We start from the raw sequence: 55,829 nt of genomic DNA, 5'->3' as shown, positions 1-55,829 counted from the left end.
CGACACGCCGGCAGGTCTCAAGACCCTATGCTAATTAGCCACCTTAAACGTTCGACAGCGTTATTAAATAATCAAATTACTCCTCTGCCAATCGCACCAACTCGGAATATAATTCGCCACTGCTCAGCTATCGTCGAATCCAGAACTCTCAATCGAAACATTCATTTCGACAGGCGACCCCTTATCCTGATAGCTACTGGCAGATTACTCCGGAAACGCTGAATCAACACCATCTTGACTCACACCCTGCCGATTCCTTGCTCGATTAGCATTTTTGCAAACTGCTCACCATCGACAAGCTCAATCGGAACTCCTGTGGCCTCCAAATAAGAGCTAGCAGCTGCTATGGCGCCTTGATGGACTATGCCGGAGGTTATGACCATGCCGAGGTTAGCATTACTCGCCTCGATACCCTCAATTAACTGATCAACCACCTTGCTCGTTACAGGAGCACTTTCATCCCAATGCTTGGCCTGAACGGCAAGTGTATACTGGAACGTATCTGCAATTCGAAAGGTTGCTAGAACGTCTGCTCCCTTGTCCAGGCGCCGCGCAATTACTTGGGCGTCTTTCGCGCCCATCTTAATCAGCAACTCTTTTATCAGCTCCTCGAAACCGAAGCTGTCCATATAGCCAGATCGAAGATGAGCCACTGTTTGGCTGACAAGAGCGCTTTGCAACTCACTTTTAAAGGAAGGCTTTTTCCCGGATGCCGCTCTCGCGAGCGCTTCCTGAATATCGCCTACCAAGTCTATAGCTGAAGCTGAAGTGCCATAGACTTTCATCCTAGAGATAAGCGCAGCTTTAGCATAACCTCTAGGAATCGGCTTCTTGTCGTTGAGCCATATCACAGGACGGCGATAGCTCGTATCCTCACCTGCTTTTTCCGGCAAATAAACGGCTTCTCCTGAAATTTTCGCCACATAGAACTTTGAACCATACGGAACAACTACCAGATCATTATCCTGCATATCGTGCACAAATCGCCACATGTGCCCTGCAGCCGCTCCCGCACGGTGCATAGTCTTTTCTTCCGCATAATGCTCAACGTGTATTCTTTCTCTGAACTTCTTCCACGATAGCGAAGCATCCAGCAGCCCAAGCGTTTTCGACCAACCGATGATGATCTGGTCGCTCGCCAGAGCCTCAGGTACTTTATCAACATTACTAGGGGAAATTCTTAGAATAAAAGCCTGCATAAATACCTTCGCCACCCAAAGAAAATCACGGTACAATTTATTTGAAAAACCTGCATCCCAGCATGAGAATTTTTTCTTCTCGAATACTTGGTAAAGCATAACTGGCTGATGCTGACATAGAAGGCTAAATCCGATTTTCCGGTCAAAGTCTCACCGCGAGCGGCGACGACTAGCCAGAGGCGCTAAATGGCGATCCTTGACAGGTCAGATCAATGCCAAAGCCAGTGCGTCGCCTCCTTCCAGGCGCCTACGGTGACAAGCTCCTCCAAGGTTTCCGGCACGATCTTCTCTCAGCTCACTCAGTGCCAGTTTGCTGCTGTGATGCTCCTTGAGCACCGCCAGGTCTACTGGCCGTTCGAACTCGTGGCCGCCCAATTCGCTGCGGCCGCGGTCCTGCTGGACGACGGCCTAAGCGAGGATCGAATAGCCTGCCTTAGGTGGTCCTACCAGTCCCACAGTGAACCAACCGCTGGGCCAGACCGACTGTTAGGTAGCCTCATTCCTTCGACAACGCCGCGCCCTCCCCTCAGGCCAGCTTGAAGCGTCGCACCAGCGTCTGCAGTTCGCCGGCCAGTTCGGACAGTTGCTCGCTGGCGCCCACGGTTTCGCGATTGCCGTCGCTGGTCTGCACCGAGAGATCGCGAATGCTGATGAGGTTGCGGTCGACCTCGCGGGAGACATGGGCCTGTTCTTCGGAGGCGGTGGCGATCTGCAGGTTGCGTTCGTCGATCAGGCGCACGGCCTGGAGTATGTCGCTCAGCGCCGCGCCGGCTTCCTGAGCCACCGCATAGGTGGCCTGGGCCTGGGTGGTGCTGAGCTGCATGGAATCCACGGCTTCGGCCGAGCCCTTCTGGATCGCCTGGATCATCTGCTCGATCTCACGGGTGGAGGTCTGGGTGCGATGCGCCAGGGCGCGGACCTCGTCGGCGACCACGGCGAAACCGCGACCCTGCTCGCCCGCCCGGGCGGCCTCGATGGCCGCGTTGAGCGCCAGCAGATTGGTCTGCTCGGCGATGGAGCCGATCACGCTGAGCACCTGGCTGATGTCCTGGGCTTGGCCGGCCAGGCCTTCGACCTGCACCGAAGTGGACTGCACCTGCTGGGTGAGGCGCTGCATGGCGTGGAGGGCCTGGCCGACCTTGGCATTGCCGTTTTCCGCCGCCGCACTGGATTCCCGCGCAGCCTGGGAGGTGGAGGACGCATTGCGGGCCACCTCTTCCACCGCGGCGCTCATCTCGGTGACCGCGGTGGCGGCCTGGTCGATCTCGGCGTTCTGGCTCGCCAGGGCCCGACTGGCCTGGTCGGTGACGGCGTGCATGGTGCGGGCGGTGTCGCTCAGGCGGCTGGACGAACCGGAGATGCCATGCAGGGTGTCCTTGAGGTTGTCCTGCATCTGCGCCAGGGCGCGCATCAGGCCGGCGGCTTCGTCCCTGCCGCTGGGATCGATCTTGCCGGTCAGCTCGCCTTGGGCGATGGCGTCGGCCACGGCCAGGGAAGCCCCGATCGGCTGGGCCAGGCTGCGGGTCAGGCGCCAGGCCAGCAGCAGGGTCACCAGCACGGCCAGCAGCATGATGCCGACGACAATGCTGACGCTGCGGTCATAGATGCCGGTGGCTGCTGCACCTGCCTGACGGGCGCCTTCGCCGTTGAACTCGCGCAGCCGGGTCAGTTGCTCCTGATAGCCTTCGGCGCGCTGGCGCTGCTCGCCATTGGCCAGTTTGAGGGCCTCGGCGCGATCGCTGGCGGCCAGGGTCACGACCCGATCCAGTCCGTCCAGATAGCCTTTCATCTGCAGCGCGGCCTGGTCGAAGTTGCTGCGTTCCTCGGCGGTGGAAATCAGGTAGTCACGGTAATAGGCCGTCCGGGCGTTCATCAGATCGCGATTCACCTGGATCTGCCGGGTAGCGAGGGCCATGGCCACACTGTCCTCGCTGGCCAGCAGCCGGATGCTTTCGAGGCGGGTGTGCAGCAGCGCGACCTGGATGTCATCGGTGGTCTGGACGCTCGCCAGCCATTCGGCCTCCATCGCCTGCTCGGTGGCGCGCAGGGCCTTGAGCTGGACCAGGGCGAAGGCGCCGAGCAGCATCACGAACAGGGTGACCGCACCGAAGCAGAGGGTGGCGCGGGGGGCGATGCGTAGCTGACGAAGATTCAAGACGGGCTCCTTGGATCGGCGGAAGGCGATCCTCTAAAGCCCGTATCGACTGACTAATTTCTTTCTTTAGCGCGTCAACGATTGGCGCGACAAGAAAGCTGTGGAGGTTGTCCAGCGGCTGTACGGCGCGTCGTAATGGCCTAGCCGCGTGACGCCCCCAGTCGCTCGACCATCTTGACCAGCTCCGCCAGGGAGCCGGCCTGCAGCTTGCGCATGAGGGCCGCGCGACGCACCTTGACGGTGATCTCGCTGACCCCCAGCTGAGCGGCGATCTGCTTGTTGAGCAGGCCGGTCACCACCCGCGCCAGTACCGCGCGTTCGCCGTCGTTGAGGGTGTCGAGGCGGGCCTGCAGCTCCTGCAAGTGCCGGCGCTGGGCATGGGCGTCCTGTGCCTTGCGTAGCGCCTGGCCGATGGCGTCGAGCAGGTCCTGGTCGCGAAACGGCTTGGTGAGGAATTCCAGGGCGCCCTGCTTCATCGCCCGGACCGACATGGGGATGTCGCCATGGCCGGTGATGAAGATGATCGGCAGCGCGAGTCCCCGGCGCTGCAATTCCTGCTGCAGGTCCAGGCCGTTCATGCCGGGCATGCGCACATCCAGCACCAGGCAGCCCGGCTCCTCCAGTCGGGCACGGTCGAGAAAGTCGGCGGCCGAGACATAGCTGTGGGTGCTGAGCCCCACGGACGCCAGCAGGTCTTCCACGGCGGCGCGCACCGAGGCGTCGTCGTCCACTAGGTGGACCAGGGTGGGCTGGGTTTGGTCGGTCATGCTCGCTGAGGTCATGGTTGCGGATCCTCGGGCAGGCTGCAATAGACCCCGGTGCCGCCTTCCGGCAGCGAGGTGGCCCAGATCCGCCCGCCATGGGCTTCGACGATGGAGCGACTGAGCGCCAGCCCCAGGCCCATGCCCTGCGCCTTGGTGGTGTAGAAGGCCTCGAACATCTGCTCGCGCGCCATGGGCGTCAAGCCGCGACCGCTGTCCTCCACGCCCAGGCGGATGGCGCCAGCGGTGTCCTGCCCCACCTGGATGACCAGCCGGCGCTGCTCGGGAGCGACTCCTTCGAGGGCATCCAGGGCGTTGAGCAGCAGATTGAGGATGACCTGCTGCAACTGGCTTTCATCGGCCAGCAGCGGCGGCAGGCCCTCCTGCAGGCGGACCTCCACAGCGATCTGGCGCTGGCTCAATTCGGCGCGGACGAAATCCAGCACCTGCTCCACGGTATCGGCTACGTTGAGCCAATCCTTGGCCACCTGCGCATGGCGCACCAGGCTGCGTACCCGAGCGATCACCGCGCTGGCGCGGTGGGCGTCGTCGATGACCCGCTGCGCGGCCTGCACGGCGCGGTCCACCTGGGGCGGCTGATTGCTCAACCAGCGCTGGCAGGCATTGCCACTGGCGGCGATGGCGGTGAGCGGCTGATTCACCTCATGGGCGATGGAGGCGGCCAGTTCACCCAGCTGGCTCAGACGTCCGGCCTGCACCAGCCGGGCGCGGGCCGCATCGGCGGCGCGCTTGGCCGCCTCCAGGCGCAGCGACAGGGCCGCGACCGCGACGATGGCCAGGAGGCTGATGATGCAGTTGACCAGCCCGGCCTCGCGGTCGCCGGTACGGGTGGCCAGGTAGCTGCAGAGCACCAGCCCCGCGCAACCCAGCGCCGTGACCGTGACCCCGCGGGTGGACAGGAAACCCGCGGCCAGGAGCACCACGACCACCTGGAAGACACCAATGGCGATCTCCCGATCGGTCAGGGTATCCAGCAAGGCAATGCCCAGCGCCAGGGCGCAGAGGCCCCCGAGCCGCAGCCAGTGGGTGGTGGTGGCGAAGGGTCGTCGATCCATGGCCAGTCTCTCGTTCGAAGGCGTGCCTAGCCCGGATTTTCCAGGCTGAACATATCGGCCGCCTGATCATAGGCGAAGAGCTCACCATAGCGCCCCCACTGGATGACGCTGCCGAGGGTGCGCGCGGCGTCGGCTTCGTCCATGAAGTCCTCCAGCTCGTCACGGAAACGCCGCGCCGGCGCCGTGTGGCCCTGGCGATCGTCCAGCACCCGGCGGATATGGGCCACCAGGGGCACGAAGTTGAGCAACTGGCGGGCGAACAGCTGCTTGCGCACGTCCACCCCCGCTTCGACATAGGCGCGACCGGCTGGCAGCAGGCGCAGATCGCCACCTTCGAGGACCGCCAGGCGCAGCAGCTGCAGCACCTCGGCCAGGGGAAAGAGCTCGTCCAGTGCATAGCCCAGCCCGCCGGCCAGTTCCGGCAGGTCGGCGCGACCGTCGTAGGGCGCGGCCTGGACTGCCTCCAGCAGACCGGCCAGGGCATTGGTGGACACGGTCGGCAGCCGCATCCCCAGGCCGTTGCCGGGAACACCCCCTTCGTGGGGTGTCGGCGTGGTCTCGCCGGTCATGCGCACATAGATTTCCTCCACCAGTTCGCGGAAGGCCGGATCGTGGCGGTTGCGCGGCTGCGGCAGGTCGATGCGGATCTCGCTGGCGACGCGCCCGGGATTGCTGGAGAAGATCAGCACCCGATCACAGAGCAGCACCGCCTCGGCGATGTTGTGGGTGACCATAAGGATCGAGCGGATCGGCATACGGCCTTCGACCCAGAGGTCGAGCAGGTCGGTGCGCAGGGTCTCGGCGGTAAGCACGTCCAGCGCGGAGAAGGGTTCGTCCATCAGCAGCACGTCCGGGTGCACCACCAGGGCTCGGGCCAGGCCGACGCGCTGGCGCATGCCGCCGGAGAGCTCCTTGGGATAGGCGCTCTCGAAGCCGTCCAGGCCAATCAGGTCGATGGCGGCCAGGGCGCGGCGACGGCGCTCGTCCAGCGGCACGTGCAGGGCTTCCAGGCCGATCTCGACGTTCTGCAGCACGGTCAGCCAGGGAAACAGCGCGAAGCTCTGGAACACCATGCTGACCCGGGCGCGCTGGCCGTCGTCCTTGGGCGGGAAAGCGACGGTGCCGCCGCTGGGGGTGAGCAGCCCGGCGATGGATCTGAGCAGGGTCGACTTGCCCGAGCCGGAGCGACCCAGCAGGCCGACGATCTCGTTTTCGTGCAGGGTCAGGGACACTTCGTCCAGCACGACCCGGGCCGGGCCACCGGCGTTGCCGTACAGCTGGCGGACGTTCTGCACGTCGATGAGGGGACGCGGGTTCAAGGTAGGCAGGTTCATGGCAGGTCTCCTCTCAATCGAGCCGCAGGCGCCGTTCGGCGTAGGCATACAGGGGCCGCCAGAGCAGCCGGTTGAAACCGAGGACGAAGATCGACATCACCACGATGCCCAGGGCGACCCGGGGGAAGTCGCCGGCGGTGGTCATCTGCGCGATATAGGCGCCCAGGCCATGGGCCTGCAGGCGTTCATTGCCCCAGCTCACCACCTCGGCGACGATGCTGGCGTTCCAGGAGCCGCCCGCGGCGGTCAGGGCGCCGGTGACGTAGTAGGGAAAGATCGCCGGCAGGGCCAGCTGCCGCCACCACTGCCAGCGCCTGAGGCCGAACAGCCGGGCCGCTTCGCGCAGGTCGTTGGGCAGCACGCTGGCGCCGGCGATGACGTTGAACAGGATGTACCACTGGGTGCCCAGCACCATCAGCGGCGACAGCCAGATGTCCGGATCGAGGTGGAAGCTGACGATGCCCACCACCGCCACCGGGAACAGCACGTTGGCCGGAAAGGCGGCGAGGAACTGGGCCACCGCCTGCAGCCGCTGGGACCAGCCCGGGCGCAGGCCGATCCAGACGCCGATGGGCACCCAGATCAGGCTGGCGACGGCGATCAGCAGCAGCACCCGGGCCATGGTCAGCAGACCCAGGCCGAGCACCGAGACCGCCTCCACCCAGTAGACGTCGGCGGCGATGAAGCGATACAGCGCATAGATGCCATAGGGCAGCACCAGCAGCAGCGCGCCGTACCAGAGCACGTCCAGCCCGCGTTGCAGCCAGGCGCGGCTTTGCTGCGCCAGGAGCCAGTGCGGCCAGGCGCGGCGGATCCGCGGGGTGGCGAGCTGGGTGCAGAAGCTGCCGAAGCCACCCAGCATGCGGCCCAGGCGCGCGCGGCGGACCAGGTCGTAGACCCAGGAGCGCGGTACCTGCTGGCTGGCGGTCTGCTCGACGCGGAAGCGATCGGCCCAGGCCACCACCGGGCGGAAGAACAGCTGGTCGTAGACCAGGATCACCAGTCCCATGGCCAGCACCGCCCAGCCGATGGCGGCGATGTCCTGCCGGGCGATGGCCAGCGCCAGCCAGGAGCCGATGCCCGGCAGGTTGATGGTGTTGTCGCCCACGGTGATGGCTTCCGAGGCCACCACGAAGAACCAGCCGCCGGACATGGACATCATGGTGTTCCATACCAGACCGGGGATGGCGAACGGCAGCTCCAGGCGAAAGAACCGCCGCCAGGGTGACAGCCCGAACTGGCGACTCACCTGCTGCAGGTCCTCGGGCACGGTGCGCAGCGACTGGTAGAAGCCGAACGCCATGTTCCAGGCCTGACTGGTGAAGATGGCGAAGATGGCCGCGCACTCGGCGCCCAGTTGCCGCCCCGGGAACAGGCCCAGGAAGAAGCTGACGGTAAAGGTCAGGAAGCCGAGGATGGGCACCGACTGCAGGATGTCGATGGCCGGCAGGATCAGCAGCTCGGCCTTGCGACTCTTGGCCGCCAGGGTGGCGAAGACGAAGGTGAACAGCAGCGAGGCGCCCAGGGCGATGAACATGCGCAGGGTGGTGCGCAGGGCGTACTCGGGCAGCCGCGCCAGGGCCAGGGTCATGGGATCGGCATCGAGCACGGCCAGGGGCGCGCGCATCTCGGCGACGCCGTGCCAAACCAGCGCCAGGGCGATCAGCCCGAGTGCCAGGCAGAGGGCATCGGCCCACAGGGAGGTGGGACGTTGCCGCAGCGAGCGCGGCGCCACGGCAGGGGTGTAGAGGCCAGGAAGGGTCTTCATGGCGTACCTCTTTGGATAGGGGCCTGGGGAGAGCGGCCGACCCTGCCGCGCAGGGTCCGGACACCGGGCTAATCTAGGCTCGCCACCCCGTCCAAGCCATTGAAACGAAGGACGGCTGGCTATACCAAGGTATATCCCGCCCCGGCCCCGGCCCCGCCCTCGCCTGCTGCCCTGCGCGCCGGAGCCCGTCTCCAGAGCAGAAGCTTCATCGCGCTGTCATCGTCCCGACATCTGCCGCCGGCATTGTCTGCCCCCAATGAGATCGATCTCAAACGAGGCCGGCATGACCGATCTGAAACAGGTAGCGCAACAGGCCGGGGTCTCCCGGGCTACCGCGGCGCGTGCCTTCGCCAACCCCGAGCAGGTGCGCGAGAGCACCCGGCAGCGGGTGCTGGACGCCGCGCGCAGTCTCAATTTCCGTCCCAATCTGCTGGGTCGCCAGCTGCGTCAGCAGAGCACCCGGCTGATCGGCGTGGTGGTGCCCAGCCTGCTCAACCCGGTGTTCGCCGAGCAGTTGCAGGCCATGGAACGCACCGCGCGCAGCCAGGGCTATTCCCTGGTGATTGCTACCACCGACTACCAGCCCGAGCGCGAAGCGGCGGTGGTGGAGGAGCTACTGCGCCAGCGCGTCGCCGGCCTGGTACTGACGGTGGCCGATGCCGACCGTAGCGAGGTGCTGGCCGAGCTGAACCAGGAGCGGACGCCCTTCATCCTGGCCTATCACGAACCCCAGCGCCCCTATGCGGCGGTGGCGGTGGACAACCGCCAGGGCATGGCCATGGCCACCGAGCACCTGCTCGGCCTGGGGCACCGCCGCATCGCCCTGGTCTCGGGACCGGCGCTGCAGTCGGATCGCAGCGAGCGCCGCTTCGCCGGCTATTGCCAGGCGATGGCCGCCGCCGGCCTGCCGACGCTGCCGCGCCTGGAGCTGGCCAGCCACACCGACGCCGACTGGGCGGAGCTGGCGCCGCTGCTGGAGCGTCACGCCCCGACCGCCCTGCTCTGCACCAACGACCTGCTGGCCATCAGCGTCATCGCCGAACTGCAGCGCCACGGGGTGCCCGTGCCTGATCAACTCTCGGTAGTGGGCTTCGATGGCATCGCCATGGGCGCCCGCCTCGAACCCAGCCTGTGCAGCGTCATGCAGCCCTTGCAGAGCCTGGGCGCCGTGCTCGTCACCGAATTGCTGGCGCTGATCGCCGGCAGTGCCACCCACCAACAGTGTCTGCCCTGCCTCGTCCGTCCCGGCACCAGTGCCGGCCCCTTGAAGGAGCCCTACCGATGAAATCACCCTTCCCCTTGCGTCGTCTCCTGGCCGGCGTCGCCCTGGCCTGTGGCCTGGCCAGTGCCCAAGCCGCCGAAACCGCCATCTGCTACAACTGCCCGCTGGAATGGGCCGACTGGGGCGCCCAGCTCAAGGCCATCGCCGCCGACACCGGCATCGAAGTCCCCCAGGACAACAAGAATTCCGGCCAGTCGCTGGCCCAGCTGGTGGCCGAACGCGAAGCCCCGGTGGCCGACGTCGTCTACTACGGGGTGACCTTCGGTATCCAGGCGGAAAAGGCCGGCGTGCTGGCCCCTTACCAACCCAAGCACTGGGATCAGGTACCCGCTGGCCTCAAGGACCCCCAGGGTGAATGGACCGCCATCCATTCCGGCACCCTCGGCTTCATGGTCAATACCCAGGCCCTGGGCGGCAAGCCGGTGCCACAGCGCTGGGCCGACCTGCTCAAGCCCGAGTACCGCGGCCTGGTGGGCTACCTGGATCCCTCCAGCGCCTTCGTCGGCTACGTCACCGCGGTAGCGCTCAACCAGGCCCTTGGCGGCAACCTCGACGACTTCGGTCCGGCCATGGCCTTCTTCAAGAAACTGGCCGCCAACGATCCCATCGTGCCCAAGCAGACCGCCTATGCCCGCCTGCTCTCCGGCGAGATCCCGATTCTGGTGGACTACGACTTCAACGCCTATCGCGCCCGCTACAAGGACCAGGCGCCGGTGGCCTTCGTCATTCCCCAGGAAGGCAGCCTGACGGTGCCCTACACCATGAGCCTGGTGAAGGGCGCGCCGCACCGCGCCAATGGCGAGAAGGTGCTGGACTATGTGCTGTCGGACAAGGGCCAGGCGCTCTGGGCCCAGGCCTATCTGCGCCCGGTGCGGGACGTGCCGCTGCCGGACGAGGTCAAGGCGCGCTTCCTGCCCGCCGCCGACTATGCCCGCGCCGGCACCGTGGACTATGGCCACATGGCAGCGGTCCAGGAAGCCTTCGCCAAGCGTTACCAGGCCGAGGTGCGCTGAGATGCAGGGCCTCGCCGTTTCCTTCGGGCGCCGCCGGGTGCCGCGCCGGCTGCCCTGGCCGGTGCTCGTCGCCCTGGCACCGGCGAGCGCCTTCCTGCTGGCCTTCTGGTTGTTGCCATTGACCCACCTGCTGGTCCTCGGCGCCCGCCCGGACGCCGCCGGCAGCTCCGGCTACTGGCAGGTGCTGACCAGCGCCGGCTATCTGTCCGGATTGGCCCAGACGGTAGCCCTGGCCGCCGTCACCACCCTGGCCACGCTGCTGGTGGCCGGCATCGCCGGCTGCTTCCTGGCGCGCCATGCCTTCCCTGGACGCAGCCTGCTGGTGGCCCTGCTGACCTTTCCGCTGGCCTTTCCCGGCGTGGTGGTGGGCTTCCTGATCATCCTGCTGGGCGGTCGCCAGGGTCTGTTCGCCAGCCTTGGCCGCGGCCTGTTCGGTGAGCCCTGGGTGTTCGCCTATTCACTGTTCGGACTGTTTCTCGGCTATCTCTATTTCTCCATTCCGCGGGTGATCCTCACGGTGATGGCGGCCTGCGAGACCCTCGATACCAGTCTGGAAGAAGCCGCCCGCTCCCTGGGCGCCGGGCTCTTCGCCGTGGTGCGCGATGTACTGATCCCCGGCCTGACCCCGGCGCTGCTGTCCAGCGGCGCGCTGTGCTTCGCCACCGCCATGGGCGCCTTCGGCACCGCCTTCACCCTCGGCACGCGCCTGGCGGTAACGCCCATCGCCATCTACGACACCTTCACCAACTTCGCCAACTTCGGCGTCGCCGCGGCGCTCTCCATGGTGCTCGGCCTCGTCACCTGGCTGGTCCTGCTGCTGGCCCGGCGCCTCGGCGGTGTCCAGGGAGACCTGCGATGAATCGCCCCCTGCGTTTCTGGCTGCAACTGCTGTTCACCCTGCTGGTGGCGGCCTTCCTGCTGGTGCCGGTGCTGCTCTCGGTGCTGGCCGGCCTCACTCGCAACTACTTCCAGGGCCTCGCCAGCGGCCTCACCCTCGACTGGGTGATCCAGGTTTGGCAAGCCTATGCCCCCACCGTCTGGTTGTCGCTGCAACTGGCGCTGGGCACGGCGGCCCTCGCGGTCGTGCTCGGTGTCCCCGCGGCCTATGCCCTGGTACGGCTGGACAACCGCTTCGCCCGCGCCTTCGAGGAATTGCTGGTGTTGCCGGTGGCCATGCCCGGTTTCGCCTCGGCCCTGGCGCTGCTGCTGACCTACGGCCATCTCGGCGGCTTTCGCCGCAGCCCGGCGATCATCCTGGTCGGCCACCTGCTGTTCACCCTGCCCTTCCTGATCCGCCCGGTGATGGCGGTGCTCAGGCGCAGCCACCTGCCGCTGCTGGAAGAAGCCGCGGCCAGCCTCGGCGCCGGTCCCTGGCGGCGCTTCTTCGGCGTGGTGGTGCCCAATGCCCGCGCCGGCATCCTCGCCGGCAGCCTCATGGTGATCACCCTCTCGCTGGGGGAATTCAACCTCACCTGGATGCTGCACACGCCGCTGACCAAGACCCTGCCGGTGGGCCTGGCCGACAGCTACGCCTCGGCGCGGCTGGAGGTGGGCTCCGCCTACACCCTGATCTTCCTCTTGCTGATCGTGCCGCTGCTGGTCGCCCTCCAGGCCCTCAGCACCCGCCTCTCCCGTGGAGCCCTGCGATGACCCAAGGTACCGCCGTCCGCCTGCGCCACTGCGCCAAGACCTTTGCCGGGGGCCGCCAGGTGCTGCAGCCCCTGGACCTCGACATCCACCCGGGCGAGACCCTGGTGTTCCTCGGTCCGTCCGGCTGCGGCAAGACCACCACCCTGCGCCTGATCGCCGGCCTGGAGCAGCCCGATGCCGGCGGCCAGGTGCTGTTCGACGACCGTGACGTCACCGCACTGCCCATCGAGCGGCGCGACGTCGGCATGGTGTTCCAGAACTACGCCCTGTTTCCCAACCTGGACGTGGCCGGCAACATCGCCTACGGCCTGAAGATCCGCGGCCTGCCGCGCGCCGAGCGCGATGCCCGGGTCGCCGAATTGCTGGCCATGATGCAGCTGGAGGCCCTGGCCGACCGGCGCATCCAGCAGCTGTCCGGCGGCCAGCGCCAGCGCGTCGCCCTGGCCCGTGCCCTGGCGCCACGGCCGCGGGTGCTCTTGTTCGACGAACCCCTGGCGGCGCTGGACGCCCAGCTGCGCGAGCAGTTGCGCGCCGACATCGGCGCCCTGTTGCGCGAACTCGGCACCACCGCGGTCTATGTCACCCACGACCAGCAGGAAGCCCTGGCCCTGGGCGATCGCATCGTGGTGATGGGCGAAGGCCGCATCGCCCAGATCGGCACCCCGACGCAGATCTACCAGCGCCCGGCCAGTCGCTTCGTCGCCGGTTTCGTCGGCCAGCTCAATCGCTTCGAGGTGCGCAGCCAGAGCGGCGCCGAGGTGGCAGTCGCCGGCGGTCGCCTGCCCTGGAACGGCCAGGCCAGCACCCTGTTCTGTCGCCCGGAACACCTGGAACCGACCCCGACGCCCGCGCACCTCACCGGCATCCTGGTCGGGCAATTCTTCCAGGGCGCCCATTCACGGCTGCTGGTGGAGGTGGGCACCGGCCAGCCGCTGCTGGTGGACACCGCCCAGCCCCTGCAGGCGCAACCGGGCGACCTGCTGCACCTGAGCGTGCGTCCCGACGCGCTCTTCACCCTGGCTTCCTAGGAGACCCCATGCACGCGCCCTTCCTGCTGGCCCAGCTCAGCGACCTGCACATCAAGGCCGGCGGCCGGCTGTCCTACGGGGTAGTCGATACCCTCGGCGCCCTGCGCCTGGCGGTGGACCGCCTCAACGCCCTGCAACCGCGCCCGGATGCCCTGGTCATCACCGGCGACCTGGTGGACTTCGGCACCCCCGAAGAATACGCCACCCTGCGCGAGGTGCTGGCCGAGCTGACCATGCCCTTCTTCGTCATCCCCGGCAATCACGACGACCGCGCCGCCCTGCGCGCCGCCTTCGCCGATCACCCCTATCTGCCGGCCCAGGGCACCCTGGACTGGCAGCAGGACTGCGGCCCGCTGCGGCTGATCGGCCTGGATACCCATATTCCCGGCGAGCACGGCGGCCGTCTCGATGCCTCCCAGCTGGCCTGGCTCGACAACCAGCTCGGTCAGGCACCCGCGCAGCCGACCCTGGTGCTCCTGCACCACCCGCCCTTCCCGGTCGGCATCGGTCATATGGATCGTATCGGCCTGGACGGCGGCGCCGAGCTGGAAGCCGTGATCCGCCGCCATCCCCAGGTGGAGCGGCTGCTCTGTGGGCATCTGCACCGGCTGATCCAGCGCCGCTTCGGCGGCACCCTGGCCTGCGTCTGTCCCGGCGTGTCGCACCAGGTCGACCTGGACCTGCGCGAGGCGGCGCCGTCGCGCTTCCGCCTGGAGCCGCCGGGCCTGCTGCTGCATCGCTGGGCGGACGAGGCCCTGGTGACCCACCATCTGCCGCTAGGCAACTACCCGGGGCCCTACCCCTTCTTCGCCGCCGATGGCCAGTTGCTGGACTGACGCCAGCGGCCGCCCCGTTTCGGGTCCTCGGGTAGCAAAGGGCCCCAGCGGCGACCCAGAGCGGTGCAAAAGGTAACGGTGGCCACCAGGCGCTCAGGATCACAACCCAGCACTGGCGTGCCTTGCCCTCCCTGGCATGGCCCTTGCTCTAGCAGATTGGATACAAAAATCCAGGAAGCCAGCCATGCCGCTCTCCGCCCTGTCCCGCTCCGCCGCCCTGAGCGCCGAAGAAGAGGCCTATCGCCACCTGCTGCAGGCCATCTGCGCCGGGCGCTATCGCAACGGCGAGCGCCTGATCGCCGAGGACATCGCCACTACCCTGGGCATGAGTCGCATGCCGGTGCGCAGCGCCTTCCAGCGCCTGGCCGCCGAGGGCCTGGTGATCCTCCGGCCACACCGCGGCGCGGTGGTCAGTGGGCTGGACCTGGACGACATGCGCGAGGTGTTCGAGATGCGCAGCGCCCTCGAAGGCCTGGCCATCCGCCTGGCCACGCCCCATGTCGGCCCCCGCGAGATGACGCGCCTGGAGCGGCTGCTGGAAGACCTGGACGACGAGCAGGAGCCAGGCGCCTGGGTCGCCCAGCACCGCGCCTTCCACGAATACCTGTGCAGCCTGGCCGGCCGGCCGCGGCTGCTGCGCCAGATCAACGGCCTCTACGCCCTGATCGAGCCGCACATGCAGCTCTGGCTGCACGTCGATCGCCCCCAGTCGGCCCGCGACGAGCACGCGCCCATCCTCGCCGCCCTGCGCGCCGGCGATGCTGCCGAAGCCGAGCGGGTGTTGCGCGAGCACATCGAGGGCACGGTGCCCGACCTGCTGACCTTCATCGAACGATCGGGCGACCAGACCCGAAGTACGCCCCCGCGCTGAGCCATCCGCCCTGCCCACCCCCGTCCTTCCGGAGAAGACCATGACCCGCCATCGGCTTTCCTGCAGTCTGCTCGCCCTGACCCTCGTCGCCGGCTTCACCCAGGCCGCCCCCCAGATCCCCGAGCGCCTGGCCAAGGCGTCCAAGATCACCTATTGCGGCGCTCTCGATACTCCGCCGATCGGCTTCTTCGACGAAGCCCAGAAGCCCAAGGGCCTCACCGTTGACCTTGGCGCCGAGATCGCCAAGCGCCTCGGCGACAAGAAGGTCGACTGGCGGGTGGTGCCCTTCTCCGGCCTGATCCCGGCATTGCTGGCCGGCCAGTGCGATCTGCTGATCGACCAGCTGTTCGACAAGCCCGAGCGCCGCCAGGTGATCGACATCGTCAACTACATGTACTCCAGCCAGGCGGTGGTGGTGCCGGCGGGCAACAAGGCTGGCATCCACACCCTGGACGACCTCGCCGGCAAGAAGGTGGCGGTGCTCAATGGCTCCACCATCCGCACCCTGCTCGACGCCCACAACGAGGAGCTGAAGAAGGCCGGCAAGGCGCCCATGAAGCTGGTGGCCTACAACAGCGACACCGACGCCTTCCAGGCCCTGCGCCTGGGCCAGACCGATGCCTACGGCACCACCGTGGAAACCGCCGCCTACTACCAGGGCGTGGCGCCCGGCCAGTTCGAGACCGGCGTGCCGGCCTTCGCCCGCATCCTCACCGGGATCGGCGTGCGCAAGGACGACGGCCAGCTCAGCAGCGCACTCACCCAGATCCTCGCCGACATGAAGGCCGATGGCAGCTACGCCATCCTCATGGCCAAGTGGCACCTGGAAGGCGACAAGCTCGATTAAGGGACGGCCACGATGAACTTCAGCTGGGATGTGTTCTGGCAGTACCTGTTGCACCCGAGCGACGTCTACCTCTACGGCCTCGGGCTGACCTGCGTCATCGCCATCGGCGCCATGCTGCTGGGCTGCGCGCTCGGCCTGCTGGCGGCGCTGGCACGGCTGTCGCGCTACCGGGCGCTGCAATACCCGGTGCGCTTCTATGTCTGGCTGATGCGCGGCACGCCACTGCTGGTGCAGATCGTCTTCCTCTACACGGCCCTGGCGGCCGGCGGCATCTTTCGCTTCGAGGACCTGGACCTGGGCTTCCTAGTGATCCCGGGCAACATCCAGGCGGCCATCATCGCACTAGGCCTCAACGAAGGTGCCTACATGGCCGAGATCATCCGCGCCGGCATCGGCGCGGTGGATCGCGGCCAGTACGAGGCGGCGCGCTCCCTGGGCATGACGCCAGCCAAGCTGATGCGCCGCATCGTGCTGCCCCAGGCGCTGCGGGTGATCATTCCGCCGCTCGGCAACGAGTTCAACGTGATGCTCAAGAACACCACCCTGGTCAGCGTCATCGGGGTGCAGGAGCTGCTGCTCAGCACCCAGATGATCACCTCGGCGACCTTCCGCGTCTTCGAGCTGTACCTGGTGGTGGCCATCTACTTCCTGGTCCTGACCACCCTGTGGGGGCTCTTCCAGGCCTGGCTGGAGCGGCGCTTCGGCAAGGCCGACGGTCAACGACCCACCGCCACCGGCCGGCTGTTCAGCCTGCAGGGCTTCAAGCTACGGGGACGCTAGCCATGACGACCACGCAAGACGTTGTGATCCAGGCGCTGGAGGTACACAAGGCCTTCGGCGAGCTGGACATCCTCAAGGGCGTGACCCTGGAGGTGCGCCGAGGCGAGGTGGTGGTGCTGATTGGCGCCTCCGGCTCGGGCAAGACCACCTTCATCCGCTGCCTCAACCTCCTCGAAGACATCCAGGGCGGCACCATCCGCGTCAACGGCGAGCTGATGGGCTTTCGCGAACGTCCCGACGGCCGTCGGGTGCGGGATTCGGAGCGCAACATCGCCCGCCGCCGCCGCGACATCGGCATGGTGTTCCAGAGGTTCAACCTCTTCCCGCACATGACAGTGCTGGAAAACATCATCGAGGCGCCCATCCAGGTGCTGAGCGTGGCGCGGGCTGCCGCCGTGGAGCAGGCGCGCGCCCTGCTCGCCCGGGTGCGCCTGTCCGACAAGGCCGATCACTATCCAACGCAACTCTCCGGCGGCCAGCAGCAGCGCGTGGCCATCGCCCGCGCCCTGGCCATGAAACCCCAGGCCATGCTGTTCGACGAACCCACCAGCGCCCTCGACCCGGAAACCGTGGGCGAGGTGCTGCAGGTGATGAAGGAGCTGGCCGAAGACGGCATGACCATGGTGGTGGTGACCCACGAGATGGGCTTCGCCCGCGAGGTGGCCGACCGCGTGGTGGTGTTGCACCAGGGCGAGCTGATCGAAGAAGGCCCGCCGGCCCAGGTGTTCGGCAATCCCACCCATCCACGTACCCGCGAATTCCTCAGCCGCGTGCTCTAGAGCGGAGACCTTCATGACTGTTCGTCCCCTGCTGGCCGCCCTCGCCCTCTGCCTGACGCCCCTGGCTCAGGCCGCCGAGTCCGAGGTGCGCTTCTACAACTGGTCGGACTATATAGGTCCGGACACCCTCAAGCAGTTCACCGAGGCCAGCGGCGTCCAGGTGCGCTACGACGTCTTCGACACCAACGAGATGCTCGAAGCCAAGCTGCTGTCCGGCCACTCCGGCTATGACCTGGTGGTGCCGTCCAACCAGTTCCTCACCAAGCAGATCAAGGCGGGCGCCTACCAGCCGCTTGATCGCAGCCGGCTGTCCAACTGGCAGCATTTGGATCCACGGCTCATGCAACGCCTGGAAGCGGCCGATCCCGGCAATCACTACGCCGTGCCCTACCTCTGGGGCACCGTGGGCATCGGCTACAACGCCGCCAAGGTCCGCGCCGCCCTGGGCGATGGCGCCCCGGTGGATTCCTGGGACCTGCTGTTCAAGCCGGAAAACCTGGCCAAGCTCAAGGGCTGCGGCGTGGCCCTGCTCGATGCGCCGCAAAAGGTCTTCGCCCAGACCCTGCACTACCTGGGCCTGGACCCCAACAGCCAGAAGCCCGAGGACTACCGCAAGGCCTCCGCGCTGCTGCAGCAGCTCAAGCCGTCGGTGACCTATTTCAGCTCCAGCAAGTACATCACCGACCTGGCCAACGGCGACGTCTGCGTGGCCATGGGCTATTCGGGGGACGTCATGCAGGCCCAGAGCCGCGCCAGGGAAGCCGGCAAGACCAGCGACGTGCGCTACGTAATCCCCAGGGAAGGCGCCAATCTCTGGTTCGACATGCTCGCCATCCCCAAGGACGCCAAGAATCCCCAGGGCGCCCTGGCGCTGATCGACTACCTGCTGCGCCCCGAGGTGATCGCCCCGGTCAGCGACTACGTCGGCTATGCCAATCCCAACCGCGACGCCACCGCCCTACTCGATGCCAAGGTGCGCGACAACCCGGGCATCTACCCGAGCGAGGCCATCGCCGAGCGCCTCTACGTCTCCGCCGATCTGCCGCCGCAGATCCAGCGGCTGATGACCCGCGAGTGGACCCGCATCAAGACCGGACAATGACCCCGAAGAGCCTGCCATGCTGAATTTCTCTGCCCACGACTACCCCTACGCCTCGCAACGCCAGAGCGTCTTCGCGCGCAATGGCATGGTCGCCACCTCCCAGCCGCTGGCCGCCGAAGCCGGCATCACCATGCTCCGCCAGGGTGGCAACGCCATCGACGCGGCCATCGCCACCGCCGCGGCCCTGACCGTGGTGGAGCCTACCGGCAACGCCATCGGCGGCGACGCCTTCGCCCTGGTCTGGGTCAAGGACCAGCTGCACGGCCTGGACGCCAGCGGCCATGCCCCGGCCAGCCTCGACATCGCCACGGTCAAGGCCGCCGGCCACGAGCGCATGCCGGTGCACGGCTGGCTGCCGGTCACGGTACCCGGCTGTCCGGCGGCCTGGGCCGAGTTGTCGCGGCGCTTCGGCAAGCTGCCCTTCGCCACCCTGTTAGAACCCGCCATCGCGCTAGCCCGCGACGGCTTCCCGGTGTCGCCGGTGGTCGCCCACCAGTGGCGCATCGCCCAGGCCGAGTACCAGGCCAGCCGGGACCAATCGCCCGAGCTTGCAGCCTGGTTCGACACCTTCCTCATCGACGGCCAGGCACCGGTCGCCGGCCAGCTGTTTCGCAACCCCGCCCAGGCCCGCACCTTGGAGGAACTGGCACAGACCCGCTGCGAGAGTTTCTACCGGGGCGCCATCGCCAAGCGCCTGGCCGAGCATGCCGCGGCCAGCGGCGGCCAGCTGAGCGCAGCGGACCTGGCCGGCTACCAGCCGCGCTGGGTAGAGCCGATCAAGGTCGACTACCGCGGCTACCAGGTGTGGGAGATTCCGCCGAGTGGCCAGGGCCTGATCGCCCTCATGACCCTGAATATCCTCAAGGGTTACGACTTCGACCAGCGCGACAGCCAGCTCACCTGGCATCGTCAGCTGGAGGCCATGAAAAAGGCCTATGCCGACGGCCTGCACTACATCACCGATCCCGAGCACATGAGGGTCGCCGCCAGCGTCCTGCTGGACGATGCCTACGCCGACCGCCGCCGCGCCGAGATCACCGACCAGGCCCAACCGCCGCTGCATGGCGATCCCCAGGCCAGCGGCACCGTCTACATCGCCACCGCCGATGGCGAGGGCAACATGGTGTCCTTCATCCAGAGCGCCTACCACGGCTTCGGCTCCGGCGTGGTCCTGCCCGACAGCGGCATCGGCCTGCAGAATCGCGGTTCGGAATTCAGCCTGGATGCCGGCCACTCCAACGCCCTGGCGCCGGGCAAGCAGACCTTCCACACCATCATCCCGGGCTTCCTGAGCAAGGATGACGTGCCTATCGGCCCCTTCGGCGTCATGGGTGGCTACATGCAGCCCCAGGGGCATGTGCAGATGGTGATGAACCTGGTGGACTTCGGCCTGAATCCCCAGGCTGCGTTGGACGCGCCGCGCTGGCAATGGCTGGGGGAGATGAAGGTCGGCATCGAACAGGCGGCTTCCCGCGCCCTGGCCAGTGGCCTGGCCCGGCGCGGTCACCAGATCGAGATCGCCCACGACTCCACCGACTTCGGTCGCGGCCAGATCATCGTCCGCGATCCCGAGACCGGCGTGCTCTGCGGCGGCACCGAGCCGCGCGCGGATTCCCATATCGCGGTCTGCTGACCGCCGGAACGGCCCCGCCCGGGTCCGGGCGGGGCGCTCCCTCAGAGCGCGATACCGGCCGCCCTGGCCCGCGCCGCGTGCAGCTTGCGATAGCTGTCGATCAGCCGCAGATGCTTGTCGAGGCCTTCCAGCCTGAGGCTGGTGGGCGTCAGGCCAGGGAAGCGCACCTCGCCCGAGACCGAACCCAGGGCAGCGTCCAGGCGCTCGTTGCCGAACATCCGGCGGAAATTGACTTCGAAGTCGGCCAGTTCCAGTTCGTCGTCCAGCTCGACTTCCAGCACCGCATTGAGCGCCTGGTAGAACAGGCCGCGCTCCAGGGTGTTGTCGTTGAACTGCAGGAAGGTTTCCACCTCCTCCTTGGCCTCTTCGAACTGCTGCAGCGCCAGGTGGATGAGCAGCTTGAGCTCCAGCACGGTCAGTTGGCCCCAGACGGTGTTCTCGTCGAACTCCACGCCGATCAGGGTGGCGATACGGGTGTAGTCGTCCACCTGGGTATCGTCCAGGCGTTCGAGCAGGGATTCCAGGGCCGCATGGTCCAGCTGGTGCAGCGCGAGGATGTCCTCGCGCACCGCCAGCGCCTTGTTGGTGTTGTCCCAGATCAGGTCCTCAACCGGATAGATCTCCGAATAGCCTGGCACGAGGATGCGGCAGGCCGGCGCGCCCAGTTCCTCGTACACCGCCATGTAGGCTTCCAGATCGCGCTCGGCGAGGATGCCGAACAGGGTGGCGGCTTCCTGGGCGGTGGCATCTTCGCCCTGGTGGGAGAAATCCCAGTCGACGAAGTCATGGTCGGCCTTGGCGCTGAAGAAGCGCCAGGAGACGAGGCCGCTGGAGTCGATGAAGTGCTCGACGAAGTTGTTCGGCTCCATCAGCGCCTGGCTCTCGAAGGTCGGCTGTGGCAGGTCGTTGAGACCCTCGAAGCTGCGGCCCTGCAACAGTTCGGTGAGGCTGCGCTCCAGGGCGATCTCCAGGCGTGGATGGGCGCCGAAGGAAGCGAACACCCCACCGGTGCGCGGATTCATCAGGGTCACGCACATCACCGGGAATTCGCCACCCAGGGAGGCATCCTTGACCAGCACTGGAAAGCCCTGGGCCTCCAGGCCACGGATGCCCTCGACGATGGCGGGATAACGCGCCAGCACCGCCTCGGGCACGTCGGGCAACGCCAGTTCGCCTTCGAGGATCTCGCGCTTCACCGCCCGCTCGAAGATTTCCGACAGGCACTGCACCTGGGCTTCGGCCAGGGTGTTGCCGGCGCTCATGCCGTTGCTGAGGTAGAGGTTCTCGATCAGGTTCGAGGGGAAGTACACCACCTCGCCATCGGACTGGCGCACGAAGGGCAGCGCGCAGATGCCGCGTGCCACGTTGCCGGAATTAGTGTCGTGCAGGTGCGAGGCGCGCAGCTCGCCTTCCGGGTCATAGATCTTGCGGCAATGGCGATCGAGGATTTCCCGGGGCAGCGCATCCTTGGGACCCGGCTGGAACCAGCGTTCGGCGGGGTGGTGGACGAAGGCGGCCTGGCCGATGGCCTCGCCCCAGTACTGGTCGTTGTAGAAGAAATTGCAGTTGAGGCGTTCGATGAATTCGCCCAGCGCCGAGGCCAAGGCGGCTTCCTTGGTCGCGCCCTTGCCGTTGGTGAAGCACAGCGCCGACTGCACATCGCGCAGGTGCAGCGACCAGACGTTGGGCACGATGTTGCGCCAGGAGGCGATCTCCACCTTCATGCCCAGGTCAGCGAGGATGCCGGAGAGCTTGGCGATGGTCTCTTCCAGCGGCCGGTCCTTGCCGGGGATGTAGGTCTCGCTGCCGGTCTCGCTGGGCAGCAGCAGGGCCTGGGCATCGGCGTCCAGACTCTCCACCGCCTCGATGATGAAATCGGGGCCGGCCTGCACGGCCTTCTTCACCGTGCAGCGGTCGATGGATCTGAGGATGCCCTGGCGATCCTTGTCGGAGAGATCCGCGGGCAGCTCGACCTGGATCTTGAAGGTCTGCTTGTAGCGGTTCTCCGGGTCGACGATGTTGCTCTGCGCCAGGCGGATGTTGTCGGTGGGAATGTCGCGGGTCTGGCAGTAGAGCTTGACGAAATAGGCCGCGCAGAGCGCCGAGGACGCCAGGAAATAGTCGAAGGGCCCCGGGGCCGAGCCGTCACCCTTGTAGCGGATGGGCTGATCGGCGATCACCGAGAAGTCGTCGAACTTGGCCTCGAGCCTCAGGTTGTCGAGAAAATTGACCTTGATTTCCATGCACAGCATTCCGGTTTGGAGACAGATTGGCCGCCATTATCCGGACAAAGGGCTGCGGGTGATACGCAGGCTGTCGTCTCGTGGCCAGCGGACCCCGGTCTCGTCCCCCGCTAGTCCAGCCGAAAGATGCCGTTCGGACAGCGCGCAGAGGAAATGGACGAAGGCCCTGACCTTGGGGCTCTGCAAGCGCCGCGAGGTGTGCAGCACCCAGAGTTCGGTCTCGCCGGCCAGGGTGCCCCAGCGACTGAGCGCGCCCTCCTCCAGCTGACGTTGCACCAGCGACAGCGGCAGCAGCGCGGTCAACGTGCCGCACTTCGCGGTGAAATTCGGCGCGGAACGCATGCTCGTGGCCATGGGCTTCGGCGCCACCGTCCTGCGGCCCACCTACTTCATCGACAACGAAGCCAGGCTCAAGGACGTCATCCTGTAGCACGGGATCTACCCCATGCCCCTCGGCGGCAAGGGCGTGGCCATGGTCGACACCCGGGACATCGCCGAGGTCGCCGCCCTCGAGCTCATCCACCGCGACCAGGCGCCAGGCAGGCCGCCCCGCGAGACGCTCAACCTGGTCGGCCCGGACACCCTCACCGGCGCAGGCGCCGCGGCGATCTGGAGCGAATTGCTGGGCCGCCCATCCATTATGCCGGCGCCGATCCCCAGGGCTTCGAACGGAGCATGGCGACCGCGATGCCGGCCTGGATGGCCTACGAGATGAGGCTCATGGCCGAGCGCTACGTCAGCGACGGCATGCTGCCGCAATCCGGCGACCGCGAGCGGCTGGTGCAGATGCTGGAGCGCCCACTGCACGGCTATCGCGACTTCGCCCGGGCGCTGATCGGCTGAGCGCCTCCGCTCTGGCCGTCTGGACAACGCCCGGAGCCGGTACTTTGCACGAGCGGTAGTGTCCCATCCTGGAAGCAGCGCGCTCATTGGGCGCGCCTCAACCGCCCGGGCCCGACCGGATACCTCGGCTGCCCGCACGCCTTTCCAGGAGTCCGCCATGTGTGGCCGCTTTGCCCAGTACCGCTATGCCCTCGACTACCTGGACGCCCTGGGCGCCGTGCCGGCAGAGGTCCGCACCGGCCTGGAACCCCGCGCCCTGGGTCGCTACAACGTGGCGCCGGGCACCCGCGTCCAGCTGCTCCACCAGCAGCAGGATGGCTTGCACCTGGACCCGGTGCTCTGGGGCTACCAGCCCGCCTGGGCGCGCCAGGCCAAGCGTCCGCCGGTGATCAACGCGCGCGTCGAAACGGCGGCCACCAGCCGGATGTTTCGCGGTCTCTGGAAGAACGGCCGTGCTCTGGTGGTTGCGGATGGCTGGTACGAGTGGAAAAAGGACCCTACAGATCCCAAGCTCAAGCAGCCCTACTTCATCCGGCTGAAATCCGGCGAGCCGCTGTTCTTCGCCGCCATCGGCCACTTCCGGCCAGCAGGCCAGGCACCCCACGAGGATGATGGCTTCGTCATCGTCACCGCCGCCTCGGACGCCGGCATGGTCGACATCCACGACCGCCGCCCGCTGGTCCTGCCACCCGCCGTAGCGCGCGAATGGCTGGACCCCGAGCTGCCCATGGAACGCGCCGCCGAGATTGGTGAGATCGAAGGAACGCCGGTGAAGGCCTTCGACTGGTATCCAGTGGGCAAGGCCGTAGGCAGCGTGAAGAACGATGGACCTGAACTGCTGGAGCGGATCGCCGAACCGCTGGTGTAGGCGCTGACCCATGTCAGCCTCGTTATCCAGCCGGCGGCGCAGTGGGTCTGGCCCTGCGGCCTCCTGCCCTTGGCGACCCTGACCAGCAAAGCGCCCGGAGCAAGGCCGGCGCAGCCCGCCAATGCTGGAGTGCCCAGCGCACGATACTCTGGGAAGTCGCCGTTATAATCACGGGATAGCCCTTGCCATGACGTAGTTGCAGGAGGCGTTCATTTCCAACCGTTTTTCTTCCGGCAACTACCTAGGTCCCATGAAAATCATACTGATGCGCCACGGCAAGCCGGCGCTGGAGAACTACCGTGCCGTCGCCGCGCGAGACATGGTCGACTGGATCGCGGACTATGATCGGTCCGAGATAGGCATGGATGCCGCCACTCCGGAGGCAATAGCCGCGACCAGGGATATCGGCCTGGCCACCACCAGCTCTGCCCCGCGCGCCCTGACTTCTCTCGCCGCATTGGGCAAGGCGCCAGCCAGCGAGGACACGACCTTTCGCGAGGCGGCATTGCCCGTGGTGCGCGTTCCGCTCCTACGCCTGTCACCCTTCACCTGGGCCTTCGTCTTTCGTCTGCTCTGGCTGTGCGGAGTGACGAAAGACTCCGAGTCCTATGCCCAGGCGAAACAGCGGTCGAGACAGGCAGCAGACAAGCTTGCCGCCTTGGTCAGTGGCCGGGACAGCGTATTGCTGCTGGGCCACGGCTTCATGAATCGACTGATCGCCAGGCAGTTGCTACGTCAAGGCTGGGTAGAAGTCAGCAAGAGCGGCAGTGGCTACTGGGGCTTTGCCGTCTATGAAAAGGCGGAATAACGGGGCGGACTAGGCCAGCACCCGTATCGCGCTTTCCTCCCGTTGCCGCGCCAGGTCGCGATAGCCGGCGGCCGGGTGGTTCTCTGGCAGCCGCGGCCCAGCGCTGCCCAGTTTTTCGCGCAGGGTCCCCTGCTGATACGCACGCTTGTAGACCCCGCGTCGCTGCAGCTCCGGAACCAGCAAGTCCACCACGTCGGCAAAGGTCTCGTGGGTCACGGCGTAGGCCAGGTTGAAACCATCCACATCGGTCTCTTCAACCCAGCTCTGCAACTCGTCCGCCACCGTCGCCGGGCTGCCTACCAGCAGCGGCCCGAAGCCGCCGATGCCGACCCAGTCGGCCAGTTCCTGCACCGTCCATTGCTTGCTGGGATCGGCGGTGGAGAAGGCCTCCACGGCGGACTGGATGGCATTGGTGTGCAGGTGCTTGAGGACTTGGTCCGGGCGGTAGGCGGCGAAGTCGATGCCGGTCCAGCCGGAGATGAGCGTCAGGGCGCCTTCGTAGCTCACGTAGCCCCTGTAGTCCTGCCACTTGGCCCGGGCCTGGGCATCGCTCTCGCCGACGATGACCGTCTGCAGGTTGAAGATCAGCACCTGGCGCGGATCGCGACCGGCCTCGGCGGCGCGGCGGCGGATGTCGGCCACAGTCTGCTTGAGCACCGTCTTCGACGGGGCGGCGACGAAGACGCATTCGGCGTGCTCGGCGGCGAACTGCCGCCCACGGCTGCTTGCGCCGGCCTGATAGAGCACGGGCGTGCGTTGGGGCGAAGGCTCGCAGAGGTGATAGCCGGGCACCTGGAAGTGCCGGCCATGGTGGCCGATGGGATGCACCTTTACCGGATCGGTGAAGCGACCGGACGCGTGGTCGCGCAGCACCGCGCCCTCTTCCCAACTGCCTTCCAGCAGCTTGTAGACCACCTGAAGGTATTCCTCGGCGTAGTCGTAGCGAGCATCGTGGTCGGCCTGGGCGGACTGGCCTAGATTGCGCGCGCCGCTCTCCAGGTAGGAGGTGACGATGTTCCAGCCAATGCGCCCCTTGGTCAGGTGATCCAGAGTGGAGAGCCGACGCGCGAACGGATAGGGATGCTCGAAACTCAGGGAGGCGGTCAGGCCGAAGCCCAGGTGGCGGGTCACCGCCGCCATGGGGGTGATCAGCGCCAGGGGGTCGTTGACCGGCACCTGGGTCGCCTCGCGCAGGGTAGCCTCAGGGCCGCCGCCGTAGACGTCGTAGAGGCCGAGGACGTCTGCGATGAACAGGCCGTCGAACAGCCCGCGTTCGAGCAGTTGCGCCAGCTCCGTCCAGTATTCGAGATCCTTGTACTCCCAGGAGCGGTCGCGCGGATGACGCCAGAGTCCGGGGGATTGATGGGCCACGCAATTCATGTCGAAGGCGTTGAGGCGGATTTCACGGGACATGGGGGCTCCTAATGGGCGGCGTCGTGGCGCCGGGCCAGTTGATTGAGGGTCAGCACCAAGAGGATCAGCAGGCCGGTGGCCACCTGTTGCCAGTAGAAATTCCAGCCCACCAGCAGCAGGCCGTTGGCGGCCACCGCCAGCAGCAGTACGCCCAGCAGGGTGCCGGGCACATTGGGCCGGCCGTGGCGATTGAGGCTGGCGCCGATAAAGACGGCGCCGATGCCATTGATGAGGTAGGCATTGCCCGAGAGCGGCACATAGGCATCGATGCGCAGCGCCAGCAGGATGCCTGCCACGGCTGCGGCCAGGGCGGTGGCCAGGCAGGTCCAGAGCGCCAGGCGCCGCAGCGCCAGCCCCGAATAACACGCCACCAATGGCTGACTGCCCAGCGCCAGCAAGGCACGGCCCAGGCGCCCACGGGCCAGCACCAGACCGTAGAGCACGGCCAGTAGCAACACGGTCCAGACCGCCGCCGGAACCCCGAGCCAGCTGCTCGCGGCGGGCCTGACCTCGGGTCTCAGATACAGCGGCAGGCTGCCTTCGGACAGCAGTTGTTGCAGGCTGGTGCCGATGAACAGCAGCCCCAGGCTGGCGAGGAAAGGCGACAGCCCCACGCCGGCCACCAGCAGGGCATTGGCCAGGCCGACCAGCAGCCCGAGCCCCAGGCCACCGGCGAGTGCCACGGCCAGCGGCCAGCCGGCATTGAGCAAAGCGAGGCAACCGAAGGCCGCCAGGTCCAGGGCGATGCCCACCGAGAGATCGATGCCGCCCGCGGCGATGGCATAGGTCAGCCCCAGCGCCACCAGCGCCGGCACCAGGCCATTGTTCAGCAGCAGGCTGAGTAAATTGCCCTGGCTGAGAAAGCCGGGCGCGGCCAGGGCGAAGATCACCACCAGCGTCAGGAACAGCAACGGCAGCGCAAGGCGCAGGCCCGAGCGGCCGAGAGAAAGGGTCGCGCTCATCGGTTGCCCTCCTGGCGCAGGCTGGCCGCCGCCACCACCAGCAGGATCAAGGTGCCCTGGACGCCATTGACCAGAAAGCTGCTCACCCCGAGCAACTGGAAGCCATTGCCGAGCATGCCCACCAGCAGCGCCGCCAGCAGGGTGCCGCCGACGCTCGGCTGGGAGCGCCAGGAAAACACCGTGCCGAGAAAGGCGATGGCCACCACCGGCAGCAGCAGCTCGCCCGAACCTGAGGTACTGCCGCTGAACCAGGCCACCGACAGCAGCGCGGCTAGTCCTGCGCAGCCGCCGGCCAACAGATAGCTGGAGAACACCAGCGTGCGTACCGGCAGGCCGGCGGCGCGCGCCGCTTCGGGATGATCGCCCACCGCGGCCAACCGCAGGCCATAGCGCGTACGCTGCAGCAGCAGGGCCAGCACCAGGGCGGTCGCCAGCAGTACCCAACCCGCTGCCGGGATGCCCAGCAGGCTGCCCATCCCGAGCAGATCCAGCCAGGGCGCGCTGGCCGGTAGCACAGTGTTTTCGCTCAGGACCAGTTCCAGGCCGGCCACCACATTGAGGCTGGCCAGGGTCGTGAGCAGCGGCGGCAGGCCCAGCAAGGTCACCGCCAGGCCATTGACCGCCCCCACCACCAGGCCGCAGGCCAGGGTCAGGCCGATGGCCAGCGACGCACCATACCCCGCGTTGACCAGGGTCGCCTGGATTGCCGCGCAGAGTCCGAGATTGGCCGCCAGCGACAGATCCAGACCCCCGGCCAGGACGTTGCCACCCCCACCGACGATCACCAGGGTGAGGCCCAGCGCCAGGATGCCCGGGATGGCGGCCTGGGCGAGGATGTTGGCGAGATTGCCGCCGCCCAGGAACCCCGGCGCCCGCCAGGCGAACAGAATGGCGATCAGCGCGAAGGCCAGCAGCGCCCCGTGGCGCCAGAGATCCAGCCACCCGCCCAGGGCGGGCGCCGCAAGAGGTTCAGGAGGCGAGGCCAAGATCCGCCCTCCCCGTCGCGTCCGCAGCCGGTCTCACCGCGCCGGTGGCGGTGGCCAGCAATTCCTCGGCGCTCAGCTCCCTGGCCGGGCGCGCCGGCAGCAGCCGTCCGCGGTGCATCACATGGATGCGGTCACAGAGGTTGAGCAATTCGGGCAAGTCCACCGACAGGATCAACACCCCCGCGCCCTGCTCCACCAACCGAGCGATCTGGCGATAGAGTTCGGCCCGCGCGGCGAGGTCGATGCCCACGCTGGGTTCGTCCAGCAGATAGAGCCGCGCATCGCGGGCCAGCCATTTGCCCAGGGCGACCTTCTGCTGGTTGCCGCCACTGAGATGGCGCACCGGCGTCTCCAGGTCCGGGGTACGGATGTCCAGCGCCTCGCGTAGCCGTAATGCGGCCTGGCGCTCGGCGCCTGGCCAACGGAGACCGAACCAACTGAAACGCTCCAGGGCGGCCAGGGTGAGATTCTCGGTCACGGTGAGATCCAGGGCCACGCCCTGCTGGCGGCGATTCTCCGGCAACAGCGCCAGCCCCGCCCGCACCGCGGCCCGCGGATGGGCGAACTGCTGCGGACGTCCCTCCAGCAGCAACTCGCCCTCGGCCACCGGCAGCAGGCCGAACAGGGTCTTCAGCAACTCCTTGGCGCCCGAGCCCACCAGGCCGGCCACGCCGACCACCTCGCCCCGACGTACCTGCAGGTCGACCTTGGCGAACGCACCCGGCCGGCCGAGACGCCGGGTTTCCAACAGGACGTCGCCAGGCTGTGCCTGCGCCTTGGGATAGGCCTCGCCGAGTTCGCGATTGATCATCAGCCGCGCCATGGCGGCCGCCGGCGTAACGCGGGGTTCGACTTCCGCCACCACCTGGCCGCCCCGCAGCACCGTGGCCCTATCACAGAGGCGTTCGACCTCCTGCAGGTAGTGGGACACATAGAGCAAGGCCAGGCTCTGGTCACGCAACTCGCGCAGCAGCCTGAGCAGGCGCTCCACCTCGCCATGGGCCAGGGCTACGGTGGGTTCGTCGAGCACCAGCACCTTGGGTGTAGCCAGCAGCGCCCGGCTGATTTGCAGCAGTTGCTGTTCAGCGCTGCTCAGGTCCGCCACCCGGGTTCGCGCGCGGCAGTGCAGGCCGAAGCGCTCGGCCAGTAGTCGTTCCGCCGCCCGCTCCTGCCCACGGCGATCCAGCAACAGGCCGCGGCGCCGCTCCTGGCCGAAGAACAGGGCCTCGGCCAGGGTGAAGTTGGGCGGCAACAGCCGCTCCTGGTGGATGATGGACACCCCACGCCGGGCCAACTCACGCGGTCCGGCGCCAGGCAGCGACTGACCATCCAGGCGCAGCTCACCGGCCTCGGGGGTCACCAGGCCACCGAGCACTTTGATCAGGGTGGACTTGCCGGCGCCGTTCTCGCCGACCAGACCATGGATCTCGCCAGCCCTCAGGGTCAGGTCGACACCCGCCAGCGCCTGGGTCGCCCCGTAGCGCTTGGCGATGCCCCGTAGTTCGAGCACCGCCGTGCTCATTGATCACCCCGTAGCGCCGCTACCTGGCCCAGGTTCGCCTTAGTGGTGAGCAGGGTCGATACGTGGGTCTCCTTGGGCAGATCACGGGCGCCGGCGAGGTAGCGGGCGACGTTCTGCACCGCCGTGCGGCCCATCAGCGCCGGTTGCTGGGCGACCACCGCGCCCACCGGGCTGTCGTCACGCTTGAGTAATTCCAGCACCTCGGGCGTGCCGTCGACGCCATAGGTCTTGATCTCGGTACGCCCGGCCTCGATCAGCGCCTGACTGGCGCCAAGCTGGGGAATGTCCCAGGCCGACCAGATGGCGGTGATCTGGCCCTTGGGGTACTTGTTGAGCAACGCGGCGATCTGGCCGCGGGCGTCCTGCACGGTATTGGGGATCACATCGCGCAGCTCGGGCTGGATGATCTTCAGCCCCGGATGGGCGTCGAGCACCTTGCGCAGCTCGGCGTAGCGGATGGCGCACACGGGCACGCCCTGGAAGCCGTTAAAGACCAGGATGTCGCCCTGGCCACCGGTGTCCTTCGCCAGTTGCTCAGCCAGTTCACGCCCGGCCGCGGCGTTGTCGGAGGTGGTGTTGTTGAGGCTGTACCGGGACGGCGCATCGATGGTGAACAGCGGAATGCCGGCCGCCTGGATGCGTTTCAGCCAGGGGTCTATCACGCTCAGGGTACCGAGGGTCTGGATCACCGCATCCGGTTTCTGGGTCACCAGGGTCTGCAGCTGGGTCACCAGGTTCTTGTCGTTACGGCCGGAGTCCAGGGTGATGGGCGTGCCGCCCAGCCGCTTGACCTCTTCCACCTGGGCCTGGAAGGCCTTGAGATCGAAGTAGTGGCTGGTGCCGGTCATGCTGATGGCGATGCGCTTGCCGGCCAGCGAGGGGACCTCATCCGCAAACGCGAGGGCGGTGGTAGCCAGCAGCGGCAACAGCAGGAGGGTACGGAACAGGTTACGAAGGGCCATGGGAATCCTTTCTTTTCAGTCGCTGATGGTCAGGTGGTGCTCACCCAGGAGGCGCTTGAGGTCACGGGAGGCCGGGCCGGCTGAGCGGTGCGCGACGGTTTCTGCCAGCCATTCCCGCTGTAGGTCGGCGGCTAGCTGGCGGGCACTGTCGGCGGCCAGGCGGGCCTGGATCTGCCGTACCGGTCCGTCCTCGGCGGCGCTGGCACGTTGCAAGGCGCGCGCCGCGGCCAGGCGCACCTGAAGATCGCCGACCGCGGCGATCACCAGCGGGTCCTGGGCGCGCGAGTCCTTCGGCAGTTCGTGTCGCAGTTGCTGGAGGAGGTGTTCGGCGAAGTTCAGTTCTTCGTGGGTGACAAGGGCGAGATCGGTCATGGCATCAGTTCCAGGCGTGACGCGGCGGCTCGACGCCGTTGAGCAGGTAGTTGCCGATCAGGTGGTACTTCCAGCGCACCGGATCGTGCAGCGTGTGGGTGCGAGCATTGCGCCAGTGGCGGTCATGGCCGAAACGCGCTGAGACGCTGCGGGTGCCGCCCAGTTCGCAGAGGCGATTGGCGGCGGCCAGGGCGATCTCGGTGGAGGCGACCTTGGCCTGTCCCACCACTACCGAAGCCTCGGCGACGCTGGCCGCGGACGGCTCCGCCAGCGCCCGGTCGACGGCCACGCCGGCGTCTTCCAGCAAGGCCTCGGCGGCGGCCAGCCGCCAGCTCAGGTCACCGATCAGCGCCTGGCTCAGTGGGTCTTGCCAGCCATGCGCGAGCCCACTGTCGGTCCAGGGCCGCGCCAGCCGGGCGGCGGCCAGGGCGGCAGCGAAGGCGCCGCGGGCGATGCCGACGTCCACCGCCGCCTGGATGATCTGGGAGACCGGACCATCCGCCGTCGGCCGCTCGAATGCCTTCCAGGCGGGCAATACCGCGCTGCGCCGGACACTGACGCCCTTGAGCTGCACCCGACCGCTGGCGGTGGTGCGCTGGCCGAAGCCGTCCCAGTCGTCGATCACCGTCAGGCCACCGGCATCGCGCGGCACCAGCGCGAGATGGGCCAGGCCCGCCTCGTCCAGTGCCACCGTGGGAACCACGTGCGCAAAGAGGGCACCGGTGCAATAGGCCTTCTGCCCATCGATCCAGGCGGTATCCCCGGTGAAGCGGATACGCGTCTCGAACTGGGTGACGGTCTTGCTGCGCGCTTCGGAAAAGGCATTGCCGAAGCGATAGCCCTGGAGCACCAGGCCGAGGTAGTGGCGCTGCTGGTCCGGGCTGCCGGTCAGCAGCAGGTTGTTGACCACGCCCAGATGATTCTGCGGTAGCTGGCCCAGGGAGGGATCGGCCGCGGAGATACGGGCGATGACTTCGGCGACGGTGCCGAATCCCACCCCCGCGCCGCCGAACGACCGCGGTACGGTGATGGCCCAGAGACCACTGGCCGAGAAGCGCTCGATCTCGGCCCAGGGCAGGCGTCGCTCCTGGTCACGACTGAGCGCATCGCGAGCGAAATCCTCCGCCAGGGCAGCCGCGGCATCGAGTGCCTCGGCGGCGTCGCGCAAGCGCGTGGCAGGACGTTCGGGGACGGCACGGGGAACGGTATTGTGCGAGGTGGCGACGGCCATGCAGGGACTCCCTTGGAGGTGACCCCCGAGCTGGAGCACAAGCTATGCCATCGGAAAAAAATCAAAAATTATCAGTGACTTATATTGAAACCCGGGCATCTGGAAGTCGCTGACCAGACACCTCGGCAGACAACTGTTGCCCGAGGGACAGCCCGAAGGCGTGGCTGGAACGTCTCTCCTGGATCCAACTGACGAGACCAGACCGCACACCTCTTTTGGCGGCATGACATGCCCAGGCCTCACCGCCCGCCCGCAACACCCCCGAACCGTCGCCGATAATCTCCCGGGCTCAGCCCCACGACGCGGGTGAATACCTTTCTGAAAGCCCCTGGATCGCTGTAGCCCACCTCCCAGGCGACCCGTTCGAGGGGCAGCCGGCTGGTCTGCAGCAATTCCCGGGCGCGCCCGACGCGCACTTGCTGGCCGTAAGCGGTGGTGGTCATGCCGGTGGCCTGGCGAAAGCGGCGCAGCAAGGTGCGCGGTTCGAGTCCGGCGCGCTGGGCCAGGGTGTCCAGGGCGAGGTCCTGGGCGCCGGTTTCCTGCAGCCACTCCTGCACGGCGAGGACGGCGCTGTCGCCATGGCTCAGGCGCGGCGAAAAGGCGCTGTAGTAACGCTGCTGTCGCCCCGGCGGGTCTATGACCAGGATGCGCGCGGTGTCGAGCATGCGCTTGGCGCCCAGGTAGCGATCGACCAGGCGCAGGCCGAGGTCGGTCCAGGCCATGAGACCGCCGGCGGTGACGAGGTCCTCGCCATCGATGAGCAGCTGATCAGCGTCCAGACTCACCCTAGGGAAACGGGCGGCGAAGCGCTCGACATGGAGCCAGTGGGTGGTGGCGGTGCGGCCGTCGAGCAGACCGGTTTCCGCCAGCAGAAAGGCACCGGCGCAGATCGAGGCCAGACGCACGCCCGCGCCATGCTGCTGGCGGAGCCAGTCACGATAGGGCGCGGGCGCGGCCGGTGAGATCGGCTCCGCCAGACTGGGCGGCAGGATCAGCACGTTGGGTGAGCCGCTCGCTACGGGCAAGGAGTCGTAGACCCGCCTGGGCGCCGCGTCGCCCTCCTCAAGCCGCCAGTGGCTGACCCGCAAGCGGGGCCGCTCGGCATCCTCCGCCGTTCCCGTGAAGCGTCCGGCGATCTCGAACAGATCGGTGAGGCCGAGCACCGTCGCCAGTTGCACACCCGGATAGAGCAGCACACCGAGTTCGATCGGCGGTTGATCGTGCATGTGTCGCTGGCACCCCTGAAGTTGTCGGCCGCGCCCCTTCGCCGGCAGGCGGGGCTGGCCAATCATGGCCGGACCTGAAAGCCGAAGCATCTTCCGAGGAGCTGGACATGAGCAAGCACGCTGTCGTCGTCATCGATCTGCAGAACGAATACCTCCCTACCGGCAAACTGCCCCTCAGTGGTATCGAGGCCGCGGTCGCCAACGCCGCGCGGATCATCGCCCACGCCCGTGACCAGGGCGTTCCGGTGATCCATGTGCAGCATCAATCGCTCAGCGCCGAGGCGCCGATCTTCGTGCCCGGCAGCGACGGCATCGAGATCCAGGCCGCCGTCGTGCCCCAGGCCGGCGAGCCGGTGGTGGTGAAGCACTATCCCAACGCCTTTCGCGAAACCAACCTGAAACAACTGCTGGACCAGCGCGGTATCGAGTCGCTGGTGGTGGTGGGTGCCATGAGCCATATGTGTATCGATGCCGGCGTGCGCGCCGCAGCCGACATGGGGTACGCCGTGACCGTGATCCACGACGCCTGCGCCACCCTGGATCTGGAGTTCGGGGGCGTCAGGGTGCCGGCGGCCCAGGTACATGCCGCCCTGATGGCGGCGCTGGCCTTCGCCTATGCGACCCTGGAAGCCACCGACGCCTATCTCGCCGACTGAGAGGGCGCCGCGTCCGCGGCGGCGTCCGGCACCCCTGGTCGATCAGCTCCAGCCGCGCGACCCGGGTGCCTGGCAGCAGCAGGGCACCCGGCGCGATGACCGCATTGGCGCCTAGACGACAACCGTCGCCGATCAGGGCACCGAACTTGACCACCCCGGTGTCGATCACCTGGTCACCGAGGCGGATGAGCGCGCCGTCACTTTCGTTGCGGTAGTTGGCAACGATGGTACCCGCCTCCAGATTCACCCCGCTGCCGATCAGCGAATCCCCGACGAAGTTGAAGTGGGCGAGCTTGCTGTCGTCCAGCAGCAGGCTGCTCTTCAGCTCGCAGGCCGGGCCTACCACGCAGTGGCTGCCGAGGTGGACGCCCCCGCGCAGATAAGCGCCCGTGGCCACCAGGGTGCCGGGACCGACGATGACCGGCCCCTTGAGCACGGCACCGGGCTCCACCACCGCCGTCTCGTGGATGGCGTTGTCGCCCTCGCGGCGATAGCCGGGACCGAGCCGCGCCAGCAGCGCCCGGACGTGGTACTCGCAGGCGCTAGTGATCGTCCAAGGCTGCATGGCCGCCAGGCCCAGAGTGGGCCAGGCGGCGATAAAGCGACTGATATCCAGGTCAGGCATGACGGCCTCGGCAGCGGCGGGAAGCCCTGGATTCTGAAACAGGCCGTAGCCGGATGCCTGCACCGGCCGGCGAAAGATTCAGCCGTCGCGCAGGCGCCCCAGATGACCGCTGAGCATGGCCGCCAGGGTGCGGCAGGCTCTGGTTGCAGGGCACCGCGATCAGACCAGCGCCTTGCTGGCCCTGCTCGAACTCGGTGCGGCTGGCGCTGGCCGCGTCCAGGCCGAATACTGCCGTCGTCTCCGAGTCGCCCCCTCCCTGCCCCCTGCGGGCTGCTCGACCAGGCCCAGGCCGCCGGCGCGCGGTTGATCCACGGCGGCGCGCACGATGCGGCCGGGCGTTACCTGGCACCGACCCTGCTGGACTGCTCGGCCATCGACAGCCCCCTGGACAGCCAGGAACTCTTCGGTCCGCTCTTGCCGGTGATCGCCTATGACAACTTGGAGGAGGTGCTGCAGCGCATCGACGCCGGCCCCAAGCCCCTGGCGCTCTATCTCTGGAGTCGCGATCGCGCGGTGCAGCGGCGGGTCGTCGCGCGCACCAGCTCCGGCAGCGTCGGCCTGAATCTGTGCATGCAGCAGTACACCCAACTGCACCTGCCCTTTGGCGGTGTCAATCACTCCGGCAGCGGCAGCGCCCATGGCCAGGCGGGTTTTCGCACCTTTTCCCACGAGCGCAGCGTGCTCGCCGCCGGTCCGCTGCTGGCCGTTCGTCTGCTGTTGCCGCCCTATTCGCCGTTCAAGCTGCGGCTGGCGCAGTGGGTGTCGCGCCTGACCGGAGGCGGCTAGGTCCAGTACGAGAAGTGCCTGCGCATTGGCGATGCTTCGTTGAAAAACGCTTCGAAATGCTCATTTACCGCACCTAAACTGCGCTTCCTCAGCCTTTTTCGCCTCGCCTCCCCTTCGCTCGGCGACATTCGTACAGGACCCGGAAAACGCCCAGCAGGGCACACCATCCGCCGGGAATGACGCTTCCAAGGATGCACGAGTGGCGAACCACCCCTTAGAATGACGGACCGCCAGCCTTGGCCATGCCAATCTGCAATCGGCGCGGTCCAAGCCCGGCATGGGTTACCCTTGCACGTGAATTCTATTTGGAGCGGTGAGCTGAACGATGGGCTTTGAGCAACTAGCTGAACTACGCGACCGCCTGCGGGCCGAAAAAGCGCAGGTAAAGACCGAGAGCAATGAGCGGCCGGCGCGGAGACCTTCACCGAAAGCCAAGCCCCGCGAGCAGAAGCCACGCGAGCAGGATCCGGTGGTCGAAGGCATCCGCCGGCTGCAAAAGCACTTCCCGCTGGCCTTCCCGGTCAATCCCGCACCCAAGGTGCCGCTCAAGGAAGGCATCCTCAAGGACGCCGAGCAGCACCTGGAGCGCCTGGGCATCACCGGTGACCAGCTCAAGCAGTCGATCGCCACCTGGTGTCGCGGCACCCGCTACTGGGCGGCCATGACCGAAAACGCCCCGCGCCTGGATCTGGATGGCCAGCCGGCCGGCACCGTGACCGCGTCCCAGGCGGTCTATGCCAAGCAGCAGGCACGCCGCCAGCGCACCCAGGCCCGCCGTGAGCAGGCCAAGGCCAAGGCGGAAACCGCCGCGCCCGCCGAGGGTGAAGCGGCCGCAGCCGTCGCCAGTCCCGTGGATGACGCCTCGGCCTGACGGCAGCTCCGCGCCTGACCCGGGACACGGCTCCCAACGGCGCGCGACCTGACAGGCGCCCCGGTCAGCAGGACCGGGGCGGCCGTTGCCGTTCGCTTGATTGACCTGGGCAGCCCCGAGCCGCACCTGGGTCGCGTCGATGAGACCACCGCCCCAACAGACTTCTCTCAGGTCGTGGCACCCAGTTGCCAAGGCACGAACTCGTTCTGCCCATAGCCATGCAACTCGCTGCGGCTGCGCTCGCCCGAGGCCAGAGCGAGCAATCGCTCGAAGATGAAGGCGCCGCGCTCTTCCAGAGTGGTGCTGCCGTCCACCAGTCCGCCGCAGTCCACGTCCATATCGTCGCGCTGACTCTCCCACAGGCGGGTGTTGGTGGCGATCTTGAGCGATGGCGTCGGTGCACAGCCATAGGCGGAACCGCGTCCGGTGGTGAAGGCGATGAGGTTGGCACCGCCCGCCACCTGGCCAGTGGCCGAGACGGGGTCGTAGCCGGGGGTGTCCATGAACACCAGGCCGGGGGTGCGCACCGGTTCGGCGTAGCCATAGACCGCCATGAGATCGGTGGAGCCGGCCTTGATCACGGCGCCAAGGGATTTCTCAAGGATGGTGGTGAGACCACCCGCCTTGTTGCCCGCCGACGGATTGTTGTCCAGGCTGGCACCCGCACGGGCGCAATAGTCCTCCCACCAGCGGATGCGCTCCACCAGTCGCTTGCCTACCGCCGGGCTGGCGGCGCGGCGGGTGAGCAGGTGTTCGGCGCCGTAGATCTCCGGAGTTTCCGAAAGGATCGCGGTGCCGCCGGCGGCCACCAGCAGATCCACCGCGCGGCCCAGCGCCGGATTGGCACTGATGCCTGAATAGCCATCCGATCCGCCGCATTGCAGACCAAGGATCAGATGCCGGGCGCTGACCGGCTCGCGCTCCACCTCGTTGGCCGCAGGCAACAGGGCTTTTACGGCTTCAATGCCGCGAGCAACGGTGGCGGTGGTACCGCCGCTGTCCTGGATGTTGAGGCTGCGCAGCCCCGCATGCTCGGCGAGACCCTGGTCAGCCAGCAGCGTGGGGATCTGGTTGGCCTCGCAGCCCAGGCCGATGAACAGCACGGCGGCGAAATTGGCATGGGCCGCGTAGCCGCCCAGGGTCCGGCGCAGCACCGCCATGCCCTCTCCCTGGGTATCGATGCCGCAACCGACGCCATGGGTCAGGGCTACCACGCCGTCGACATGGGGATAGGGCTGCAGCGCCTCGGGGTGGACGTCGCGCCGAAAGTGGTCGGCCACCGCTCGCGCCACCGTTGCCGAGCAGTTCACCGAGGTGAGGATGCCGATGTAGTTGCGGGTCGCCACCCGCCCGTCCGGCCGGACGATACCCCGGAAGCTGCGCTCGATGGGCACCGGTGCGCCACGGGCCTCGATACCAAAGGCATGCTCCCGGGTGAAGTCGCCCATGGCCAGGTTGTGCACGTGTACGTGGCTGCCGGCGGTGATGGCCTCGCGGGCGAAGCCGATGATCTGACCATAGCGTCGTACCGGCTCGCCCACCGCTATAGGGCGCACGGCGACCTTGTGACCGGCAGGCACAGGTTCGCGAACCTGCACCCCCTCCTCCGGCAGTTCCAGGCCCGGCACCAGTGGCTGGCGGGCGATGAGCACATCATCTCGGGGATGCAGGCGCAGGGTGGCGCGGGTGGCCGCCGCGGCGCCGCTGCGGGTGATCAGTTCCATGTCCGTCTCCGCTTCAGCATTCGATGAGGGCCTTGACCACACCCTCGGCAGGATCGAGCAAGGGTGGGAAAGCCTCGGGCACCTCCTCCAGGCGCAGTCGGTGGGTATTCAATGCCTGGGTGGGTACCAGCCCGCGTCGGAGACAATCGTGCACGTGGCGGAAATCCTCGGCGGTGGCGTTGCGGCTACCGAGCAGGGTCGCCTCGCGCTTGTGAAATTCCGGATCGGCAAAGCTCAGGTTGCCCTGGACGATGGACACCAGCACGTACTTGCCGCCATGGGCAATGAAGGCGAAGCCGCGCTCCATGGCACGGGGGTTACCGGTGGCGTCGAACACCACGTCGAAGAAATCGCCGCCGGTGAGCTCGCGCAGGCGCGCCTCGTCATCCTCGCCAAGCGCGACCGTGGCCTGCACCCCAAGATGCTCGGCGCAGAAGGCCAGGCGATCGGTACGACCGTCCAGCACCGTCACCCGCGCCCCGCGCAGGCGGGCGAACAGTGCCACCGCCATGCCGATGGGACCGGCGCCCACCACCAGCACCTGCTGCTGGGCGGCTACCTCACCGCGCCGCACCGCATGGGCGCCAATGGCGAGAAACTCCACCATGGCAGCCTGGTCGGCATCCAGGCCATCCGCACGGAACAGCGCGCTGTGGGGCAGGCTCAGGTAGCCGGTCATGGCGCCATCGCAATGCACGCCCAGGACCTGGATGCGGGTGCAGCAGTTGGTCTTGCCCTGGCGGCAGGCCACGCAGTCGCCACAGGACAGATAGGGCATCACATAGACCAGGTCGCCCTCGGCGAGGCCCGAGTCGGCTTCGGTCTCGGTCACCGTGGCGGAGATCTCGTGGCCCATGACCCGCGGATAATTCAGGTAGGGCTGATTGCCGGAAAAGATGTGCAGGTCGGTGCCGCACACCCCGACCCGCTCGATGCGCACCAGGGTTTCGCCCGGGCGACGCGGGGGCTTCTCCCGCTGCTCGGCGCGCAGCAGACCGGGCTCCTGACAGACGATGGTCAACATCAGTGTCTCTCCTCTTCCAGACGACGCACAGCCTGTTCCACGCCGCGCAATTCGGCCAGGCCCTTGAGCCGGCCGATCAGCGAGTAACCCGGATTGGTCCGTCGGCCCTGATCATCCAGCAGTTGGTGACCGTGATCCGGTCGCATCGGCAGGCGCGCCCCGCCTTCGCGTTCGCGGCGACGCTCCTCGCGCACCAACTCGCGGATCACCCCGACCATGTCCACGTCGCCGTCCAGATGATGGGCTTCGTGGAAGCTGCGTGGATCCTCCTCACGGCGGGTCGCCCGCAGGTGGACGAAGTGAATGCGCGAGGCGAATTGGCGGGCCATGGCTACCAAGTCGTTGTCGGCGCGCACGCCATAGGAGCCGGTGCAGAAGGTCAGGCCGTTGGCGGGGCTGGGCACAGCCTCCAGCAGCCACTGAGCGTCGGCGGCGGTGGAGACCACGCGGGGCAATCCCAGCAGCGGCCGGGGTGGATCGTCCGGATGCACGCCCAGGCGGATCCCCACCTCCTCCGCCACCGGCACCACGGCCTGCAGGAAGACCGCCAGGTGCTCACGCAGGCGCGTGGCGTCGATCCCGGCATAGGTGGCCAGCAACTGTCGGAGGTCGGCGACCGAATAGCCTTCCTCGGCACCGGGCAGCCCGGCGATCAGGGTGCGTACCAGCTCTTCGCGCCCGGCCGCGTCGAGACCGCCGTGATAGCGGCGCGCGCGTTCGATCTCCGCGGCGGAGTAGTCCGCTTCGGCGCCGTCCCGCTGCAGGATGCAGAGGTCGAAGGCGGCGAAGGCGTCCTGATCGAATCTCAGCGCCCAGCCGCCGTCGGGCAGCCGGTGCGCCAGCTGGGTACGGGTCCAGTCCAGCACCGGCATGAAGTTGTAGCAGACCACGTCGATGCCGCACTGGGCGAGGTTGCGCAGGCTCTGCCGGTAGTTGTCCAGGTAGCGCGTGCGCCCCGGCAGGCCACGCTTGATGTCCTCGTGCACCGGGATGCTTTCCACCACCGACCAGCTCAGACCCGCCGCCTCGATCAGCGCCTTGCGCTCGGCGATGGCCGCTACCGGCCATACCTCGCCATTGGGAATCTCGTGCAGCGCCGTGACGATGCCGGTGGCACCGGTCTGGCGGATATCGGCGAGGGAGATGGGATCGCGCGGGCCGAACCAGCGCCAGGTATGTTCCATGTCAGACTCCTTGATCGGTCAAGTCGGCGATGGCTGCGCCTATGCCTGCCTCGGCGATGCGCCGATGGGCCTGCTGCACCGCTTCGCGGAAGGCGGCCTGCTCGGCCAACGCTGGCGGAAAGACCTCGGCTAGCGCCAGGACGGCATCGACCCGCGCCACGCCCTTAGGCAAGGCGGCCAGGGTTGCGCGCAGGGGATCGTCCAGCGCCTCGCCCTCGGCGTCACCAAAGTGAATCCAGGCCGCCACGCCGAGGGCGGTACAGGAGAAATCACCGCCCTGCTCCAGCAGCCGCTGGGCTCCCAGCAGCCAGCGCTGGGGCAGCTTTTGCGAGCCATCCATGGCGATCTGGCGCAGCCGGTGCTGCAGGGCATCGTTGCGAAAGCGTGCGACCAGGGCTTCGGCATAGGCGTCGAGATCGACACCATCGGGCATGTCCAGGGTCGGCGCCGCCTCGCGACTCATGTAGCGGTGCACCAGAGCGGCCAGCTGACGGTCGGCCATGGCCTCGGCCACGGTGCCGTGGCCGGCCAGGCTGCCCACATAGGCCAGCAGCGAATGGCTGCCATTGAGCAGGCGCAACTTCATGGTCTCGAAGGGGCGGACGTCCGCCACCATCTGCACCCCTTCGTGTTCCCAGTCCGGGCGTCCCTGGGGAAAGCGATCCTCGATCACCCACTGGCTGAAGGCCTCGCCCACCACCGCGGCCGGGTCATCGCAGCCAAGGTCGCGCAGGCGCGCGAAGGCGGCCTCGTCCATGGCCGGCACGATGCGATCCACCATGCTGCAGGGAAAGGCCACCTCGGTGGCGATCCAGGCCGCCAGGCCCGCGTCCTGGGCCTCGGCGAGGGACACCACCGCCTGGCGGGTCCGCTGGCCGTTGTCGGGCATGTTGTCGCAGCAGAGCACGGTGAAGGGTGCGATGCCCGCGGCACGCCGGCGGCGCAGGCCTTCCACCAGCAGCCCCGGTGCAGTACGCGGCGCCCGCGGTTCGGCGAGGTCGTGGACGATGCCGGGATCGTCGCGCCGCAGGGCCCCGCTGGCGGGACTCAGGCAGTAACCCTTTTCCGTCACCGTCAGGGTGACGATGCGCACCCCGGGATCGGCCAGCCGCGCCAGCAGGGCCTCGCGCTCGGCACCGCCGTCACCGGCATAGAGCACCTCGCGCAGGGCGCCGATCTCGCGCAGCACCCCTTCGCGCCGGTTGCGGTACTCGGCCACGTGATAGCGACCCTGCTGAGCGTGCAGGGTCTCCACCAGCGCCCGCCCCGACCTCAGGTTGGCGCTGCTCAGGCCCCAGGCACCACCGCCATGGCGAGCCAGGTTGCGTTCCAGGTAGACCGCCTGGTGAGCACGGTGGAAGGCGCCCAGTCCCAGGTGGACGATACCGATGGCCGGCGCCGGATAGCGCGAGGGGATCCGTTCGAAGTCGCTCATCGGGTGCCTCCCGCGGCCAGCTCGATCGGTGCGCTCGCCGGCCGCTCGGCCAGCGGCTTGACGAAGCGCGCCACGCACAGCGAGCCGATCACGGTCAGGGCGCCGGCCAGCAGGAAGGCGCTGGTGAAGGCCCCGGTGAACTGCACCAGGTAGCCGGTCACCGCCGGGCCGATGATGCCCGAGGTGTTGGCCAGGAAGTGCATGAAGCCGCTCACCCCGCCGACCCGCGCCGCCGGCACCGTGTCCTGGATGATCGCCCAATAGATGGCGCCGGTCAGATAGAGGAAGAACACCGAGAGCGCCACCAGCGCCACGGCCGCATAGAGGGTGCTGACCAGGCCGGCCACGGCGATGCACAGGGCACAGGCCAGCAGACAGGTCACCAGCACCACTTTGCGCGAGAACATCAGCCGACCGGTCTTGCGGAACACCCAGTCGGACAGGTAGCCGCCCACCGCCAGGCCGATGAAGCCCAGCACCCAGGGGATCACCGTGGCGATGCTCATGTCCTTCACGTTGAGGCCGTAGGCCTGGATCAGGTAGCTGGGAAACCAGGTCAGGAAGAAGAACAGGGTGTAGTTGTAGGCAAAGAACGCCAGGGCGGTGAACAGCACCGTGGGCTGGCGCAGATAGTACTTGAGCGGCCGCACCTCGGTATCCACCACGGCCACGGCGCGCTCCTCGGCGGCGATGTCGGCGGCCAGCTGGCCGGTCGGCTTGTCCTTGATCCAGAGGTACCAGACCACGGCCCAGACGAAGCCGATCAGCATGATGACGATAAAGGACACCTTCCAGCCGTAGGCCACGGCGATCACCCCGACGATGGGGCCGGAGATGGCCCCACCCAAAGGGGTGCCCGACATCGACAGGCCCAGGGTGCGGCCCCGGTTATGGGGCGCGTACCAGTTGTTGACCATTTTGCTGGTGGAGACGCTCAAGGGCCCCTCGGCCATGCCGAACAGCACCCGGATCACGATCAGCGCGGCGAAGCCCGAGGCCAGCACCGTCAGGCCACTGAACGCCGACCAGAGCACCATGGCCAGCAGCAGCGTGGTCTTGGCGCCATAGCGATCGGCGGCCCAGCCGCCAATGAAGTTGAACGCCGCATAGCCGACGAAGAAGGCGCTGAACAGCAGCCCCATCTCGCCGGCGCTCAGCGCGAAGTCCTTCTGGATCAATGGCGCCGCCACCGACAGCGCCGAGCGATCCAGATAGTTGACGACTCCCGCCAGGAACAGCATGACGAGTACCAGCCCACGACCTTGTCCAGCCATTTGTTACCTCCCGCTCATTGTCTTTATTCGGTAAGGCATAAGAGAACTCCCCAGGGGGAGTCGGATTTTTCAGACGTTGCCGCCCCACTGCACCAGCACCTTGCGCGTCTGCTCGGGGTGCCTTTCGATCAGCTCGATGGCGCCCGGCATCTCCTGGCTGGCCACCTGATGGCTGATCAGCGCCGCGGCATCCAGCTTGCCCGCCGCCAGCAGCTCGATGACCCGCGGGAAGCGCCCGTTGTTGAGCCGCGAGCCCACCAGGGTCAGTTCCTTCTTGATGATCTCCAGCTGCACCAGCTCGCTGGGCGTGGCGCTGAAGCCCAGCAGGCCGATGCGCCCGGCCGGCGAGGCCAGGCGGACGATCTCCGGAAGCAAGGCCGGATGGCAGGCGGCGTCGACGATCAGGGGCACGCCCTCGCCACCGGTGGCCTCGCGCAGCGCCGCCTCGACATCGGTATCGCGGCCATTAAGAGTGCGGGTCGCGCCCAGGGCACGGGCGGTGGCCAGGCGATCGTCCAGCACATCGGTCACGGTGATGTCGGCGATGCCCAGCGCCCTGGCCATCTGCACCAGGGTCAGGCCGATCACCCCGGCGCCATAGATCAGCAATGAATCGCCGGGAAAGACCTGCATCCGCTCCAGCACATTGAGGGCGATGCTGTAGGGCTCCACCAGCGCGGCCTGCGCCAGCGGCAAACCGGGCGGCAGGCGATGGGCATTGGCCGCGGGTACGCAGACCTCTTCGCTGAAGCCGCCATCGCGATGCACACCCAGCACCTGCAGGCGACTGCAGACATTGGGCCGGCCGATGCGGCAGGGATAGCAGCTGCCGCAGGCGATCACCGGATCGACGCAGACCGGATCGCCCACCGCCAGGCCGCTCACGCCCTCGCCTACCTCGCGCACCACCCCGGCGAATTCATGGCCGGTGACGCGGGGAAAGCGCACGAAGGCGTTCTGCCCATGGATGATGTGCATGTCCGAGCCGCAGATGCCGGCATAGGCCACTCCGACGCGGACCTCGCCGGGTGCCAACGCGGGCACCGCGACCTCTTCGATGCTGAATTCGTGGGGTGCTCTGACCTGAAAGGCTTTCATCCTGGATTCCTCGCTCACCAATGCCACAGGGTGCCGTCCACCAGCCGATTCACCGGCAGGCTGGCGCGTTTGTACGGATAACGGGCGGCGAGGTCTTCATCGATGTCCACGCCATGGCCGGGTACCTCGCCCGGGGTGAAATGGCCGTCCTCGAAACGATAGGCATGGGGGAAAACCTCCTCGATGCGCGCCTCGTGGGGCATGTGCTCCTGGATGCCGAAGTTGGGTACCCAGGTGTCGAAGTGCAGCGCCGCGCCCATGCACACCGGTGACAGGTCGGTGGCGCCGTGGAAGCCGGTGCGCACCTGGTAGAGCGCCGCCAGATCGGCGATGCGCCTCATGTGGGTGATGCCGCCGGCATGCACCAGGGTGGCGCGGATGTAGTCGATCAGCTGCTCCTGGATCAGCTCACGGCAGTCGTGGATGGAGTTGAACACCTCGCCCACCGCCAGCGGCGTGGTGGTGTGCTGGCGGATCAGCCGGAAGGCTTCCTGGTTTTCCGCCGGGGTACAGTCCTCCAGCCAGAACAGGTTGTATTCCTCGACCCTCTTGCCCAGCCGCCCCGCTTCGATGGGCGTCAGCCGGTGGTGCACGTCGTGCAGCAGGTGCAGGTCGTCGCCGAAGCGCTCGCGCACCGCGGCGAACAGCTTGGGCACGTGATTGAGGTACTTGGCGGTGTCCCAGACGTGCTCCGCTGGCAGGTCGCTGTCGGCCGGTTCGTAGCGCTCGCCTTCGCGCTTGGCTACGCCATAGGTGGTGGGGATGCCCGGCACCCCGCACTGCACCCGCACCGCGCGATAGCCCTGCTCGACATGGCGGGCCACTTCGTCCAGGCAGCTCTCGATGTCCTTGCCGGTGGCATGGCCATAGACCATCACCCGCTCGCGGCTCTTGCCGCCGAGCAGCTGGTACAGCGGCATACCAGCGGCCTTGGCCTTGAGATCCCAGAGCGCCACGTCCACCGCGGCGATGGCGGTCATGGTCACCGGTCCGCGCCGCCAGTAGGCACCGCGATAGAGGTACTGCCAGATGTCTTCGATGCGGTGGGCGTCACGACCGATCAGCGCCGGCAGCACGTGCTCTTCCAGGTAGGCGACGACCGCCAGCTCGCGGCCATTGAGGGTGGCGTCACCCAGGCCATGGAGGCCTTCGTCGGTGACGATCTTGAGCGTGACCAGATTGCGACCGGGACAGGTGACGATGACGCGGGCTTCAGTGATCTTCATGGCTTCAGGCCTGGGCAGTGAGAGAAAGAAACAGGGGCGGCATGGCCGGCATGGCCGCGCGCGAGATGAGCGCGCCGGGATGCTGGATGACCGTAGCCGCCAAGCGATGGCCCCAGGAGGCGGCCGCCGCGGGCACTCCCTCCTGGAGGCGGCAGGCCAGGTAGGCGGCGCTGAAGGAGTCCCCGGCGGCAGTGGTATCGACCACCCGGGCCACGGCTTCGCCGGCCACTTCCTGGCGTCCTTGGCGGCTCTGCAGCAGGCAGCTGCGTGCGCCGCGCTTGAGCGCTACCTCGGCCACGCCCCACTCGGCGTACTGGGCGAACAGCGCCGCCTCGTCGGCGAAACCGAACAGGGCGGCATCGTCTTCCCAGGTCACCAGCGCCAGATCGGTCAGTTGCAACAGCCGGTGATAGGCCGTGCGCGCGGCCTGGACACTCGGCCACAGCCGCGGCCGGTAGTTGTTGTCGAAGACGATGCGGGTGCCGGCGGCACGAGCCTGGCGCAGAGCCTCCAGCAGCCGCTCGCGGCCGGTATTGGTCAGCACCGCCAGGCTGATACCGCTGAGGTAGAGCACCTGATACTCGGCCAGGGCCGCCAGCAGCGGTTGGGCCTCGGCACCGTCGAAACACTCCCGCGCCGCCGCCTCGCCGCGCCAGTAGAGAAAGCGCCGCTCGCCGTCGGCGTCGGTCTGGATCAGATAGAGGCCCGGCAGACGTCCGGGCAGCACCCGTACCCGCTCGTCCCCTACGCCCTCCTCACGCCAGCAGGCGCGCATGGCCTGGCTCAGGCTGTCGTCGCCCACCGCGGTGAGGTAATCCACCTGCACCCCGTCGCCCCCCAATAGCCGCCGCAGATAGACAGCAGCATTCAGGGTATCGCCGCCAAAGGCCTGGCCCAGCTGGCCATCCATCTGACTGCGCAACTCGACCATGCATTCACCGATGAGGCCGATGCGGGTGATGGAAGTCGCTAGGAAGGCCGCGCTCATGCGTCCTCGCTCCATGCCGTAGACGAACTTTGCACCCTGGCGACAAGCGAAGATCCGCGTCTGATCAAAGCGCGAAAAGACAAAGAGACAACCAGCGGCTGGCGTACGGGCATCATGACTGTGGACCTGGCTATTGTTCTTGTTCGATCCGGCGACCTGGACCACCGAAGGGGACGGTCACCGCCGCCGAACTACTTTCGGGACAGTGTTCCGTTTTGATGGACCCAGTGTTGCTGGCAATTCCCACATCCGTCAATCAGAATGGAACACTGTTCCACCAAATAGGCGACCGGCGGTCTCATGGAAAAATCGACTTCTCTCGGCAACGACATGGTCAGTGCGGTCGGACGTACCCTGGCCGTACTGGAAGCCCTCGGCGAACGCGAGGACGACTGCGGCGTCTCGGAGCTGGCGCAGCAGCTGGACCTGTCGAAAAGCACTGTCCACCGCTTCCTGCAGACGCTCAAGGCCCTGGGCTATGTGGTCCAGGATGCCGAGGACCGCTACCGCCTGAGCGTCAAGCTGTTCGAACTGGGCGCCCGCGCCCTGCCGCAGCTGGAACTGGTCCGCGAAGCCGAATCGGGCATGCGCTTGCTCAACGACCTCACCGGCGAGACCGTCCACCTCGGCATCTTCGACGAGGGCGCCATCGTCTATGTGCACAAGCTCGACTCGCGCTACACCCTGCGCATGTATTCGCGCATTGGGCGGCGGGCGCCGCTGTATTGCACCGGGATCGGCAAGGTGCTGATGGCCTGGCGGCCGGAGGCCGAGGTACGACAGATCCTCGCCCAGGAGACCTTTGTCCGTCGCACGCCCAACACCCTCGACAGCCTGGCTGCCTACCTGACGGAACTGGCACGCGTCCGCGCGTTGGGTTTCGCCGAGGACCACGAGGAATTCGAAGACAACATGAGGTGCCTGGCGGCGCCGATCCGCGATCGCTTCGGCCAGGTCATCGCCGGCCTGAGCGTCTCCTTTCCCTGCTTCCGCTTTCGTGAAGACCTCAAGGCCGAGTACGTCGAGCAGATGCTCGCCACCACGGCGCGCATCTCGGCCCAGTTGGGTGCCCCGGCGCGCTAGCGCCGTCGGAACAGGTCCTGATGGCCGAGGACATCGATCCCGCTAAGGGCGCCAGCCAGGCGTCCAGCGCCAGCAACGAGGAGCCGCGCCGGTCTCAGGTCGGGGGTGGCGGAATTCGCGATCGGCACGAGGCCACCGGCCTGTCCTGTAGCAGCCGCCGAAGCGCCGCCAACGCCGTCGTTCCTCTCCGGCAGCGGACCCTCGACGGTTTCCCGCACCTCGGCCAGACAGCCCTCGGCCGGTAGCCCGGTGAGGCGGCAGAGGTTGCGAGAGATTTGCCGGGCCGTGCGGCCTTTTCAGTCGGCGGGGAACCGTTCTTGATGAAGGGCTATGACATCCGACGCTCATGGCCAAACGCACTTGCCGCGACGTCTGTCGGCAAACGGTAGGCACGGCTTTTTTCCAGGCACAAAAAAAGCTGCCCTAGGGCAGCTTCTCTTGCGTCGTTCGGGCAGTTCAGAGGACCCAAAACAACTCATATGGCGCGGCGGACGGGACTCGAACCCGCGACCCCCGGCGTGACAGGCCGGTATTCTAACCGACTGAACTACCGCCGCGCAGTGCGTGTACCTTGCGGAACACTTCCCGAAGAGTTTGGTGGCTGATGACGGGATCGAACCGCCGACCCCCTGCGTGTGATGCAGGTGCTCTCCCAGCTGAGCTAATCAGCCATCCCCTTCGGGTGACGCGCATTCTCCTCGTAGCCCCTTGATCCGTCAAGGATTTTTCCAATTTTATTTTCTACGGGCGCTATTCCCGATAGATCATCTTGCGGGTCATGCCGCCGTCCAGGGTGATCGCCTCGCCAGTGATGAAACCGGCGTTGCCGCTCAGCAACCAGGCTACGCAGGCCGCGACATCTTCCACCGTCCCTACCCGCCCGACCGGATGCTGCTCATGGTCGGTGGCGGACAGCGGCTCGGCTTCGCGGACATGGGCATCGCGCGCATCGATCCAACCCGGGCAGAGGGCATTCACCCGCACTTCCGGGCCCAGGCTGATGGCCAGGGCATGGGTCAGGGCCAGCAATCCGCCCTTGCTCGCGGCATAGGCCTCGCTGTGGGGCTCGGACTGCCGGGCTCGAGTCGAGGCGATGTTGACGATGGCGCCCTGCTGCTCGCGCAGATAGGGCGCGCAATGCTTGGCCATCAGCATGGGGCCGTCCAGATTCACCCCTAGCACTTTGCGCCACTCGGCCAGCGCCAGGCTTTCCAGCGGCTGGCCCTGGGCGGTGGCGAGACCGGCATTGTTGACCAGGGCGTCCAGCCGACCGAACTGGCCGATCACCTGGGCGACGGCGGACTCCACCTGACTCTCGTCAGCCACGTCCAGGGCGACGAACAAGGCGCGTTCGCCAAGGGCAGCAGCCACCTTGGCGCCGCGCTCCTGCTCGATGTCGGCCACCACTACCCGCCAGCCTTCGGCTACCAGCCAGGCGGCGATGCCCAGCCCGATCCCACGCGCCGCGCCGGTGACCAGGGCGACGCGCAGCTCTACCGGTGCGAACGTCAGACTCATAGCGCCGCCAGTCCGCGGGCCAGATCCTGGCGCAGGTCACCCAGGTCTTCGAGACCCACGGCGATGCGGATCAGGCTGTCGCTGATCCCGGCATTGGCGCGCTCGGCGGGCGACAGCCGCCCATGCGAGGTGGTCGCCGGGTGGGCGATGGTGGTCTTGGTATCGCCCAGGTTGGTGGTGATGGAAATCATCCGAGTGGCATCGATGAAACGCCAGGCAGCATCGCGCCCACCAGCCACCTCGAAGCTCACCACAGCGCCGAAGGCCGATTGCTGACGGCAGGCCAGCTCATGCTGCGGATGGCTTTGCAGGCCGGCATAGTGGACCCGCTCGACGCCGGACTGGCCTTCCAGCCAGCGCGCCAGCTCCAGTGCGGTCTGGCTATGCGCCTGCATGCGGATCCTCAGCGTCTCCAGACCCTTGAGGAACAGCCAGGCGTTGAAGGGGCTCAGGGTCGGTCCGGCGGTACGCAGGAAGCCTACCACTTCCTTCATCTGTTCGGCACGGCCAGCGACCACGCCGCCCATGCCGCGGCCCTGGCCATCGATGTACTTGGTCGCCGAATGGATGACGATGTCGGCACCCAGCGCCAGCGGCTTTTGCAGCGCCGGGGTGCAGAAGCAGTTGTCGACTGCCAGCAGCGCGCCCTGGGCATGGGCGATCTCGGCCAGGGCGGCGATGTCCACCAGCTCGGCGAGGGGATTGGACGGGGACTCGACGAAGAACAGCCGGGTATTGGGCTTGCAGGCCGCCTGCCAGGCATCGAGATCGGCCAGCGGCGGATAGTCCACCTCGATACCGAAGCGCTTGAAGTACTTTTCGAACAGGCTGATGGTGGAGCCGAACACGCTGCGCGAGACCAGCACATGGTCGCCGGCGCTGCACAGGCTCATCACCATGGCCAGGATGGCCGACATGCCCGAGGCGGTGGCCACCGCCTGCTCGGCCCCTTCGAGGGCTGCGATGCGGGCCTCGAAGGTACGCACCGTGGGATTGGTGTAGCGCGAGTAGACGTTGCCCGGCACCTCGCCGGCGAAACGCGCCGCGGCATCCGCGGCGGTCCGGAACACATAGCTGCTGGTCAGGAACAGGGCTTCGCCATGCTCGCCTTCCGGCGAGCGCTGCTGCCCTGCCCGCACCGCCAAGGTCTCGAAGGCCGCACCTTCGAGATCACTGTCCAGGCGTCCGGCATCCCAGTCTTGGCTCATGTGCAGCTCCTTAGTCGTTGTAGAGATCGATGATGGCGCTGACCGCCTTGTGCTTGCCCTTGGCCGCGTCGTTGCGCGCCTGCTCGATCCGATTCAGATAGGCGGCATCGACGTCGCCGGTGATGTACTCGCCATCGAACACCGCGCAGTCGAACTGCTCAACCTTGGGCGCCTTGCGGGTACGCACGGCTTCCTGCAGGTCTTGTAGATCCTGGTAGATCAGCCAGTCGGCGCCGATCAGCTCGCCGACCTCCTCGGTGGTGCGGCCATGGGCGATCAGTTCGTGCACGCTGGGCATGTCGATGCCGTAAACGTTGGGGAAGCGCACCGCCGGGGCCGCCGAGCAGAAGTAGACCTTCTTGGCGCCGGCTTCGCGGGCCATCTGGATGATCTGCTTGCAGGTCGTGCCGCGGACGATGGAGTCATCCACCAGCATCACGTTCTTGCCGCGGAATTCCAGCTCGATGGCGTTGAGTTTCTGGCGCACCGACTTCTTGCGCGCGGCCTGGCCGGGCATGATGAAGGTCCGGCCGATGTAGCGGTTCTTGACGAAACCCTCGCGGAACTTGACGCCCAGGTGGTTGGCCAGCTCCAGCGCCGCGGTGCGGCTGGTGTCCGGAATCGGGATGACCACGTCGATGTCGTGCTCGGGCCGCTCGCGCTGGATCTTCTCGGCGAGCTTCTCGCCCATGCGCAGGCGGGCCTTGTAGACCGAGATGCCGTCGATGATGGAATCCGGGCGCGCCAGGTAGACGTGCTCGAAGATACAGGGCGCGTAGTGCGGATTCTGCGCGCACTGGCGGGTGTAGAGACGCCCGTCCTCGGTGATGTACACCGCTTCGCCCGGCTCCAGGTCGCGGATCAGGGTGAAGCCGAGTACATCGAGGGCGACGCTTTCGGAGGCGATCATGTACTCCACGCCGTATTCGGTGTGACGCTGGCCGAAGACGATGGGGCGGATGGCGTTGGGATCGCGGAAGCCGACGATGCCATAGCCGGTGATCATGGCCACCACGGCGTAACCGCCACGGCAACGCTCATGAACCTCGGAAACCGCGGCGAAGACGTCGTCCTCGGTGGGCTGCAGCTTGTTGCGTACCGCCAGCTCGTGGGCGAAGACGTTGAGCAGCACCTCGGAATCGGAGGTGGTGTTGACGTGGCGCAGATCGGATTCGTAGATCTCGCGGGACAGTTGCTCGACGTTGGTCAGGTTGCCGTTGTGCGCGAGGGTGATGCCATAGGGCGAATTCACGTAGAACGGCTGCGCCTCGGCGGAGCTGGAGCTGCCGGCGGTGGGATAGCGCACATGGCCGATGCCCATGTGGCCGACCAGGTGCTGCATGTGCCGCTGCTGGAAGACATCGCGGACCAGGCCGTTGTCTTTGCGCAGGAAGAGTTTACCGTCCAGACTGGTGACGATACCGGCGGCATCCTGACCGCGATGTTGAAGGACGGTGAGCGCGTCGTACAACGACTGGTTGACGTTAGTCTTGCCCACGATACCTACGATGCCACACATGTGACGCGACCCCACTGTTTCAAGTGATGCGACGGCGAACCATCGCAGGATGACCCCGGCAGTGCGAGGCCTGGAAAAGCGTTCAAGGAGCCTTGGGCCCCAGCTGCGGCAGCAATTGCAGACTGGGCATGGGCGTCGCGCCCAGCCATTGGCCGGCAAAGCCCAGCAGCAGATTCTTCGACCAATCGGCCACTAAAAGAAAATGTGGAACCAGCACCGACTGTTGCCACCAGCCATCCTGCTGGACCGGCCCCAGGCTCAACAGGCCCACGGCCACGGTGATTAACAGCGCACCGCGGGCGGCGCCAAAGGCCATGCCGAGAAAGCGATCGGTGCCCGACAATCCGGTGACGCGGATCAATTCGCCAAGCAAGAAGCTCACCAGGGCACCAACGAGCAGCGTCAGTACGAAGAGAATGACACAGGCGGCGATCACCCGTCCGGAAGGCACCTGAATATAGTCGACCAGGTAGCTGGACAGCGCCCCGCCGAAGACCCAGGCCACGCCACCGGCCACGATCCAGGTGGCCAATGACAACGCTTCCTTGACGAAGCCGCGCCTGAGACTGATCAGGCAGGAAACGATGACGACGGCGACGATCGCCCAGTCCACCCAGGTGAAGCCCACGGCAAGGTCCACTTACAAAAAGGCCCTGCATTCTAGCAGAGCCTTGTGACCGGGTTAACCGCGCTCCGGCTGAAAGCGTACGACGAAACCCTTGACGCCATTCTGCTTGTTGAGCTGATCGCGCAGGCGATCCGCCTCACTGCGCTCTATCACCGGCCCGACGAAGACGCGATTCATGCCATCGGCAGTCCGCACGTAGGCGTTGTAGCCCTGGCTGCGCAGCTTGGCCTGCAGGGCATCGGCGCTTGGCCGGGACGACAGACTGGCGAGCTGCACCGACCAGCTGTTGGGCAGGTTGGCCGCGCCCAGGCGCGAGTCCGGCTTGGCCGCCGGCGCCGGGGTAGCCGTCGGTGCCACGGGAGCACTGGCCACGGGCGCAGGGGTGGCAGGCGCCTTGGCGACCGGCGCGGCAGGCTGGGGCGGCGGCGCCGTCACCGGGGCATTCTGCGCCGGCGCCTGACCGGAGGTACCGGCGATGGGCGTCTGCGGCTTGCCGAGCGGCTTGGCCGGCTCGTCCGGCACCACCACCACCGGCGGCGCCTCGGGCGTCTGCACCGGCTGAACCTCGGTACTGGGCACGGTGGGCGCGGCCGGCTGGGGCGGCGCCTCGACCGCTACCTTGCGGGCGTCGTCCTGGCGATTGAAGAGCATGGGTACGAAGATGATGATCAGCGCCAGCAGTACCAGCGCGCCTATGACTCTTTGCTTGAGCATGGGTTATGCCTCCGCGGATTCGGATAGGGAAGAGAGCTGCGCGAGGACCTCGGCGACGCTGTAGAAGGAGCCGAACACCACCACCTCGTCGGCTGCCGAACTGGCCGCCAGCTGGGCTTCGAAGGCCGACAGCAGCGAAGCATGGGCCTCGGCCCGGGCACCCTGCGCCCTCAGGATGGCGGCCACCTCGGCGCCGTCGCGACTGCGCGGGGTCGGCAGACTCGCCACCGCCCAGTCGGCGAACAGCGCTGCCAGGGGCGCCAGGATGCCATCCAGGTCCTTGTCGGCCAGGACGCCGAACACCGCACGCCGCACGCCGGCGACCGGCTTCATCGCCAGGCGCCGGGCCAGGTACTCGGCGGCGTGGGGATTGTGGGCCACGTCCAGCAGGACATTGAGGGCTTTCCCTGCCCGCTCGACCTGGCGACGATCGAGCCGACCGGTCATGCGCGTGGCCTGGAGCGCCACCGCGATCCGCTCCGGCAGCCAGGGCTGGTCGAGCAAGGCGTAGGCCTGCAGGGCCAGAGCGGCATTTTCCATGGGCAGATCCAGCAGCGGCAGGCCCGGCAGCGCCAAGTCATTGCCCTGGGCATCGCGCCCACGCCAGAACCAGCTGGCGCTCTCGATCTGCAGATCGAAGGCTTCCCCGCGCAGCAGCAAGGGGGCACCCAGGCGTTCGGCGGCTGCGGTCAGCGGCGCGGGCGGCTGCAGATCGCCACAGAGGGCCGGCTTGCCAGCGCGGAAGATCCCGGCCTTTTCCACGGCGACGCTCTCGCGGGTATCGCCCAGCCATTCGGCGTGATCCAGGCCGATGCTGGTAACCAATGCCAGATCGGCGTCGATCAGGTTGACCGCATCCAGGCGCCCGCCCAGACCGACTTCGAGAACGGCGACGTCCAGCCGGGCGCGCTCGAACAGCCAGAAGGCGGCCAGGGTACCCACTTCGAAATAGGTCAGGCTGATCTCGCCCCGCGCGGCTTCCACCGCGGCGAAGGCGGTGCAGAGCTCGCTATCGCTGGCGAGGGTGCCGTCCACGTCGACGCGCTCGTTGTAGCGCACCAGATGCGGCGAGGCATAGACGCCCACCCGCTGCCCGCTGGCGCGCAGCAGGCTGGCGAGAAAGGCACAGGTGGAGCCCTTGCCGTTGGTGCCGGTCACGGTCACCACCCGCGGGGCCGGCCGGGTCAGGCCCAGCCGCTGCGCGACCTCGCGCACCCGGTCCAAGCCCATGTCGATCGCCGACGGATGCAGCTGCTCGAGATAGGCCAGCCACTGCGCGAGGCTGCGCGCAGCCATCAGGCCGCCGGAACCGGCTGGTGCTGGAAGGTCGCCAGCAGACGCGCCAGGCGATCACGCAGTTCCTTGCGCGACACGATGAGGTCGACGGCGCCATGCTCCAGCAGGAATTCGCTGCGCTGGAAGCCTTCCGGCAGCTTTTCGCGCACGGTCTGCTCGATCACGCGCGGGCCGGCAAAGCCGATCAGCGCCTTGGGCTCGGCGACGATGACGTCACCCAGCATCGCCAGACTGGCGGAGACGCCACCGTAAACCGGATCGGTCAGCACCGAGATGAAGGGGATGCCCTCTTCGCGCAGGCGCGCCAGCACCGCGGAGGTCTTGGCCATCTGCATCAGGGAGATCAGGGCTTCCTGCATCCGCGCACCACCGGAGGCGGAGAAGCAGATCAGCGGGCAGCGCTGTTCCAGGGCCACGTTGGCCGCGCGCACGAAACGCTCGCCGACCACGGCGCCCATGGAGCCACCCATGAAGGAAAATTCGAAGGCGCAGACCGCCACCGGCATGCCCTTGAGGGTGCCACGCATGGAGATCAGGGCGTCTTTCTCGCCGGTTTCCTTCTGTGCTGCAGTGAAGCGATCCTTGTACTTCTTGCTGTCCCGGAATTTCAGCCGGTCCACCGGCTCCAGCTCGGTGCCCAGCTCTTCACGACCTTCGGCGTCGAGGAAGATGTCCAGGCGGCGACGCGCGTTGATACGCATGTGGTGACCGCACTTCAGGCACACGTCCAGGTTCTTTTCCAGCTCCGGACGGTAGAGGACCGCTTCGCAGGCCGGACACTTGTGCCAAAGACCTTCCGGCACCGAACTGCGCTTCACCTCGGACCGCATGATGGAAGGAATCAGTTTGTCGACCAGCCAATTGCTCATGCATCTCTCTCCACTTGCATGGGCTCCCAGCGCGGCCTGGGCCACGCCTTCCTTGAGCATCTGTAATAGGTTCGGCAGCGCCCGCTGTATCCCGGGCTGCTACCCTGTTGTCGCATGCCGGCCCCCTGGGAGCCGGACGGCAGACCCACCAGGGGCGGATCCGCTTGAATATGTCGCAGGTGTGGACGGCGACCACCTGACGAGGGTCACATCAGGCGACCGCGGCACCTCGCACGGCCGCCACGAAACGCGCGATCTCGGCGGCATCCTTGATGCCCTTGGCCTGCTCTACGCCGCCGCTCACGTCCACGCCATAGGGCCGGGACGCGGCGATGGCCGTGGCGACGTTGCCCGCGTCCAGCCCGCCCGCCACGATCAGCGGCAGCGAGGGTTCCTGCGGTACCCGCGTCCAGTCGAAGGCCTGACCGGTCCCCCCAGGCACGCCGGCGACATAGGTATCGAGCAGCAAGCCGCGGGCGCCGGCGTAGTCACCGGCGATGGCGACGAGGTCGATGTCCTCGCGCATGCGCAGAGCCTTGATATAGGGACGGCG

53 protein-coding genes, 2 tRNA genes and 1 pseudogene (2 of these 56 running past the window's edge) are annotated in these 55,829 nt (G+C 67.2%); 21 read left to right on the top strand and 35 right to left on the bottom strand.

The annotated features are described in order from the left end of the window. Positions 1 to 34, top strand: the 3' end of a protein-coding gene (locus tag LRS53_RS04425) for a VOC family protein (RefSeq protein WP_231355073.1). Its footprint begins 593 nt before the window's first position; only the last 34 of its 627 coding nucleotides appear in the window; its start codon lies beyond the left edge, outside the window; the stop codon is at positions 32 to 34. Between the two features lie 205 nt (positions 35 to 239). Here the strand turns inward: LRS53_RS04425 and LRS53_RS04420 are convergent, their stop codons facing one another. The 6 genes from LRS53_RS04420 to LRS53_RS04395 all read right to left on the bottom strand — a co-directional run bounded on the left by LRS53_RS04420 (position 240) and on the right by LRS53_RS04395 (position 8,293). Beyond that, positions 240 to 1,298, bottom strand: coding sequence for a restriction endonuclease (locus LRS53_RS04420; protein WP_231355072.1), 1,059 nt, complete (start codon positions 1,296 to 1,298; stop codon positions 240 to 242). Between the two features lie 427 nt (positions 1,299 to 1,725). Beyond that, positions 1,726 to 3,354 carry a methyl-accepting chemotaxis protein gene (locus tag LRS53_RS04415; RefSeq protein ID WP_231355071.1) on the bottom strand — a complete coding sequence of 543 codons (1,629 nt, stop codon included), beginning with the start codon at positions 3,352 to 3,354 and terminating at the stop codon, positions 1,726 to 1,728. A 140-nt stretch (positions 3,355 to 3,494) separates the two neighbouring features. Beyond that, a complete protein-coding gene (locus LRS53_RS04410; protein WP_231355070.1) occupies positions 3,495 to 4,136 on the bottom strand; it encodes a response regulator transcription factor in 642 nt (213 codons plus the stop codon). Further along, positions 4,133 to 5,191 (bottom strand): sensor histidine kinase, encoded by a 1,059-nt coding sequence (locus LRS53_RS04405; protein WP_231355069.1) that lies wholly within the window; start codon positions 5,189 to 5,191, stop codon positions 4,133 to 4,135. Before LRS53_RS04405 ends, LRS53_RS04410 begins: the two co-directional genes overlap by 4 nt. A gap of 26 nt (positions 5,192 to 5,217) precedes the next feature. Further along, positions 5,218 to 6,525, bottom strand: coding sequence for an ABC transporter ATP-binding protein (locus tag LRS53_RS04400; RefSeq protein WP_231355068.1), 1,308 nt, complete (start codon positions 6,523 to 6,525; stop codon positions 5,218 to 5,220). 13 nt (positions 6,526 to 6,538) lie between these two features. Then, positions 6,539 to 8,293, bottom strand: coding sequence for an ABC transporter permease (locus LRS53_RS04395; RefSeq protein WP_231355067.1), 1,755 nt, complete (start codon positions 8,291 to 8,293; stop codon positions 6,539 to 6,541). A gap of 283 nt (positions 8,294 to 8,576) precedes the next feature. On the opposite strand from LRS53_RS04395, the gene LRS53_RS04390 reads away from it, so the two are divergent. The 12 genes from LRS53_RS04390 (at position 8,577) to LRS53_RS04335 (ending at position 20,114) form a co-directional block, all read left to right on the top strand. Continuing rightward, positions 8,577 to 9,578 carry a LacI family DNA-binding transcriptional regulator gene (locus LRS53_RS04390; RefSeq protein WP_231355066.1) on the top strand — a complete coding sequence of 334 codons (1,002 nt, stop codon included), beginning with the start codon at positions 8,577 to 8,579 and terminating at the stop codon, positions 9,576 to 9,578. Then, on the top strand, positions 9,575 to 10,588 hold the full coding sequence (locus LRS53_RS04385; protein ID WP_231355065.1) for an ABC transporter substrate-binding protein: 1,014 nt from the start codon (positions 9,575 to 9,577) through the stop codon (positions 10,586 to 10,588). The genes LRS53_RS04390 and LRS53_RS04385 overlap by 4 nt, the downstream gene beginning before the upstream one ends. Position 10,589: 1 nt before the next feature. After that, the gene (locus tag LRS53_RS04380) at positions 10,590 to 11,447 is read left to right on the top strand and encodes an ABC transporter permease (RefSeq protein ID WP_231355064.1); all 858 of its coding nucleotides are present in this window, start codon (positions 10,590 to 10,592) and stop codon (positions 11,445 to 11,447) included. Then, entirely contained in the window at positions 11,444 to 12,238 is a 795-nt protein-coding gene (locus LRS53_RS04375) for an ABC transporter permease (protein WP_093251760.1), read from the top strand. Before LRS53_RS04380 ends, LRS53_RS04375 begins: the two co-directional genes overlap by 4 nt. Beyond that, positions 12,235 to 13,266 carry an ABC transporter ATP-binding protein gene (locus tag LRS53_RS04370; protein WP_093251763.1) on the top strand — a complete coding sequence of 344 codons (1,032 nt, stop codon included), beginning with the start codon at positions 12,235 to 12,237 and terminating at the stop codon, positions 13,264 to 13,266. The genes LRS53_RS04375 and LRS53_RS04370 overlap by 4 nt, the downstream gene beginning before the upstream one ends. 8 nt (positions 13,267 to 13,274) lie before the next feature. Next, positions 13,275 to 14,102 (top strand): phosphodiesterase, encoded by an 828-nt coding sequence (locus LRS53_RS04365; RefSeq protein ID WP_231355063.1) that lies wholly within the window; start codon positions 13,275 to 13,277, stop codon positions 14,100 to 14,102. A 184-nt stretch (positions 14,103 to 14,286) separates the two neighbouring features. Further along, positions 14,287 to 14,973 (top strand): GntR family transcriptional regulator, encoded by a 687-nt coding sequence (locus tag LRS53_RS04360; RefSeq protein ID WP_231355062.1) that lies wholly within the window; start codon positions 14,287 to 14,289, stop codon positions 14,971 to 14,973. A 40-nt stretch (positions 14,974 to 15,013) separates the two neighbouring features. Beyond that, positions 15,014 to 15,820: an ABC transporter substrate-binding protein gene (locus LRS53_RS04355; protein ID WP_231355061.1), complete on the top strand. Its 807-nt coding sequence runs from the start codon at positions 15,014 to 15,016 to the stop codon at positions 15,818 to 15,820. 12 nt (positions 15,821 to 15,832) lie between these two features. After that, positions 15,833 to 16,600: an amino acid ABC transporter permease gene (locus tag LRS53_RS04350; protein WP_231355060.1), complete on the top strand. Its 768-nt coding sequence runs from the start codon at positions 15,833 to 15,835 to the stop codon at positions 16,598 to 16,600. A 2-nt stretch (positions 16,601 to 16,602) separates the two neighbouring features. After that, positions 16,603 to 17,379, top strand: coding sequence for an amino acid ABC transporter ATP-binding protein (locus LRS53_RS04345; RefSeq protein WP_231355059.1), 777 nt, complete (start codon positions 16,603 to 16,605; stop codon positions 17,377 to 17,379). A 13-nt stretch (positions 17,380 to 17,392) separates the two neighbouring features. After that, positions 17,393 to 18,481: a polyamine ABC transporter substrate-binding protein gene (locus tag LRS53_RS04340; RefSeq protein WP_231355058.1), complete on the top strand. Its 1,089-nt coding sequence runs from the start codon at positions 17,393 to 17,395 to the stop codon at positions 18,479 to 18,481. A gap of 16 nt (positions 18,482 to 18,497) precedes the next feature. Continuing rightward, positions 18,498 to 20,114: a gamma-glutamyltransferase family protein gene (locus LRS53_RS04335; protein WP_231355057.1), complete on the top strand. Its 1,617-nt coding sequence runs from the start codon at positions 18,498 to 18,500 to the stop codon at positions 20,112 to 20,114. A gap of 41 nt (positions 20,115 to 20,155) precedes the next feature. Here LRS53_RS04335 and LRS53_RS04330 read toward each other — a convergent pair whose 3' ends face one another. Beyond that, positions 20,156 to 22,357: an OsmC domain/YcaO domain-containing protein gene (locus tag LRS53_RS04330; protein WP_231355056.1), complete on the bottom strand. Its 2,202-nt coding sequence runs from the start codon at positions 22,355 to 22,357 to the stop codon at positions 20,156 to 20,158. 36 nt (positions 22,358 to 22,393) lie between these two features. Continuing rightward, positions 22,394 to 22,660 (bottom strand): hypothetical protein, encoded by a 267-nt coding sequence (locus LRS53_RS04325; RefSeq protein ID WP_231355055.1) that lies wholly within the window; start codon positions 22,658 to 22,660, stop codon positions 22,394 to 22,396. A 1-nt stretch (position 22,661) separates the two neighbouring features. Between LRS53_RS04325 and LRS53_RS23590 the strand changes: the two genes are divergently transcribed. From LRS53_RS23590 to LRS53_RS04310, 4 genes are all read left to right on the top strand, one after another. Continuing rightward, positions 22,662 to 22,787: a hypothetical protein gene (locus LRS53_RS23590; RefSeq protein WP_017641259.1), complete on the top strand. Its 126-nt coding sequence runs from the start codon at positions 22,662 to 22,664 to the stop codon at positions 22,785 to 22,787. A gap of 245 nt (positions 22,788 to 23,032) precedes the next feature. Beyond that, a complete protein-coding gene (locus LRS53_RS04320; RefSeq protein ID WP_231355054.1) occupies positions 23,033 to 23,200 on the top strand; it encodes a hypothetical protein in 168 nt (55 codons plus the stop codon). Positions 23,201 to 23,357: 157 nt separating this feature from the next. Further along, positions 23,358 to 24,068, top strand: a complete 711-nt coding sequence (locus tag LRS53_RS04315; RefSeq protein ID WP_231355053.1) for an SOS response-associated peptidase family protein — start codon at positions 23,358 to 23,360, stop codon at positions 24,066 to 24,068. A gap of 250 nt (positions 24,069 to 24,318) precedes the next feature. Further along, positions 24,319 to 24,876 carry a histidine phosphatase family protein gene (locus tag LRS53_RS04310; RefSeq protein ID WP_231355052.1) on the top strand — a complete coding sequence of 186 codons (558 nt, stop codon included), beginning with the start codon at positions 24,319 to 24,321 and terminating at the stop codon, positions 24,874 to 24,876. A 9-nt stretch (positions 24,877 to 24,885) separates the two neighbouring features. Here the strand turns inward: LRS53_RS04310 and LRS53_RS04305 are convergent, their stop codons facing one another. From LRS53_RS04305 to LRS53_RS04270, 8 genes are all read right to left on the bottom strand, one after another. Beyond that, positions 24,886 to 26,289 (bottom strand): LLM class flavin-dependent oxidoreductase, encoded by a 1,404-nt coding sequence (locus tag LRS53_RS04305; protein ID WP_231355051.1) that lies wholly within the window; start codon positions 26,287 to 26,289, stop codon positions 24,886 to 24,888. A gap of 8 nt (positions 26,290 to 26,297) precedes the next feature. Then, complete coding sequence (locus tag LRS53_RS04300) at positions 26,298 to 27,251, bottom strand: ABC transporter permease (RefSeq protein WP_231355050.1); 954 nt, start codon at positions 27,249 to 27,251, stop codon at positions 26,298 to 26,300. Further along, positions 27,248 to 28,237: an ABC transporter permease gene (locus LRS53_RS04295; RefSeq protein ID WP_231355049.1), complete on the bottom strand. Its 990-nt coding sequence runs from the start codon at positions 28,235 to 28,237 to the stop codon at positions 27,248 to 27,250. The genes LRS53_RS04300 and LRS53_RS04295 overlap by 4 nt, the downstream gene beginning before the upstream one ends. After that, positions 28,221 to 29,759, bottom strand: coding sequence for a sugar ABC transporter ATP-binding protein (locus LRS53_RS04290; protein ID WP_231355048.1), 1,539 nt, complete (start codon positions 29,757 to 29,759; stop codon positions 28,221 to 28,223). Before LRS53_RS04290 ends, LRS53_RS04295 begins: the two co-directional genes overlap by 17 nt. Next, a complete protein-coding gene (locus LRS53_RS04285) occupies positions 29,756 to 30,721 on the bottom strand; it encodes a sugar ABC transporter substrate-binding protein (RefSeq protein WP_231355047.1) in 966 nt (321 codons plus the stop codon). The genes LRS53_RS04290 and LRS53_RS04285 overlap by 4 nt, the downstream gene beginning before the upstream one ends. Before the next feature lie 15 nt (positions 30,722 to 30,736). Further along, on the bottom strand, positions 30,737 to 31,093 hold the full coding sequence (locus tag LRS53_RS04280; RefSeq protein ID WP_231355046.1) for a hypothetical protein: 357 nt from the start codon (positions 31,091 to 31,093) through the stop codon (positions 30,737 to 30,739). A 4-nt stretch (positions 31,094 to 31,097) separates the two neighbouring features. After that, the gene (locus LRS53_RS04275; RefSeq protein WP_231355045.1) at positions 31,098 to 32,324 is read right to left on the bottom strand and encodes an SfnB family sulfur acquisition oxidoreductase; all 1,227 of its coding nucleotides are present in this window, start codon (positions 32,322 to 32,324) and stop codon (positions 31,098 to 31,100) included. 239 nt (positions 32,325 to 32,563) lie between these two features. Beyond that, positions 32,564 to 33,550 carry a GlxA family transcriptional regulator gene (locus LRS53_RS04270; protein WP_231355044.1) on the bottom strand — a complete coding sequence of 329 codons (987 nt, stop codon included), beginning with the start codon at positions 33,548 to 33,550 and terminating at the stop codon, positions 32,564 to 32,566. Positions 33,551 to 33,657: 107 nt separating this feature from the next. Between LRS53_RS04270 and LRS53_RS04265 the strand changes: the two genes are divergently transcribed. After that, positions 33,658 to 34,206 (top strand): cysteine hydrolase family protein, encoded by a 549-nt coding sequence (locus tag LRS53_RS04265; RefSeq protein WP_231355043.1) that lies wholly within the window; start codon positions 33,658 to 33,660, stop codon positions 34,204 to 34,206. Positions 34,207 to 34,240: 34 nt separating this feature from the next. Here the strand turns inward: LRS53_RS04265 and LRS53_RS04260 are convergent. Further along, positions 34,241 to 34,831: pseudogene (locus tag LRS53_RS04260) on the bottom strand (transferase); the annotation flags it as partial. 102 nt (positions 34,832 to 34,933) lie between these two features. On the opposite strand from LRS53_RS04260, the gene LRS53_RS04255 reads away from it, so the two are divergent. Together LRS53_RS04255 and LRS53_RS04250 are read left to right on the top strand one after the other, a co-directional pair. Then, positions 34,934 to 35,617: an aldehyde dehydrogenase family protein gene (locus LRS53_RS04255; protein ID WP_269216622.1), complete on the top strand. Its 684-nt coding sequence runs from the start codon at positions 34,934 to 34,936 to the stop codon at positions 35,615 to 35,617. 325 nt (positions 35,618 to 35,942) lie between these two features. Further along, positions 35,943 to 36,488 carry a ProQ/FinO family protein gene (locus tag LRS53_RS04250; RefSeq protein ID WP_231355041.1) on the top strand — a complete coding sequence of 182 codons (546 nt, stop codon included), beginning with the start codon at positions 35,943 to 35,945 and terminating at the stop codon, positions 36,486 to 36,488. Between the two features lie 167 nt (positions 36,489 to 36,655). Here the strand turns inward: LRS53_RS04250 and LRS53_RS04245 are convergent, their stop codons facing one another. The 8 genes from LRS53_RS04245 to LRS53_RS04210 form a co-directional block, all read right to left on the bottom strand. Beyond that, entirely contained in the window at positions 36,656 to 38,212 is a 1,557-nt protein-coding gene (locus LRS53_RS04245) for a UxaA family hydrolase (RefSeq protein ID WP_231355040.1), read from the bottom strand. Positions 38,213 to 38,225: 13 nt separating this feature from the next. After that, positions 38,226 to 39,236, bottom strand: a complete 1,011-nt coding sequence (locus tag LRS53_RS04240; RefSeq protein WP_231355039.1) for a zinc-binding alcohol dehydrogenase family protein — start codon at positions 39,234 to 39,236, stop codon at positions 38,226 to 38,228. After that, entirely contained in the window at positions 39,236 to 40,420 is a 1,185-nt protein-coding gene (gene uxuA, locus LRS53_RS04235; RefSeq protein WP_231355038.1) for a mannonate dehydratase, read from the bottom strand. The genes LRS53_RS04240 and uxuA overlap by 1 nt, the downstream gene beginning before the upstream one ends. 1 nt (position 40,421) lies before the next feature. Next, a complete protein-coding gene (locus LRS53_RS04230) occupies positions 40,422 to 41,855 on the bottom strand; it encodes a mannitol dehydrogenase family protein (RefSeq protein ID WP_231355037.1) in 1,434 nt (477 codons plus the stop codon). Then, positions 41,852 to 43,129, bottom strand: coding sequence for an MFS transporter (locus tag LRS53_RS04225; RefSeq protein WP_231355036.1), 1,278 nt, complete (start codon positions 43,127 to 43,129; stop codon positions 41,852 to 41,854). The genes LRS53_RS04230 and LRS53_RS04225 overlap by 4 nt, the downstream gene beginning before the upstream one ends. 69 nt (positions 43,130 to 43,198) lie before the next feature. Continuing rightward, a complete protein-coding gene (locus LRS53_RS04220; RefSeq protein ID WP_231355035.1) occupies positions 43,199 to 44,227 on the bottom strand; it encodes a Zn-dependent oxidoreductase in 1,029 nt (342 codons plus the stop codon). Between the two features lie 14 nt (positions 44,228 to 44,241). Further along, entirely contained in the window at positions 44,242 to 45,453 is a 1,212-nt protein-coding gene (gene manD, locus LRS53_RS04215; RefSeq protein ID WP_064309558.1) for a D-mannonate dehydratase ManD, read from the bottom strand. Between the two features lie 4 nt (positions 45,454 to 45,457). Continuing rightward, entirely contained in the window at positions 45,458 to 46,441 is a 984-nt protein-coding gene (locus LRS53_RS04210) for a sugar kinase (protein WP_231355034.1), read from the bottom strand. Between the two features lie 300 nt (positions 46,442 to 46,741). On the opposite strand from LRS53_RS04210, the gene kdgR reads away from it, so the two are divergent. Continuing rightward, positions 46,742 to 47,524: a DNA-binding transcriptional regulator KdgR gene (gene kdgR / locus LRS53_RS04205; RefSeq protein WP_026083874.1), complete on the top strand. Its 783-nt coding sequence runs from the start codon at positions 46,742 to 46,744 to the stop codon at positions 47,522 to 47,524. 480 nt (positions 47,525 to 48,004) lie between these two features. On the opposite strand, the gene LRS53_RS04200 is transcribed toward kdgR, so the two are convergent. The 10 genes from LRS53_RS04200 to LRS53_RS04155 all read right to left on the bottom strand — a co-directional run. After that, positions 48,005 to 48,081: transfer RNA gene (locus LRS53_RS04200), tRNA-Asp, on the bottom strand. 38 nt (positions 48,082 to 48,119) lie between these two features. Further along, positions 48,120 to 48,195 (bottom strand) — tRNA-Val (locus LRS53_RS04195). A gap of 79 nt (positions 48,196 to 48,274) precedes the next feature. After that, entirely contained in the window at positions 48,275 to 49,042 is a 768-nt protein-coding gene (locus LRS53_RS04190; RefSeq protein ID WP_231355033.1) for an SDR family oxidoreductase, read from the bottom strand. Then, positions 49,039 to 50,250, bottom strand: a complete 1,212-nt coding sequence (locus LRS53_RS04185) for an O-succinylhomoserine sulfhydrylase (protein ID WP_231355032.1) — start codon at positions 50,248 to 50,250, stop codon at positions 49,039 to 49,041. Before LRS53_RS04185 ends, LRS53_RS04190 begins: the two co-directional genes overlap by 4 nt. 10 nt (positions 50,251 to 50,260) lie before the next feature. After that, entirely contained in the window at positions 50,261 to 51,769 is a 1,509-nt protein-coding gene (purF, locus tag LRS53_RS04180) for an amidophosphoribosyltransferase (RefSeq protein WP_017641288.1), read from the bottom strand. Between the two features lie 82 nt (positions 51,770 to 51,851). After that, positions 51,852 to 52,397: a CvpA family protein gene (locus LRS53_RS04175; protein WP_231355031.1), complete on the bottom strand. Its 546-nt coding sequence runs from the start codon at positions 52,395 to 52,397 to the stop codon at positions 51,852 to 51,854. Between the two features lie 54 nt (positions 52,398 to 52,451). Further along, on the bottom strand, positions 52,452 to 53,111 hold the full coding sequence (locus tag LRS53_RS04170) for an SPOR domain-containing protein (RefSeq protein WP_017641290.1): 660 nt from the start codon (positions 53,109 to 53,111) through the stop codon (positions 52,452 to 52,454). 3 nt (positions 53,112 to 53,114) lie between these two features. Further along, positions 53,115 to 54,407, bottom strand: a complete 1,293-nt coding sequence (folC, locus tag LRS53_RS04165) for a bifunctional tetrahydrofolate synthase/dihydrofolate synthase (protein ID WP_231355030.1) — start codon at positions 54,405 to 54,407, stop codon at positions 53,115 to 53,117. Continuing rightward, positions 54,407 to 55,276, bottom strand: coding sequence for an acetyl-CoA carboxylase, carboxyltransferase subunit beta (gene accD, locus LRS53_RS04160; protein WP_017641292.1), 870 nt, complete (start codon positions 55,274 to 55,276; stop codon positions 54,407 to 54,409). The genes folC and accD overlap by 1 nt, the downstream gene beginning before the upstream one ends. A gap of 211 nt (positions 55,277 to 55,487) precedes the next feature. After that, positions 55,488 to 55,829 carry the 3' portion of a phosphoribosylanthranilate isomerase gene (locus LRS53_RS04155; RefSeq protein ID WP_231355029.1) on the bottom strand. Its footprint extends 288 nt past the window's final position, so the window shows 342 of its 630 coding nt (coding positions 289-630); the start codon falls outside the window, past its right edge — the gene reads right to left on this strand; the stop codon is at positions 55,488 to 55,490.

The organism is Pseudomonas sp. PLB05 (assembly GCF_021106615.1).
Taxonomy (GTDB): Bacteria; Pseudomonadota; Gammaproteobacteria; order Pseudomonadales; family Pseudomonadaceae; genus Chryseomonas; species Chryseomonas benzopyrenica.
The sequence above is the reverse complement of the archived record's forward strand: the minus strand, read 5'-3'. Positions and strand labels throughout refer to the sequence as shown.

Excerpts from the sequence above, each read along its gene's own strand:
- LRS53_RS04420 (WP_231355072.1), bottom strand. The coding sequence starts at position 1,298 with ATGCTTTACCAAGTATTCGAGAAGAAAAAATTCTCATGCTGGGATGCA.
- LRS53_RS04410 (WP_231355070.1), bottom strand. The coding sequence starts at position 4,136 with ATGACCTCAGCGAGCATGACCGACCAAACCCAGCCCACCCTGGTCCAC.
- LRS53_RS04405 (WP_231355069.1), bottom strand. The coding sequence starts at position 5,191 with ATGGATCGACGACCCTTCGCCACCACCACCCACTGGCTGCGGCTCGGG.
- LRS53_RS04400 (WP_231355068.1), bottom strand. The coding sequence starts at position 6,525 with ATGAACCTGCCTACCTTGAACCCGCGTCCCCTCATCGACGTGCAGAAC.
- LRS53_RS04395 (WP_231355067.1), bottom strand. The coding sequence starts at position 8,293 with ATGAAGACCCTTCCTGGCCTCTACACCCCTGCCGTGGCGCCGCGCTCG.
- LRS53_RS04390 (WP_231355066.1), top strand. The coding sequence starts at position 8,577 with ATGACCGATCTGAAACAGGTAGCGCAACAGGCCGGGGTCTCCCGGGCT.
- LRS53_RS04385 (WP_231355065.1), top strand. The coding sequence starts at position 9,575 with ATGAAATCACCCTTCCCCTTGCGTCGTCTCCTGGCCGGCGTCGCCCTG.
- LRS53_RS04380 (WP_231355064.1), top strand. The coding sequence starts at position 10,590 with ATGCAGGGCCTCGCCGTTTCCTTCGGGCGCCGCCGGGTGCCGCGCCGG.
- LRS53_RS04375 (WP_093251760.1), top strand. The coding sequence starts at position 11,444 with ATGAATCGCCCCCTGCGTTTCTGGCTGCAACTGCTGTTCACCCTGCTG.
- LRS53_RS04370 (WP_093251763.1), top strand. The coding sequence starts at position 12,235 with ATGACCCAAGGTACCGCCGTCCGCCTGCGCCACTGCGCCAAGACCTTT.
- LRS53_RS04365 (WP_231355063.1), top strand. The coding sequence starts at position 13,275 with ATGCACGCGCCCTTCCTGCTGGCCCAGCTCAGCGACCTGCACATCAAG.
- LRS53_RS04360 (WP_231355062.1), top strand. The coding sequence starts at position 14,287 with ATGCCGCTCTCCGCCCTGTCCCGCTCCGCCGCCCTGAGCGCCGAAGAA.
- LRS53_RS04355 (WP_231355061.1), top strand. The coding sequence starts at position 15,014 with ATGACCCGCCATCGGCTTTCCTGCAGTCTGCTCGCCCTGACCCTCGTC.
- LRS53_RS04350 (WP_231355060.1), top strand. The coding sequence starts at position 15,833 with ATGAACTTCAGCTGGGATGTGTTCTGGCAGTACCTGTTGCACCCGAGC.
- LRS53_RS04345 (WP_231355059.1), top strand. The coding sequence starts at position 16,603 with ATGACGACCACGCAAGACGTTGTGATCCAGGCGCTGGAGGTACACAAG.
- LRS53_RS04340 (WP_231355058.1), top strand. The coding sequence starts at position 17,393 with ATGACTGTTCGTCCCCTGCTGGCCGCCCTCGCCCTCTGCCTGACGCCC.
- LRS53_RS04335 (WP_231355057.1), top strand. The coding sequence starts at position 18,498 with ATGCTGAATTTCTCTGCCCACGACTACCCCTACGCCTCGCAACGCCAG.
- LRS53_RS04330 (WP_231355056.1), bottom strand. The coding sequence starts at position 22,357 with ATGGAAATCAAGGTCAATTTTCTCGACAACCTGAGGCTCGAGGCCAAG.
- LRS53_RS04320 (WP_231355054.1), top strand. The coding sequence starts at position 23,033 with ATGGCGACCGCGATGCCGGCCTGGATGGCCTACGAGATGAGGCTCATG.
- LRS53_RS04315 (WP_231355053.1), top strand. The coding sequence starts at position 23,358 with ATGTGTGGCCGCTTTGCCCAGTACCGCTATGCCCTCGACTACCTGGAC.
- LRS53_RS04310 (WP_231355052.1), top strand. The coding sequence starts at position 24,319 with ATGAAAATCATACTGATGCGCCACGGCAAGCCGGCGCTGGAGAACTAC.
- LRS53_RS04305 (WP_231355051.1), bottom strand. The coding sequence starts at position 26,289 with ATGTCCCGTGAAATCCGCCTCAACGCCTTCGACATGAATTGCGTGGCC.
- LRS53_RS04300 (WP_231355050.1), bottom strand. The coding sequence starts at position 27,251 with ATGAGCGCGACCCTTTCTCTCGGCCGCTCGGGCCTGCGCCTTGCGCTG.
- LRS53_RS04290 (WP_231355048.1), bottom strand. The coding sequence starts at position 29,759 with ATGAGCACGGCGGTGCTCGAACTACGGGGCATCGCCAAGCGCTACGGG.
- LRS53_RS04285 (WP_231355047.1), bottom strand. The coding sequence starts at position 30,721 with ATGGCCCTTCGTAACCTGTTCCGTACCCTCCTGCTGTTGCCGCTGCTG.
- LRS53_RS04280 (WP_231355046.1), bottom strand. The coding sequence starts at position 31,093 with ATGACCGATCTCGCCCTTGTCACCCACGAAGAACTGAACTTCGCCGAA.
- LRS53_RS04275 (WP_231355045.1), bottom strand. The coding sequence starts at position 32,324 with ATGGCCGTCGCCACCTCGCACAATACCGTTCCCCGTGCCGTCCCCGAA.
- LRS53_RS04270 (WP_231355044.1), bottom strand. The coding sequence starts at position 33,550 with ATGCACGATCAACCGCCGATCGAACTCGGTGTGCTGCTCTATCCGGGT.
- LRS53_RS04265 (WP_231355043.1), top strand. The coding sequence starts at position 33,658 with ATGAGCAAGCACGCTGTCGTCGTCATCGATCTGCAGAACGAATACCTC.
- LRS53_RS04255 (WP_269216622.1), top strand. The coding sequence starts at position 34,934 with ATGACCGCTGAGCATGGCCGCCAGGGTGCGGCAGGCTCTGGTTGCAGG.
- LRS53_RS04250 (WP_231355041.1), top strand. The coding sequence starts at position 35,943 with ATGGGCTTTGAGCAACTAGCTGAACTACGCGACCGCCTGCGGGCCGAA.
- LRS53_RS04245 (WP_231355040.1), bottom strand. The coding sequence starts at position 38,212 with ATGGAACTGATCACCCGCAGCGGCGCCGCGGCGGCCACCCGCGCCACC.
- LRS53_RS04240 (WP_231355039.1), bottom strand. The coding sequence starts at position 39,236 with ATGTTGACCATCGTCTGTCAGGAGCCCGGTCTGCTGCGCGCCGAGCAG.
- uxuA (WP_231355038.1), bottom strand. The coding sequence starts at position 40,420 with ATGGAACATACCTGGCGCTGGTTCGGCCCGCGCGATCCCATCTCCCTC.
- LRS53_RS04230 (WP_231355037.1), bottom strand. The coding sequence starts at position 41,855 with ATGAGCGACTTCGAACGGATCCCCTCGCGCTATCCGGCGCCGGCCATC.
- LRS53_RS04225 (WP_231355036.1), bottom strand. The coding sequence starts at position 43,129 with ATGGCTGGACAAGGTCGTGGGCTGGTACTCGTCATGCTGTTCCTGGCG.
- LRS53_RS04220 (WP_231355035.1), bottom strand. The coding sequence starts at position 44,227 with ATGAAAGCCTTTCAGGTCAGAGCACCCCACGAATTCAGCATCGAAGAG.
- manD (WP_064309558.1), bottom strand. The coding sequence starts at position 45,453 with ATGAAGATCACTGAAGCCCGCGTCATCGTCACCTGTCCCGGTCGCAAT.
- LRS53_RS04210 (WP_231355034.1), bottom strand. The coding sequence starts at position 46,441 with ATGAGCGCGGCCTTCCTAGCGACTTCCATCACCCGCATCGGCCTCATC.
- kdgR (WP_026083874.1), top strand. The coding sequence starts at position 46,742 with ATGGAAAAATCGACTTCTCTCGGCAACGACATGGTCAGTGCGGTCGGA.
- LRS53_RS04190 (WP_231355033.1), bottom strand. The coding sequence starts at position 49,042 with ATGAGTCTGACGTTCGCACCGGTAGAGCTGCGCGTCGCCCTGGTCACC.
- LRS53_RS04185 (WP_231355032.1), bottom strand. The coding sequence starts at position 50,250 with ATGAGCCAAGACTGGGATGCCGGACGCCTGGACAGTGATCTCGAAGGT.
- purF (WP_017641288.1), bottom strand. The coding sequence starts at position 51,769 with ATGTGTGGCATCGTAGGTATCGTGGGCAAGACTAACGTCAACCAGTCG.
- LRS53_RS04170 (WP_017641290.1), bottom strand. The coding sequence starts at position 53,111 with ATGCTCAAGCAAAGAGTCATAGGCGCGCTGGTACTGCTGGCGCTGATC.
- folC (WP_231355030.1), bottom strand. The coding sequence starts at position 54,407 with ATGGCTGCGCGCAGCCTCGCGCAGTGGCTGGCCTATCTCGAGCAGCTG.
- accD (WP_017641292.1), bottom strand. The coding sequence starts at position 55,276 with ATGAGCAATTGGCTGGTCGACAAACTGATTCCTTCCATCATGCGGTCC.